The organism is Kaistella pullorum, from assembly GCF_014837035.1.
GTDB classification, from domain to species: domain Bacteria; phylum Bacteroidota; class Bacteroidia; order Flavobacteriales; family Weeksellaceae; genus Kaistella; species Kaistella rhinocerotis.
Genome location: NZ_JACSPS010000001.1, coordinates 805867 through 863537 on the forward strand (window position 1 = coordinate 805867; position 57671 = coordinate 863537).

54 protein-coding genes and 2 other RNA genes (2 of these 56 only partly in view) are annotated in these 57671 nt (G+C 43.0%); 31 read left to right on the plus strand and 25 right to left on the minus strand.

All coding sequences use genetic code 11. The features are described from left to right. The 9 genes from H9628_RS03810 to pckA form a co-directional block, all read left to right on the plus strand. On the plus strand, positions 1 to 587 hold the end of the coding sequence (locus H9628_RS03810) for a RagB/SusD family nutrient uptake outer membrane protein (protein WP_251832789.1). It extends 907 nt beyond the left edge of the window; 587 of the gene's 1494 nt are visible here — the last part of the coding sequence; the start codon falls outside the window, past its left edge; its stop codon occupies positions 585 to 587. A 282-nt stretch (positions 588 to 869) separates the two neighbouring features. Then, positions 870 to 3815 carry a SusC/RagA family TonB-linked outer membrane protein gene (locus H9628_RS03815; RefSeq protein ID WP_251832790.1) on the plus strand — a complete coding sequence of 982 codons (2946 nt, stop codon included), beginning with the start codon at positions 870 to 872 and terminating at the stop codon, positions 3813 to 3815. 20 nt (positions 3816 to 3835) lie between these two features. Further along, a complete protein-coding gene (locus H9628_RS03820) occupies positions 3836 to 5302 on the plus strand; it encodes a RagB/SusD family nutrient uptake outer membrane protein (protein WP_251832791.1) in 1467 nt (488 codons plus the stop codon). 82 nt (positions 5303 to 5384) lie between these two features. After that, the gene (locus tag H9628_RS03825) at positions 5385 to 7313 is read left to right on the plus strand and encodes a putative porin (RefSeq protein WP_251832792.1); all 1929 of its coding nucleotides are present in this window, start codon (positions 5385 to 5387) and stop codon (positions 7311 to 7313) included. 72 nt (positions 7314 to 7385) lie between these two features. Continuing rightward, positions 7386 to 8972: a bacillithiol biosynthesis cysteine-adding enzyme BshC gene (gene bshC / locus H9628_RS03830; protein WP_317172604.1), complete on the plus strand. Its 1587-nt coding sequence runs from the start codon at positions 7386 to 7388 to the stop codon at positions 8970 to 8972. A 37-nt stretch (positions 8973 to 9009) separates the two neighbouring features. Further along, positions 9010 to 10902: a LysM peptidoglycan-binding domain-containing protein gene (locus H9628_RS03835; RefSeq protein WP_251832794.1), complete on the plus strand. Its 1893-nt coding sequence runs from the start codon at positions 9010 to 9012 to the stop codon at positions 10900 to 10902. Between the two features lie 51 nt (positions 10903 to 10953). After that, the gene (gene fabD, locus H9628_RS03840) at positions 10954 to 11829 is read left to right on the plus strand and encodes an ACP S-malonyltransferase (protein ID WP_251832795.1); all 876 of its coding nucleotides are present in this window, start codon (positions 10954 to 10956) and stop codon (positions 11827 to 11829) included. Positions 11830 to 11833: 4 nt separating this feature from the next. Beyond that, the gene (locus H9628_RS03845) at positions 11834 to 12742 is read left to right on the plus strand and encodes a GYDIA family GHMP kinase (protein WP_251832796.1); all 909 of its coding nucleotides are present in this window, start codon (positions 11834 to 11836) and stop codon (positions 12740 to 12742) included. A 124-nt stretch (positions 12743 to 12866) separates the two neighbouring features. Then, positions 12867 to 14471 (plus strand): phosphoenolpyruvate carboxykinase (ATP), encoded by a 1605-nt coding sequence (gene pckA / locus H9628_RS03850; RefSeq protein WP_251832797.1) that lies wholly within the window; start codon positions 12867 to 12869, stop codon positions 14469 to 14471. Positions 14472 to 14544: 73 nt separating this feature from the next. Here pckA and H9628_RS03855 read toward each other — a convergent pair whose 3' ends face one another. Beyond that, positions 14545 to 14805, minus strand: coding sequence for a hypothetical protein (locus tag H9628_RS03855; protein WP_251832798.1), 261 nt, complete (start codon positions 14803 to 14805; stop codon positions 14545 to 14547). A gap of 234 nt (positions 14806 to 15039) precedes the next feature. After that, positions 15040 to 15439, minus strand: a transfer-messenger RNA (tmRNA) gene (gene ssrA / locus H9628_RS03860). 335 nt (positions 15440 to 15774) lie between these two features. Between ssrA and H9628_RS03865 the strand changes: the two genes are divergently transcribed. From H9628_RS03865 to H9628_RS03880, 4 genes are all read left to right on the plus strand, one after another. Further along, entirely contained in the window at positions 15775 to 16572 is a 798-nt protein-coding gene (locus H9628_RS03865; protein ID WP_251832799.1) for a carboxypeptidase-like regulatory domain-containing protein, read from the plus strand. Positions 16573 to 16644: 72 nt separating this feature from the next. Beyond that, positions 16645 to 17376, plus strand: coding sequence for an SIMPL domain-containing protein (locus tag H9628_RS03870; protein ID WP_251832800.1), 732 nt, complete (start codon positions 16645 to 16647; stop codon positions 17374 to 17376). A gap of 132 nt (positions 17377 to 17508) precedes the next feature. Next, positions 17509 to 18033, plus strand: a complete 525-nt coding sequence (locus H9628_RS03875; RefSeq protein ID WP_251832801.1) for a hypothetical protein — start codon at positions 17509 to 17511, stop codon at positions 18031 to 18033. A gap of 85 nt (positions 18034 to 18118) precedes the next feature. Next, positions 18119 to 18628 carry a hypothetical protein gene (locus tag H9628_RS03880; RefSeq protein ID WP_251832802.1) on the plus strand — a complete coding sequence of 170 codons (510 nt, stop codon included), beginning with the start codon at positions 18119 to 18121 and terminating at the stop codon, positions 18626 to 18628. 66 nt (positions 18629 to 18694) lie between these two features. Here H9628_RS03880 and H9628_RS03885 read toward each other — a convergent pair whose 3' ends face one another. The 15 genes from H9628_RS03885 to H9628_RS03955 form a co-directional block, all read right to left on the minus strand. Continuing rightward, positions 18695 to 19207, minus strand: a complete 513-nt coding sequence (locus H9628_RS03885) for an N-acetyltransferase (RefSeq protein ID WP_251832803.1) — start codon at positions 19205 to 19207, stop codon at positions 18695 to 18697. Between the two features lie 55 nt (positions 19208 to 19262). Continuing rightward, positions 19263 to 19484, minus strand: a complete 222-nt coding sequence (locus tag H9628_RS03890) for a PspC family transcriptional regulator (protein WP_251832804.1) — start codon at positions 19482 to 19484, stop codon at positions 19263 to 19265. Between the two features lie 100 nt (positions 19485 to 19584). Further along, positions 19585 to 20523 carry a cation diffusion facilitator family transporter gene (locus tag H9628_RS03895; protein ID WP_251832805.1) on the minus strand — a complete coding sequence of 313 codons (939 nt, stop codon included), beginning with the start codon at positions 20521 to 20523 and terminating at the stop codon, positions 19585 to 19587. Positions 20524 to 20530: 7 nt separating this feature from the next. Then, positions 20531 to 22138, minus strand: a complete 1608-nt coding sequence (locus H9628_RS03900) for a class I SAM-dependent methyltransferase (protein ID WP_251832806.1) — start codon at positions 22136 to 22138, stop codon at positions 20531 to 20533. Between the two features lie 260 nt (positions 22139 to 22398). Further along, a complete protein-coding gene (gene pyk / locus H9628_RS03905) occupies positions 22399 to 23844 on the minus strand; it encodes a pyruvate kinase (protein ID WP_251832807.1) in 1446 nt (481 codons plus the stop codon). Then, the gene (locus H9628_RS03910; protein WP_251832808.1) at positions 23837 to 24310 is read right to left on the minus strand and encodes an IPExxxVDY family protein; all 474 of its coding nucleotides are present in this window, start codon (positions 24308 to 24310) and stop codon (positions 23837 to 23839) included. Before H9628_RS03910 ends, pyk begins: the two co-directional genes overlap by 8 nt. After that, a complete protein-coding gene (gene rnc / locus H9628_RS03915) occupies positions 24285 to 25046 on the minus strand; it encodes a ribonuclease III (RefSeq protein ID WP_251832809.1) in 762 nt (253 codons plus the stop codon). The genes H9628_RS03910 and rnc overlap by 26 nt, the downstream gene beginning before the upstream one ends. 10 nt (positions 25047 to 25056) lie before the next feature. Further along, the gene (gene fabF / locus H9628_RS03920) at positions 25057 to 26301 is read right to left on the minus strand and encodes a beta-ketoacyl-ACP synthase II (protein WP_251832810.1); all 1245 of its coding nucleotides are present in this window, start codon (positions 26299 to 26301) and stop codon (positions 25057 to 25059) included. Positions 26302 to 26326: 25 nt separating this feature from the next. Then, positions 26327 to 26566, minus strand: coding sequence for an acyl carrier protein (locus H9628_RS03925; RefSeq protein WP_015807007.1), 240 nt, complete (start codon positions 26564 to 26566; stop codon positions 26327 to 26329). 172 nt (positions 26567 to 26738) lie between these two features. After that, a complete protein-coding gene (locus tag H9628_RS03930; protein WP_251832811.1) occupies positions 26739 to 28526 on the minus strand; it encodes a GEVED domain-containing protein in 1788 nt (595 codons plus the stop codon). Between the two features lie 170 nt (positions 28527 to 28696). Beyond that, positions 28697 to 29614: a formimidoylglutamase gene (hutG, locus tag H9628_RS03935; RefSeq protein ID WP_251832812.1), complete on the minus strand. Its 918-nt coding sequence runs from the start codon at positions 29612 to 29614 to the stop codon at positions 28697 to 28699. Between the two features lie 30 nt (positions 29615 to 29644). Next, entirely contained in the window at positions 29645 to 30580 is a 936-nt protein-coding gene (gene paaA / locus H9628_RS03940; protein WP_251832813.1) for a 1,2-phenylacetyl-CoA epoxidase subunit PaaA, read from the minus strand. Between the two features lie 91 nt (positions 30581 to 30671). Continuing rightward, positions 30672 to 30950 (minus strand): hypothetical protein, encoded by a 279-nt coding sequence (locus tag H9628_RS03945; RefSeq protein ID WP_251832814.1) that lies wholly within the window; start codon positions 30948 to 30950, stop codon positions 30672 to 30674. Next, the gene (locus H9628_RS03950; RefSeq protein ID WP_251832815.1) at positions 30947 to 31204 is read right to left on the minus strand and encodes a hypothetical protein; all 258 of its coding nucleotides are present in this window, start codon (positions 31202 to 31204) and stop codon (positions 30947 to 30949) included. Before H9628_RS03950 ends, H9628_RS03945 begins: the two co-directional genes overlap by 4 nt. A 19-nt stretch (positions 31205 to 31223) precedes the next feature. Further along, positions 31224 to 32312 carry an FAD-binding oxidoreductase gene (locus H9628_RS03955; RefSeq protein ID WP_251832816.1) on the minus strand — a complete coding sequence of 363 codons (1089 nt, stop codon included), beginning with the start codon at positions 32310 to 32312 and terminating at the stop codon, positions 31224 to 31226. A 262-nt stretch (positions 32313 to 32574) separates the two neighbouring features. Here H9628_RS03955 and clpB point away from each other — a divergent pair, with 262 nt between their 5' ends. After that, entirely contained in the window at positions 32575 to 35166 is a 2592-nt protein-coding gene (gene clpB / locus H9628_RS03960) for an ATP-dependent chaperone ClpB (protein ID WP_251832817.1), read from the plus strand. Positions 35167 to 35368: 202 nt separating this feature from the next. Here clpB and H9628_RS03965 read toward each other — a convergent pair whose 3' ends face one another. Beyond that, complete coding sequence (locus tag H9628_RS03965; RefSeq protein WP_317172605.1) at positions 35369 to 36154, minus strand: endonuclease/exonuclease/phosphatase family protein; 786 nt, start codon at positions 36152 to 36154, stop codon at positions 35369 to 35371. 186 nt (positions 36155 to 36340) lie between these two features. On the opposite strand from H9628_RS03965, the gene abc-f reads away from it, so the two are divergent. The 9 genes from abc-f (at position 36341) to rnpB (ending at position 43833) form a co-directional block, all read left to right on the plus strand. Further along, positions 36341 to 38266 (plus strand): ribosomal protection-like ABC-F family protein, encoded by a 1926-nt coding sequence (abc-f, locus tag H9628_RS03970; protein WP_251832819.1) that lies wholly within the window; start codon positions 36341 to 36343, stop codon positions 38264 to 38266. Between the two features lie 30 nt (positions 38267 to 38296). After that, positions 38297 to 39121 carry a hypothetical protein gene (locus H9628_RS03975; protein ID WP_251832820.1) on the plus strand — a complete coding sequence of 275 codons (825 nt, stop codon included), beginning with the start codon at positions 38297 to 38299 and terminating at the stop codon, positions 39119 to 39121. A 134-nt stretch (positions 39122 to 39255) separates the two neighbouring features. Beyond that, positions 39256 to 40584 carry a hydroxymethylglutaryl-CoA reductase, degradative gene (locus H9628_RS03980; protein WP_251832821.1) on the plus strand — a complete coding sequence of 443 codons (1329 nt, stop codon included), beginning with the start codon at positions 39256 to 39258 and terminating at the stop codon, positions 40582 to 40584. A 29-nt stretch (positions 40585 to 40613) separates the two neighbouring features. Continuing rightward, positions 40614 to 40784, plus strand: a complete 171-nt coding sequence (locus H9628_RS03985) for a hypothetical protein (protein ID WP_251832822.1) — start codon at positions 40614 to 40616, stop codon at positions 40782 to 40784. A 3-nt stretch (positions 40785 to 40787) separates the two neighbouring features. Then, a complete protein-coding gene (locus H9628_RS03990; RefSeq protein ID WP_251832823.1) occupies positions 40788 to 41174 on the plus strand; it encodes a DUF423 domain-containing protein in 387 nt (128 codons plus the stop codon). Positions 41175 to 41210: 36 nt separating this feature from the next. Beyond that, positions 41211 to 41579: a response regulator gene (locus H9628_RS03995; protein ID WP_251832824.1), complete on the plus strand. Its 369-nt coding sequence runs from the start codon at positions 41211 to 41213 to the stop codon at positions 41577 to 41579. A gap of 5 nt (positions 41580 to 41584) precedes the next feature. Next, a complete protein-coding gene (locus H9628_RS04000; protein ID WP_251832825.1) occupies positions 41585 to 41842 on the plus strand; it encodes a hypothetical protein in 258 nt (85 codons plus the stop codon). A 274-nt stretch (positions 41843 to 42116) separates the two neighbouring features. Next, positions 42117 to 43313 (plus strand): ADP-forming succinate--CoA ligase subunit beta, encoded by a 1197-nt coding sequence (gene sucC, locus H9628_RS04005; RefSeq protein WP_251832826.1) that lies wholly within the window; start codon positions 42117 to 42119, stop codon positions 43311 to 43313. Between the two features lie 191 nt (positions 43314 to 43504). Further along, positions 43505 to 43833: RNase P RNA component class A (rnpB, locus tag H9628_RS04010), an RNA gene on the plus strand. 48 nt (positions 43834 to 43881) lie between these two features. Here the strand turns inward: rnpB and H9628_RS04015 are convergent. Together H9628_RS04015 and H9628_RS04020 are read right to left on the minus strand one after the other, a co-directional pair. Next, entirely contained in the window at positions 43882 to 44751 is an 870-nt protein-coding gene (locus H9628_RS04015; RefSeq protein WP_251832827.1) for a polyphosphate kinase 2 family protein, read from the minus strand. A 78-nt stretch (positions 44752 to 44829) separates the two neighbouring features. Next, on the minus strand, positions 44830 to 45309 hold the full coding sequence (locus tag H9628_RS04020) for a DUF1573 domain-containing protein (RefSeq protein ID WP_251832828.1): 480 nt from the start codon (positions 45307 to 45309) through the stop codon (positions 44830 to 44832). A gap of 129 nt (positions 45310 to 45438) precedes the next feature. Here H9628_RS04020 and H9628_RS04025 point away from each other — a divergent pair, with 129 nt between their 5' ends. The 4 genes from H9628_RS04025 (at position 45439) to H9628_RS04040 (ending at position 50633) form a co-directional block, all read left to right on the plus strand. After that, on the plus strand, positions 45439 to 48057 hold the full coding sequence (locus H9628_RS04025; protein WP_251832829.1) for a valine--tRNA ligase: 2619 nt from the start codon (positions 45439 to 45441) through the stop codon (positions 48055 to 48057). A gap of 16 nt (positions 48058 to 48073) precedes the next feature. After that, complete coding sequence (locus tag H9628_RS04030) at positions 48074 to 48718, plus strand: DUF4241 domain-containing protein (RefSeq protein WP_251832830.1); 645 nt, start codon at positions 48074 to 48076, stop codon at positions 48716 to 48718. A 96-nt stretch (positions 48719 to 48814) separates the two neighbouring features. Next, a complete protein-coding gene (locus tag H9628_RS04035) occupies positions 48815 to 49708 on the plus strand; it encodes a ribokinase (protein WP_251832831.1) in 894 nt (297 codons plus the stop codon). An 85-nt stretch (positions 49709 to 49793) separates the two neighbouring features. Further along, on the plus strand, positions 49794 to 50633 hold the full coding sequence (locus H9628_RS04040; RefSeq protein ID WP_251832832.1) for an alpha/beta hydrolase family protein: 840 nt from the start codon (positions 49794 to 49796) through the stop codon (positions 50631 to 50633). A gap of 35 nt (positions 50634 to 50668) precedes the next feature. On the opposite strand, the gene H9628_RS04045 is transcribed toward H9628_RS04040, so the two are convergent. Both H9628_RS04045 and H9628_RS04050 read right to left on the minus strand, forming a co-directional pair. Beyond that, positions 50669 to 51262: a hypothetical protein gene (locus H9628_RS04045; RefSeq protein WP_251832833.1), complete on the minus strand. Its 594-nt coding sequence runs from the start codon at positions 51260 to 51262 to the stop codon at positions 50669 to 50671. Further along, on the minus strand, positions 51249 to 51734 hold the full coding sequence (locus H9628_RS04050) for an RNA polymerase sigma factor (protein WP_251832834.1): 486 nt from the start codon (positions 51732 to 51734) through the stop codon (positions 51249 to 51251). Before H9628_RS04050 ends, H9628_RS04045 begins: the two co-directional genes overlap by 14 nt. A gap of 191 nt (positions 51735 to 51925) precedes the next feature. On the opposite strand from H9628_RS04050, the gene H9628_RS04055 reads away from it, so the two are divergent. The 3 genes from H9628_RS04055 to H9628_RS04065 all read left to right on the plus strand — a co-directional run bounded on the left by H9628_RS04055 (position 51926) and on the right by H9628_RS04065 (position 54632). Next, entirely contained in the window at positions 51926 to 52495 is a 570-nt protein-coding gene (locus tag H9628_RS04055) for a cob(I)yrinic acid a,c-diamide adenosyltransferase (protein WP_251832835.1), read from the plus strand. Between the two features lie 12 nt (positions 52496 to 52507). Next, positions 52508 to 53137 carry a thiamine diphosphokinase gene (locus tag H9628_RS04060; protein ID WP_251832836.1) on the plus strand — a complete coding sequence of 210 codons (630 nt, stop codon included), beginning with the start codon at positions 52508 to 52510 and terminating at the stop codon, positions 53135 to 53137. A gap of 103 nt (positions 53138 to 53240) precedes the next feature. Next, positions 53241 to 54632 (plus strand): type III PLP-dependent enzyme domain-containing protein, encoded by a 1392-nt coding sequence (locus H9628_RS04065; protein WP_251832837.1) that lies wholly within the window; start codon positions 53241 to 53243, stop codon positions 54630 to 54632. Between the two features lie 192 nt (positions 54633 to 54824). On the opposite strand, the gene H9628_RS04070 is transcribed toward H9628_RS04065, so the two are convergent. After that, positions 54825 to 55490: an HAD family hydrolase gene (locus H9628_RS04070; protein WP_251832838.1), complete on the minus strand. Its 666-nt coding sequence runs from the start codon at positions 55488 to 55490 to the stop codon at positions 54825 to 54827. A gap of 56 nt (positions 55491 to 55546) precedes the next feature. Beyond that, the gene (locus H9628_RS04075) at positions 55547 to 55756 is read right to left on the minus strand and encodes a DUF5808 domain-containing protein (RefSeq protein ID WP_251832839.1); all 210 of its coding nucleotides are present in this window, start codon (positions 55754 to 55756) and stop codon (positions 55547 to 55549) included. Positions 55757 to 55884: 128 nt separating this feature from the next. On the opposite strand from H9628_RS04075, the gene speB reads away from it, so the two are divergent. Next, positions 55885 to 56742 carry an agmatinase gene (speB, locus tag H9628_RS04080; protein ID WP_251832840.1) on the plus strand — a complete coding sequence of 286 codons (858 nt, stop codon included), beginning with the start codon at positions 55885 to 55887 and terminating at the stop codon, positions 56740 to 56742. A 273-nt stretch (positions 56743 to 57015) separates the two neighbouring features. Here the strand turns inward: speB and H9628_RS04085 are convergent, their stop codons facing one another. Further along, positions 57016 to 57671 carry the final stretch of a CocE/NonD family hydrolase gene (locus H9628_RS04085; protein ID WP_251832841.1) on the minus strand. The gene runs 1201 nt beyond the window's last position, so only the last 656 of its 1857 coding nucleotides appear in the window; the start codon falls outside the window, past its right edge; it ends in the stop codon at positions 57016 to 57018.

Sequence of the window (57671 nt, forward strand, 5' to 3'; positions counted from 1 at the left end):
CGTACTCTTACTCTTGGGTTGGTGATGCTAAATCTATTGACTTAGATCTTTACAGTGCAATGCGTGCAGATGATATCCGAAGAAACCAGTTCAGATCTGTAAATGAAACTGCCAGCGGATTCACTACGGCTCCTGCTGATGCTGCGGGTACATTTGATTATCCTGCTGTTCCTGTGAATAAATTCTTTGATCCTGCGCGTACAATCGGTGGTCAGCGTATCGTGATCACAGACTACCTTTACATGCGTGTTGATGAGTTCCACCTTCTTGCGGCTGAGACCCTTGCGAAGTCTGGAAACGAAGCTCAGGCAAGAACAGTACTTAGCTCTTTCTTAGCTAACAGAGTCGCGGATACATCTTACATTTCCGGTCTTTCTGGTACAGCTCTATTGAATGAGATTTATCTGCAAACCAGAATCGAATTGTGGGGTGAAGGTAAGAGCTACCTGGCTATGAAGAGAAACAAGGCAACGGTGAAGAGAGGTCCGAACCACTTGTTCTTTGCAGGCCAGAGTTTCAACTCTGATGATGATAGACTGACGTATGATATACCTCAGGCAGAAATCAACAACAATCCGAACTTCTAATAGTTTAGACGTTGTAATTTATAAAAGTGCTTCACCCGTTTGGGTGGAGCATTTTTTATTTAAAATTTAAGTAATTCGTCGAGATCAAAGCTTCAGTTCCGTTCACGAAAACGTGTAAAATCGGGCGCTAACGGGTATCGTTGCCATTTTGGAAAAGAAATGGGTATTACGTCACACATTCCGTACCAGAACAAAAAAAAGATTGCAATTTCCTAAAAATTGTTTTGGCTATGTTAATATAAATTAACATATTTGCCTATTAAAATATTAAAATGTGTTAATATGAATGTAAAATTACGAGTTTTAAGTATCGGCGTGCTTTTCTTTGCAGGACACGCATTGAATGCGCAGCGGGCAAACAGAGATACTGCAACTAAAACTAAAGAAATTCAGGAGGTAGTACTGATCGGGGGGATCAAGCTGGATCCGGCTCAGAAAGTGGGCGCATATAATGTAGTTTCCAAGGCTAATTTTGAAAGCACACCATTTTCATCGGTGGATGAAGTATTGAACGGCCGTGTGGCCGGGCTCAACTTCTCTTCAGCCAGTGGTGATCCGGGATCATCAAATATGGTAACCATCCGTGGGGTAAGTTCTCTTCTTGGTACGCCAAACCCACTATACGTAATCGATGGTGTAATTGTAGGGAAGGGATCAGATAACGCTTCCTTGATGGAATCGTGGAACCCGCTTTCCGCGATCGACCCGAATGCTATTGAAAATGTGTCAGTGCTGAAAGACGCTTCGGCTACTGCACTTTACGGCTCACGCGGTGCGAACGGTGTGATTCTGATTACCACTAAAAAAGGAAAGTATAACCAAAAGACACGTTTTGAATTCTCTACTGAGACCGGAACACAGGACCGCGCCTTCGACAAGATGGAACTGATGTCTTCTGACGAATACATTAAATATGGTGGAATCTTGATGTGGAACAGTCAGGACCTTCTGGGCCAAACCTTTTCTACACTGCAGGAGGCTACAGATTTTTTCCTGTCAGAACCTACCTATGAGGGTAATTATGACGGGACCACCAATACAGATTGGGTAAAGGCCGTAAACAGAACTTCATCTGTAGTAAACACTTACAACTTTTCTGCATCAGGTGGTGGCGAGAATACCTCTTTCCGTATCGGTGGAACGTATTATAACAATAGCCCACTGATCAAAACCTCAAACTTTGACAGAATAAGTGTAAATACGGCTGTAGATCACAAAGCATCTGATAAACTGAAATTTGGGGTAAACCTCAATTATTCAAATATCAAAAGACAAACCTATTTCGGTGGACGTGCATCGGCAAACCCGGTTACATCATCGATCATGATTTCTCCACTGAGACCTATTTATCTTGAGAACGGTGACTACAATCAGGATCTGGGTGAAGGCTCACCAACACCAGGTTTCAACCCGGTTTCTATCCTGGATGAGACCAGCCAGAAATCTACGATCAACACCATCATCGGTTCAGCGAATATGGATTATCAGTTCATCAAGAATTTCTATTTCAATTCCCTGTACGGTATGCAGGCACAGTTCATGACGGAAAGACAAAACGTTCTTGCGGGGCATCCTGTGTATACGATCATGACGGATACTCAAGGTTTCCTTGGTGATTTCCGCACTACAATTTTCGACTGGAACTGGTCGAATACATTAGGTTACCGAAATATCTTCAATGGACGTCACAATGTTCAGGCATTCCTCGGAATGGAGTATCAGGATCATACCTATAACAACTTCCAGGCGATTACTTTCACGCAGAACGATCCCAGACCTTATTTTGGTTTCTCTGATGAGCAGTTTGCCTCAAACACAGACCAGCAGTGGAGACAGATTTCGTATTTCGGAAGACTTAATTATACTTTAGACAGTAAGTATACGATTTCAGGGCAGCTTCGCCGTGACGGTAACTCCACTTTGGGTGAAAACAAATGGGGTAGTTTCTGGTCTTTAGGTGGCTCCTGGAATGTGATGAATGAATCTTTCATGCCTGATGCTTTCTCGTCACTGACGCTTCGTGCAAGCTACGGTGTCCTGGGTAATATTCCTTACGCAGACCAGTGGTACAGCCAGTACAACCAGTACGCGACACTTGTTTATGATTCCAACATCGGTTGGGGACCATACGGTGGTAATGGATTTATCGCTTCGGCGGGTAACCGTAACCTGAGCTGGGAAGAATCTGCGCATCTTGATGTAGGTGCAGATTTCGGAATTCTGAATGAAAGGCTCAAATTTACCTTAGATTATTACGACAAACTGACGGATAAGGCAATCTTCCGCTCCTATCCGGCGGTGGAAACAGGTGGTCCTACTTTCTTCTATGACAATGTTGGCGCCATCAGAAACCGCGGTTTTGAAGTGGTAGTGGATGCAGTACCGGTACGGACTGAAAACTTCAGCTGGAACATCAATGCGAATGGATCTTACGGAAAATCAAGAATCGAAAAACTGAACGTTGATCTGGTAACATTTGAAGGAGAAACATCTGATGGAAGTAATGAACTTGTAGCTTTTGCTCCCGGCAAACTTTTCGGAGAATATTACACATGGCTTTGGGCAGGTGTAGCGCAAACCGATGATGCAGCCAATGGTATTTCTGCGGGTGACGGTATTTGGTATACTGATGGTTCACGCACCACTGTAACAAATGACAAGACACAAGCGGAGAAGGTATGGATGGGTAAAAATGCATTCCCAACTTATAACGTTGGTCTTACAAACTCATTCGACTACAAAAACTTTACTTTGAGTTTTATGCTTTCAGGGCAGTTTGATTTCTACGTGCAGAATGGTGTTCACTCTTACACAATCCACGACGGACGTTTTGCGACCAGAAACCAGATTACCGATGCGCTTTATAATAGCTGGACTGATGCGCCGGGAGCTGAAAATTTCAGTGCAGACAACCCGAAAGCGGTGATCGGTAACCCAAGAAGTTCAAGACTTGAATCTTCGCGATTCCTGAACAAAGGTGATCATATCAGACTTAAAGAAGCCAGAATTGCATATTCTTTCGGCGATACATTCAAGGATGCTACGGGCATAAACAACCTGACTATCTATGCAAGAGGGACAAACCTGCTTACTTACGTATTTGATAAAGATTTGAACTATGACCCGGAATCAACTTCCAACTCATGGTCAGCACTTGGAAAAGGCAGATATTGGTACGCCTCTCCAGTGGTTCGTACCGTTTCATTCGGAATTCAAATCGGTTTTTAATGACTAAATTTAATATAACAATGAAAAAATATTTAATAATATTATCCTCAGCGCTGGTCTTTTTCACGAGCAACTCCTGCAGCAACCGTGATCTGGAATTGCTTCCGCCCGACCAGGACAGCTTAAATGAAATCAATACACCCACCAAACTTCAGCAACTTCTGAACGGTGCTTACCTTTCAATTTCCTCAGCTAATGCCCTTGGTGCCGAAGCTACAATGTTTGCCGATATTTTGGGTGATAAATTCTTCGTTTCGAACTCGAACTCATCTTACACTACAACCTATACTTACAACTACAGTGCGACCGTAAATGATTTTAAGTTTTACGGAACTTTGTATGACATGATCACCAAATGTAATTTCGTGATTCAGTCTTCGGTCCCTGAAGATGAAGAGGTTATCCGCATGAAAGCAGAAGCTAAGATTTTGCGCGGTATGGCTTACTTCATTTTGGTGAACTATTACTCACCTACACCTTCATCTGGTGTGAACCAGGAGTATGGTGTGCCGTTGGTGACGGATGTGTATGATGTTACCATTCAGCCGGCACGTGCAACGGTTGCTGAAGTTTATGACAGAATCATTCAAGACCTTACCGAAGGTGCGCAAAACGCTGAAGCTACACCGCAGTCTAAAGTATTACTAGGAAAAGATGCAGCCAAACTGTTACTTTCAAGAGTATACATTACGCGCCGTGCAGCGGGAGATGCCCAAAAGGCTGTAGATCTTGCAACACAGGTAATTGATTCCGCGCCTGCAGGTTCATTCGGACTTGGAACGAATTCGATCAGTGCCTACACAAGCTATTTTGCAGGTAATGATGATGGTGCTTCAGAAGAGCAGCCGGAAACTATTTGGGAACTTGATTTCAACCAGGTGACTAACAGAGCTAATGGTATTGGTTCAAACGTTTCGCTTCCAGTGTTTTATAGCCGTCAGGATTCACGTAGAAGTATGCTGATCAACCAGTCGTTTTACAGCAGTTTCGCAGCTACAGATATCCGTCGAGGTTCACTTACCACTGGTTTGATTTCAAACACAGGACCTACAACGCCGAATACAGACAGCCCGAAAGGTTACTGGATGAACAAATATCCAAGACTTACCTCTGAAGGAAATTACGTAAGAGACGTGAAAATTCTGCGTTATTCAGAAGCATACCTGAACAGAATCGAAGGTTTGTACTTAGCCGGTCAGAATGCGCAGGCGCTTACAGAACTTAACGCATTTGCAGCTTCAAGAAACGGATCGCTTTATACAGGTGCCGACCTTTTGAATGATATCCTGACTGAAAGAGCTAAGGAGCTCTATGGTGAGGGACATCGCTTCTTCGATCTTAAGAGACACAATCTGCCTGTCGTAAGACCATCGAACTGTACGATTAACTGTACGATCCCGGCCGGTGATAAACTGTTTGTCTTCCCTATTCCGCAAGGCGCGCTGAACAGCAACGCTAACCTAAAACAGTATCCTGGTTACAACTAAGATTTTTCTTAAAACTTACCCCGCCACCCGGCGGGGTTTTTATTTGCCCATATTTCTTACATTTGTCTCACAAAAATAAATAATGAGGATTCTCCTTCTCTGTATATTCTTTTTATCACTGTCTCTTAGCGCCCAGGTGCTCAATAAAACCGATTCTAACCGTGTAAGACCTAAAGACACGTTGGTTATCGATTCGGGACGCAAAGATTCGCTGCAGATTTTTAAACCCACTATTTACGATTATACTTTCCGGACACAGTTCAGCGAAAAGAAGATTTTCGATACCGCATTCACGCCTGAAAAAACCTTTGTTTTTACGCAGTACAACAACCGCGATAATTTCGGACGTATTCAGTTTGCAAACATCGGCTCGGGTTTTCAGCCTATAATCTTTGAAGTGAATACCGAGCAGAATCTCTCACTTTTACCTACAAATAAGTCGTTTATCATCCAGGGGATAAAAGACATCAGATATTATGATGTGAAAACGCCCACCACTTCGTTTATCTATCACAACTCGGTGAGTAGCGGTGCTGCCCTACAAACTACGTACACGCAAAATATTGGTAAAAACTTCAATTTTGCCCTCGAATATATGGGCTTGCGCTCGCTCGGGCTTTATCAAGAGAATCTTGCGGCGAACAACAACGTGATTTTCTCCGGACATTATGTTTCGAAGAATAACAAATACGAAGCTTTCGCGCATTTCGTTCATCAAAATGTCAACAACCAGGAGAATGGCGGTGTAGCAGATATCGGCTTGTTTTTGGGCGATAACTCGAATTTTGACAACCGCATCAATTTACCGGTAAACCTTACCGGCGCAGATTCGCGTTTTTCTTACCGCCGCTATTATCTTAGTCATCAGTTCCGGCCGTTTGCATCGGAAAAATTTCCGTTCAAGATTCGGCATACGCTATACCATCAGGGCAACAAATATTATTTCATACAGGCTTTGCCGCAGGATTTTTATTTTGATGACATTTCAGAACTCATAGATTATCCGCTTTCTTCGAAAAAGTATTCGAAAAACCTGAGTAACACCGTGAGTATTATTTTCGATAAGGAAAATATCAAGCTCGACGCGGGAGTCCGTCACCAAAGCATTAAACTCGGTATCGGCGAGGCATTACCAGCATCCCTGAACATTCCGAAGGAAGTTTCAGAAAACCGTTTGGGCGCGGTGGGCAATCTCCAGATCAATTTGTGGAATAAAGTTGCACTTAATTCAAACCTTGAGATTTCTACCGGAACAGAATTTGGCAGTTATCTGCGCTCTCAGAACCTGCTGAAATTCGAGCCTGTCGCGGGTTATTTTGTAGATGCGAAAGTGAATTTCCAAACTGCCTCCCCAACATTTAATCTGTTGATGAACCCTTCTGTTTACCGCAGGTTTAATTATTTCCTTGAAAATCCAGTCAATGAAACGATTACCGAAATTGGCGGTTCGGTAAACTTGAAATGGTTTAAAAGTTCGGTATTTGCCAACTATTTCATGATTAACAATTACACGTATCTGGATGCTGCAGCACAACCTCAGCAAAGTAATTCAGCTTTGAATATTTCGCAGATCGGCGGTGAAGCGATATTCAGTTACGGGAAATTTCATTTGAATCCGCGTGTGCATTTCCAGACGGCGCTCAGCAATCAGGATTTGCTTCCGATGCCTAAATTTATTGGTCGCGCAAACCTTTACTGGCAGTCTAAAGCGTTTAAAGATGCAGCTGAGATTCAAACGGGAATTAAGGCTTATTACTTCAGCAAGTTCGCCTCGCGGGAATATTCGCCGGTGCTGAACGAATTTATTCTTCCAAACTCATCATCGTATTCTATAGGCGGCCAACCGATTGTGGATGTGTATTTTAATTTGAAAGTGAAGCGAATGTTTTTCTTCATCGAGGCCCAGCACCTGAATACGACCATTCAGAAAAACCGGTCATTTGCAGCGCCTTATTATCCGGTCTCAGATTTCAGGCTGAATCTCGGGATCGTCTGGTATTTATTTAGCTAATTATTAATATTGAGACGCTGCGTATTGATTTAGAAATAAATGGATCCGGGCAAAAAATTTAACCAAACAGTTTTGAAAAGTATCACCTCCATACCATTTCAGGATATTGAAAGCATTCCGACTTTGATAAAAGATTATCTGGATCAAAAAATTTCTGGGTTTGAGGATGATCTCTTTAGCGATCAAAACTTCGCGAAAAAATGTGAGGCTAAAAAGCAAAGATTTACCGACGCTCAAAGAGAAATTTTAGCTAATACTTTAAAATCTCAAACGAAAGGTTTAAATCTAAGTGATAATCAGCAGCTAAATCTTAAAAAACTTTCCCTCAACAACACATTTACGGTGACCACCGGGCACCAGTTAAATCTTTTTACCGGGCCGGTTTTTTTTGTTTATAAAATTTTGCAGACGATAAAAACGGCAGATTATTTAAACAAAAAATTTCCAGGTCAATATACAGTCCCGATTTTCTGGATGGCCTCCGAAGATCACGATTTTGCTGAGATCAACCACTTCCGTACGCCTGAAAACTACTTTGAAGTACGTGCAAACGCCGGCGGACCTGTGGGCGAAATCGAGATTGAAGATGATCATTTCATCTCAGAATTCGAAAGTGAATATAAAGATTCAGTCTTCGGTACGGAACTCATTCTGATGATGCAGCGCGCCTACAAAAAGGGACATACCCTCGCTCAGGCAACACGGATTTTGGTTCACGAGCTGTTTGCAGAGTATGGCCTGTTGATGCTTGACGGAAATGATGCGCGGCTGAAGGAACAGATGAAAGAAATATTCAAAGGTGAAATATTGACCAGAGCACTTTTTGAGTCGACAAAGCCGGCCGTACAGGAGCTGGAGACGCGTTACGGCAATGTGCAGGTGAATCCGCGGGAGATCAATCTGTTCTATTTGAACAACACAAGAAACCGCATTGAAGCTGACGGTGACAATTTCCGTATTGTCGATACTGAAATCACTTTTACAAAAGAGGAACTTCTGCAGGAATTAGAGAATCATCCTGAAAAATTCAGTCCGAATGCGCTTTTACGGCCAGTTTACCAGGAAACCGTGTTGCCAAATGTGGCGTACGTCGGAGGTAATGCCGAAATAATGTACTGGCTTGAACTTAAAGACTATTTCACAGCGCTTGAACTCCCGTTTCCAATCCTCATTCCGCGAAATTCAATCGTACAGATTCAGGAAAAAACGCTCGGGAAGATTGACAGGCTTGGGCTCGAAATAGATGATTTTTATAAAAATTTTGCGAATGTTACGCGGGATTTATTACTCTCGGATAATGAAATCCTGAAATATTTAGATATTAGCGAAAGCCAGCTCCAAAAGCATTTTAACGAACTTGGTTCCATCTCCGCACTTACAGACAAAAGCTTCCAAAATCTAGTGGATGCCGAAAAAACCAGGCAACTGAAATCTTTCGTACGGATGCGGAAACGTTTGCTTCGCGCAGAGAAAATAAAGCAAAACGAAAAACTTCAGCAGCTCAACGATTTGTTTATGGCTGTGCATCCCGGTGGCGTCTGGCAGGAGCGTGTCCTGAATTTTTCGGTGTTTTTTGCAGACCATGGCAAGACGTGGCTTCAAACTTGTTATGAGGTGATCAACGTAGATAAACCGGAGCTTTCGGTCATCTCCATTTAATTTTAATGCGTTATTTTTGTACTTATTATCCTAAGAAATGATCAGAAAAATTATTGCTCTGTCCGCATTTACCGCTGCCCTCGCTTTGGGCGCGCAGAATATACATACCGTTGTGAAGGGTGATAACGCCTACAATATTTCCAAAAAATACGGCATCAGCACCGCAGAGCTGTACCGGATGAATCCTAAAGTTCAGGACGGTAAAATAAGCATCGGTGAAGTGTTGGTTGTGGGTAAATCTACCGGTTCCAAGCCAGCAGCGCAATCTGCACAACTTGGCAAGATCATTATTCAGCCTAAACAGACCATTTACGGTCTTACAAAACAATATAAAATTTCAGAAGCAGACCTACGTGCACTGAACCCAAATCTGGATTCAAACATGAAAATAGGGTCTGAAGTGACTTTACCCCTTGCCGCTATCAGCAGTTATGGTGGAAATCAGGTGATTGCAGCGCAGAATTCATCAGTTGAAACACCTGCTGTGGCTGAAAAGACAGTAAATTCGGACGCAAATGACACCTACATGGTTCAGCCAAAGGATAATTATTACAAGCTTACGCGTAAATTCAGTCTTACACAAAAAGAACTGTTTGCGATGAATCCGGGTCTTGAAGAAAAAGGTCTCCGTCCGGGTGAAACGATAATCGTACAGGGAAACACCAGTTCGCCAGCGCCGGCGAAATCGGCAACGGAAAAAATTGAAACCGACACACCTGCACCGAATACTTACACTACAACTTCCACAGCTGATGACTATGTGACTTATACCGTGCAAAGCGGTGACACCGTTTTTGGTATTCTAAATAAATTCGGGATCGGTCTTGATGAGTTGCTGACGCTGAATCCGAACCTTTCGTCAGGTTTGAAGGCGGGAATGGTCTTAAAAATCAAAAAATTAGACGCCGGGTACGTAAAGAAATCGGGAGATGCACTGAATGTAGTGATCATGCTGCCATTTGGCTTTGATACCAACGATTCTAAATTCCGCACACTTTCGCTGGATTTTCTTTCCGGTGCCAAACTCGCGATTGAGCGCAGTGCCGCCAGCGGACAAAAGCTGGATGTGAAAATCATCGATGCCGGCAACGAGGCAAGCTTTAAAAATTCTTTGACGCAGATAAATTCTGATAATACAGACCTGATCATCGGGCCGTTCTTTAAGTCAAATGTTCTGCAGGTACTCGATTATGTGAAAACGCAGAAAATTCCTGTTGTTGCACCATTTGCAAACAGCGATGATCTGTTGAAATTTGAAAATCTGATTCTTATTGAAACAAACCAATCGGTATTTGCAGACCGCATCGTGAAAGAGGTGAAGGACGTTTACTCAGACCAAAAGATCTACATCGTAGCTGATGATGACAAATCGAATGCAAATTACCTTAAGACAAACCTTGAAAAAACGCTGAAGAACGCCAATGTTGTCATTGTGAACTCTGGCGCAGAGATCGAGCCCGATAAAAACATGATGACAGGTCAGTCTGCACCGGTAATCGCTATTTTGGCAAGTGACCGCGATGCAGATGGGGACGCGTTTGCAAACAGAATGATGGCTTTGTCTAAAGAAATCAGCGGTATCAAAGCGTTCAGCATGTACTATTCGCCAATCTTTGAGCGCAAAGTAGACGAGTTGAGCCAGGTGAACCTTGTTTATCTGATGGACCGCAAAGTAGATTCTGAAGGCAGGTTCGAAAAAGAAATTCTGGAAGCTTACAAAAGCAAATACTGCAAGACGCCGCCGAAATATTCAATCATCGGGTTTGATATCGTAAATGATATGCTGAGCCGTGAGAATAAAAAGGGAGAGATCTTTAAGCAAATGAACAAGGTTCAAACGCAGCTTGCGACAAAATTTGAATTTGAAAAAATCCGCAACGGTGCCTATGTGAACAAAGGTTACCGTGTTGTGAGACTGTTGCCCAACTAAGCGAAGGCGATTTAAAATAAAAACAATATAACCGCACTATTCTAATTCTATATGAAAGCACTTGTATTTCCTGGACAGGGATCACAATTTGTGGGCATGGGTAAGGAACTGTATGATTCCCGGAAAGACATCAAAGACCTCATGGACTCCGCAAATGATATCCTCGGTTTCGATATCATTTCTACTATGTTTAAAGGATCTGAAGAGGATCTGAAAAAAACCGAAGTTACACAACCTTCAATTTTCATCCATTCTGTAGCGGCGCTGAAAGCCGTGAATGGACTTGGAGCCGCAATGGTTGCCGGCCATTCATTAGGCGAATTCTCCGCATTGGTAGCCAACGGTGTTTTATCTTTTGAAGATGGTCTTAAACTCGTTTCTGCGCGCGCAAAGGCTATGCAGTCCGCTTGTGATGCGAATCCAAGCTCGATGGCTGCTATTTTGGGCTTAGCCGATGAAAAGGTGGAAGAGATCTGTGAAAGCATTGATGGTATCGTAGTTCCCGCTAACTATAACTGCCCCGGCCAGCTTGTGATTTCCGGTGAAACGTCCGCAGTGGAAGAAGGCTGTGAAAAAATGAAAGAAGCGGGTGCAAAACGTGCACTCTTGCTGTCTGTCAACGGTGCCTTTCATTCACCGCTGATGCAGCCGGCGCAGGAGCAGCTTGCAGCAGCCATTGAAGCCACACGTTTCCGCAATGCCACGATCCCGGTTTACCAGAATATCACGACAACAGCTGTGACCGAGCCTGAGGAAATCAAGCAAAATCTCATCAGCCAGCTTACTGGTCCGGTAAAGTGGACACAATCTGTACAAAACATGATCAAAGACGGCGCTACAACTTTTATCGAAGTGGGTCCCGGAAAAACCCTTCAGGGATTAATCAAGAAAATTAACAGCAAGGTGGAAGTCTCAGCCGCGATCTAGCGTAATGAAAGGCCGACTATTTTCGCCCGGAAAACTGCTTTTAACTTCAGAATATACCGTCCTGGACGGCGCTCTGGCTCTTGCCGTACCTACAAAATGGGGGCAGGAGCTTTTTTTTGAGGAAATAAGTGACGGAAGATCTACGATACATTGGGAAGCCTATCTCCAGGATGAGCTTTGGCTCAGCACCGAGATTCGCTATTCGGACTGGCAAATCACGTCCGCTAACCTGCTTCCAGCAGCTGAATTTGTCTTAAAGGTTTTAAAGAATACTGCACGCTTGTCTTCAATTAAATTTAAAGAGAATACCTCTTACCGCATCCGTACGAACCTACAGTTCCCCGCAAATTTTGGCTTGGGCAGCAGTTCAACGCTGATGAATAATATGGCCGAATGGGCTGGCATTAATCCTTATGAACTAAATGAGGCGAGTTTGGGCGGAAGCGGTTACGATATAGCGGTTGCAAAAGAGAAATCAGCAGTTCTGTATCAGATTTCAGGGCAGGATAGACGGTTACATAAGGTTGATTTTAATCCTGTTTTCAGTGATGATCTTATTTTTATTCATTTGAATCAAAAACAGGACAGCCGCGAAGGTATTGAACACTACCGTGCACTACCGTATGATCCTGAGTTGATTGAGTGGTTTTCAGACCTGACACATAAAGTTGTGAATACGGTTGAAATTGATACGTTTTCAAATTTGATGGAAGCGCATGAGCAAAAATTGTCAAACACGCTTTTAATAAAGACCGTGAAAGAAAGATACTTTTCAGATTGCCCGGTTTTCGTGAAAAGCCTTGGTGCGTGGGGCGGAGACTTTGTAATGAGCCGCAAATTTTCGGGTTATGAGCGTTATTTTTCGGAACGCGGATTTAGCTGTATTTATACCTGGTCTGAATTAATTCTCTGATTATCAGGATGTCTTGCAGACTTGCTGTTTGTGATGAATATCAGTACTTTTAGAACCGACAATACCCTTAGATATCATTAATTTTGTCATTCCAAAAAGTAACAAACAGAAATACAAGAGAGTCATGAAGAACATCAAAATCATTCAGCAACTACACGATTTGGGAATCACAGGTTACCAGGAGGTAATCTACAATCCGAGCTACGAAGAACTTTTCCAGGCAGAAATTTCTCCGGAGAACAAAGGATTTGAGCGCGGAGTTGTAACAGAATCCGGTGCAGTGGCAGTAAAAACTGGAATTTTTACAGGACGTTCTCCAAAAGACAGGTTTATAGTAAAAGACGACAGTACGAAAGATACCATTTTCTGGGACGGAAAAGTAAATCTACCTACAACACCTGAAATCTTCGAAAGCTGCAAGCAACTTGTGCTGAAACAGCTTTCTACCTCAAAAAAACTTTATGTAGTAGATGCTTTTTGTGGCACAAACCCTGACACGAGACTTAAAGTTCGTTTTATCATGGAAGTAGCATGGCAGGCGCACTTTGTAACCAATATGTTCATCCGTCCTTCAAACTATGAACTCGAAAACTTCGGGCAACCGGATTTTATCGTGATGAATGGTTCTAAAACTACCAACCCGAACTGGCAGCAACAGGGATTGAACTCTGAGAACTTCGTGATGTTCAACCTTACCGAGAAAATCCAGATCATTGGCGGAACCTGGTACGGCGGCGAGATGAAGAAAGGGATGTTCGCCATGATGAATTATTTCCTTCCGCTAAAAGGCATGGCATCGATGCACTGTTCCGCAAACGTGGGCGAGGAAGGCGATGTAGCGCTGTTCTTCGGACTTTCGGGAACGGGTAAAACAACGCTTTCTGCAGATCCTAAAAGATATCTTATTGGCGACGACGAACATGGTTGGGATGATAATGGCGTATTCAACTTCGAAGGTGGCTGCTACGCGAAAGTGATTGACCTTTCCGAGGAAAAAGAGCCGGACATTTACAAAGCCATCCGTCGCGATTCACTTCTTGAGAACGTAGTGGTGAACGAAGAAGGTGAAGCCGACTATTCCGACAATTCAATCACGGAAAACACCCGTGTTTCCTACCCGATTTATCACATCAGCAAAATCGTATTGCCATCAAAAGCAGGTCACGCGAAGAAAATCGTTTACCTTTCGGCAGATGCTTTCGGCGTTTTGCCTCCGGTTTCTGTTCTGAATGATGATCAGGCACAGTACCACTTCCTGTGTGGATATACTTCTAAGTTGGCTGGGACGGAGCGTGGAATTACCGCACCGGAACCTTCGTTCTCGCCGGCCTTTGGTGAAGCGTTTTTAACGCTGCATCCTACGATGTACTCTAAAACTTTAATCGGTAAAATGAAAGAGCACGGAGCGAAGGCATATCTGGTAAATACCGGCTGGAACGGTACAGGAAAGAGAATTTCACTTAAAGATACCCGCGCAATCATCGACGCGATCATTGACGGTAGCATTGATACTGCAGAAAAAACGAGAATTCCTGTGATGAATCTTGAGATCCCGACAGCATTACCTAATGTTTCTGAAGGCATCCTGGATCCCCGTGACAGCTATTCAGACGCGGCAGAATGGGAAGTAAAAGCGCGCGATCTGGCGGCACGTTATATCAAGAACTTCGAGCAGTACTGCGACAATGACGAGGCGAAAAAGCTCGTCGCGGCTGGCCCTCAATTATAAAATCATTCACTTAAAACTTTAAAGATCCTTTAGAACTTCTAAAGGATCTTTTTTTGTGATGGCAATTTGAATATTATTTAATTCTGATCTTTCCGCCAAAGGGTGACAGCGCATAATAGACCAGTTCACTGCCGTTTATGGCTTCAAAACCTTCAGACATGAAAATATAGCGATCGCCCTGTTTTTTATAAAGATAAACAACGGTTTGGGGCGTGATTTTAGTTTTGGGAACGCTCAGAATAAGGCAGAACATCTGTTTGTCGTCGTCGAAGCGCCAGTCTTCGCTGTCAAAGTTGCAGGCCTTGCTTCTTTTCCGGAATATATTTAGATTCATCATTGTGTGTTTCAGCAAAATTAATATTAATCCGGCAGATATTCGGTACAGAAACTCCAGCTTTTCTGTGTTTTATATAAATTCACCTGCAAAGTGGTGAGATTCAGATAATCAAAGATGAAAATTCAGGCTTGGAACCGCTCCGGGAGACAGAGTACACGAAATTGAATGAAGAAATATAAAATCGTTTAAAAATAAAATAACCTACTGAAAAACAATAGGTTATATTTTTAAAAGTGGAGTTGGAGGGATTCGAACCCTCGTCCAAACAAGCAATACATAAGTTTTCTACATGCTTATTCTGTATTTGATTTTCGACTGCAAACAGAGCACAGACACCCAATTTACAGCTTAACTTCTAAAATTTTCGATCCCGGACCGAAGTCTTCCGGGACTTATTTCCGCATTGCTATGCCTCAGGTTCAAACGCCGCAGAACAGAGCGTTTGTGAGACATCTTGCCTCCTTACTATGCTTCGGGAGAGCGCAGAATCCTACTATGATTCGGATTATGCTGCAAGAGCAAACTCTTGGTCGCCAGTTAAAATTGTGTAGCAAGGGATTAAAGAGATCGCGCTACGGTTCTCTGCATGCTTACTTACCCATTGGTCTTGCTGTCGAAACCAGTCAACCCCATGTTGTAAGGGTACAAAGATACGCAATAAATTTTATTTTTTTTTGGGCGTGTCCCTCGGTCGGTCTTTACAGCGCGGCCGCCTGCAGCGGCCGCGCCTCCATTCCCTTCCTCGGGCCGGGCTATCCGCTCTATCTTTTTTGGGAGGCGGCCCGGTGCCGCCTCCCAAAAAAGGATGCCGCTTCTATCCCTCACGCGGCACCCGATTCCTCAAAAAATTTGATAAAATAACATCCGAAAAACTTCTAAATTCAGAAAAACTCTTAAAACGCGTTAACTTCGGTTAAACTTCCCAAAGCATCTTCAAAATAAATCTACTTTTAGAAAAAATTAGCATTGAAAACAAAACTACTCCTGCTTTCCTTCCTTCTCATGGCCCTTTCGGCCCACGCTCAGGAATACATCTTCGGAAAGGTGCGCTCGGAGTTTGGCTCTGAACTGCCAAATGCGCTCATTTTAAATACCCGAACCGGTGAAAAGGTAAATTCCGATAAAGACGGAAATTACATGATCGGCGCAAAACCTTCAGACGAACTGCGTTTTGTAAAAAGCGGCTACGAGCGTTCGTCAACAAAGATTTCAACTTACAATTATTCCGGGCCGCTTAATATTTCCCTCACGCACTCAGCTTATCTGATAGAAGAAGTAGAACTCGCCTTTCAGGCATCGGGTAATTTAAAGAAAGATGTAAAATCTCTGGATCCACCGAGAAGGGTTGTTGCGCTCAATTCTTCAATGGACTCTTATATGCGAACTCCACCAATAGAATCTTCGCCTAAACTTATAACTCCGTCTGCATTTGCCCCAAAAGATTATAATGCCGGACAGGTCGATATGGTAAAGGCCGTGTCTGCTCTTATAGGCTTGGTAAGTAAAACAACCAGTTCGCCAATTTCTACCGCGAATTATGCGGAAACTCAAGCGTTTTACCGACGGATCAAAGCAGAACTGGATCTCAGTTTTTACACTTCCAGAGGGTGGACCGAAGACGATATTGACAGATTTCTTATTTATGCCGATAACAGTTATTCGCTTGCGAAAAAATACCGGAAAAGCTTCAATGTCGTGGCGATCCTTTCTGATATGAAAATGGCCTATCAGGAATATATTAAAACCCACAAAGTAGGAACGTGATTTTACAGAGGAACCAGAAATAAAAATCTGAGTTAATTTTTTCTTACCTTTAATAATAAATCGTTAGACCAAATGAACCGCAATATCATCGCCATCGCCATCGCTGCCGCAGGTTTCATCATCGGGCTTGCATTTCTCGCAAGTGCGATCAAGAACCGGAACCAGTCTGATAATACCATTTCTGTCACTGGTTTGGGGACAAAGAAGTTCACTTCAGACCTTATCGCCTGGAGCGGAAATTTCTCGCGAAATAGTTTTGAACTTAAATCAGCCTACGATGAACTCGCGAATGACAAAAAAGTGATCGAAAACTATTTAATTTCAAAAGGAATCCCGAAAAATGAGATGGTGTTCTCGGCAGTTGATATCCAAAAGCAGTTCAACTATTCCACAGACAACATGGGCCGGAGTCAGCAGAGTTTTGCCGGTTATCAGCTTTCGCAGCGCGTGTCCATAGACAGCAAAGACGTGGCAAAAATTGAAAACCTTTCGCGAAACATCACAGAAATCATTAATCTTGGAATTGAATTCACCTCCTCGCCGCCAAATTATTTCTACACGAAACTGGCAGATGTAAAACAGCAGATGATCGCTGACGCCACCAAAGATGCCAAACAGCGAGCCGAAAGAATTGCCGAAAATGCCGGTTCCAAACTTGGTAACCTTAAAAAAGCGACAATGGGCGTCACACAGATTACGGAGCCCAATTCAACGGAAGAATTCTCTTACGGTGGCACTTTTAATACTTCTTCAAAGGAAAAAGAAGCCAGCATTACGATAAAACTTGAGTATCAGGTCGATTAATGTGACCGAAGCTTCCCAGCTGCGACAGGAACAATCATTTAATTTCACACTTTGTTTAAAAGAATTTTAAACTGAGGATCTCAATTTTTAGCAGGGATTTTGATTAGGATTTGTAAATCAATTCCATTCCGCATGAGAACACTTGTTTTTATTCTGGCTTTAATCACCGTTTCGTGTACAAAAGAAGAATCGGTCAAATCCAATAATCAGGTAATTTCGGATTCTACTTCCACCATATTACAAAACGATTCAACGCCTGCAACCCATCCTCAAGCCGGTGTTGTTCAAGTTGATTCCACAAAATCTTCTAATTATAAAGGTTTTAGAACGGTCGAACAAGGTAAAATCATAAAAACCATCAACGGTGACATGATTCCGCTTACACTTACCGATGAATTTACCGAGGACAAGCAACAGTACATCTTAAAAATTAAGAATTTCACGAGCAAAAACATCTCCGGAACCATTACAACTGAAAATCCAGACATGAACATCCGTTTCAATCAGGTCCGACTACCGAACGGCGAATATGACGGTCCTTTCGGGCGCGAAATGATATATAAAATCCGCGAAAATGGGGAAATTTGGTTGCTCATCGGGAAAAGCAATATGGCATCGGGCGAATGTAAAGGGCGCTTTTCTGTCTCAATAAAATAGTGATTTGCAAGACGTTAAACTTACGTTAAAATTTTCAGTTGGTATAGTTTCTGTCAGACGGTTTTAATATTTAAATAATCGTACTATGAAAAATCTACTATTCGCGGCTGCGGCTGCCACTTTTACGCTTACCGCGTGCTCCACGGTTTCTTCAATTCTTCAGAACACTTTTCCGTATACAGCTACCGTTTTGGTTACGTCCGGCTCCCCGGCGAATGTTCAGCTTTCAGCAGTTTCACCCGCGCAGAGTATCAACCAGCTTACGGGCGCAGGTGCGAATGTGAAAGACATCCGGGTTTCATCCGCCACAATGTCGGTTGATTCTAATACGAGCATGAGTATGTTCAAATCGGTACGTGTGTATCTTTCAAACAATGGCGGGAACGAGGTGATGGTAGCATCGCGGGATGTAGTACCCGAAAATGTAGGCAGTTCGCTTTCACTTGATATCAATACATCCACTACTTTGGATTCAATGATGAAATCAGGTGCCGTGCAGGCAAGGGTGGTGTATGTTTTAAAACAGTCTCCAACCTCAGATATTTCGCTTAAAACGTCAATCGGATTCAGCAGTGTTCCTGTTACCAATCCTTAAAAATAAACGAGCCGGACAGATTATTCTGTCCGGCTCGTTTAAGGTCTTTGAGATAATGCCGTCTGCTTAACAATAAACTACATCATAGATTTCCTCCTTGATCCAGTCGGTTTTCTCCGGATTCCAGTTCGCTAGCAGCCACAGCTTTAGTGCTTTTTTCTCAGGTTCGTAGCAAGGCTGCTCATAATTTTCGTCAATGACTTCGAAACCATTTTGTCTGTAAAAGCTAATGCGTCGTCGGGCGTTTTCGTCAAGTGTTTCCGGTTCAGCTTCGAGAACGATGTGTGTGTAGTCTTTGCAAAGATCGCTGATCACATCGGAGCCGTATTTTAGGCTGCGGAATTCCGAGAAAATTTCAAAATGTTCGATGAAGACGAAACCGGTAAGTTCCCATGAAATGATGTAGCCAATATTTTGGAGATCATGAAGGATCGAAAAAACCTTTACACAGGGATTTGAGAATAATTTTTTAAACTGTTGCTCGCCCCGTCTCTCATCTGGTGGGAAGGTAGCACAATAAGATGCATAGATTTCTTCAGCGCGGTAATCATCGTGAGTGGGGATGTGCAGATATTCCATATTAGAAAACGAAAATTTTATGTCTTCCCTGCAAGATTTAAGCCTAAAAAGCTTTCTAAAGGTCAAACACGCTTGGCCGACGGGTAATGAAGATATCTTTTACCCAAAGCGTGAAGGCTAACCCTAGATAAATGAGAAAAAAGACACCGGCTGTAGCAAAAGTAGAGTAGATAAAGAACACCCGAAGTTTCGACACCGGAATGCCAAGTTTGGCGCCCATACGCGTCAGCACACCGAACCATTCTTTTTCCATTGTATGCCGTAGGTTATTGAACATTTCTTCGTTTTCTTTTGTGTAAAAATACTAAATTTTAAGAGGAACTGTTTAGAATCTTCTCTTTCCCAAAGTTTTTGTCTACAATGACAGGGACAGAAATCTAGTGCTCATGACGATCATTATGTCCTGCCTCCACACTGCAGAGCACCGAAGCATCGTGTGTATGTGCGCCGGTCTCCAGTTGTATCGTAACATGATGGATGTTAAGATGTTGCAGCTCATGATCTATTTTACCGAGCAATACCTCGCTTTCGGCAACGGTAAGGCTGTCATCTACCACGGCGTGGCAGGTCAGCGCATTCAGTCCGCTGGTGATTGTCCAGATGTGCAGGTCATGGATACTGATAATATCACCGGTTTCTAATATCTTTTGTGTCACTTTTTCAATCTGAACGTTGTCCGGCGTTCCTTCCATCAATACATGAACGGAAGATTTTGTGACCAGATAGCCACTTCGTAAGACCAGAAGCGCCACTATTACGCTGGCAAGCGGATCTGCCCACGCCCAACCCAGGAATATAATGAGCAACGCCGCGATAATTGCGCCCACCGAACCCAGCATATCACTGATTACATGCAGGTATGCGCCGCGCATATTCAGGTTTTCTTTTACATCGGAGCCGCGCATCATGATGTACGCTACCACTGCATTCACGAGCAAACCGACTCCGGCGATGATGAGCATTCCGTGCGAGGCGATTTCGGGTGGGTTTCTGAACCGTGCAACCGCTTCAAACATAATGTACACCGAAATAAGGATAAGCGTGGCACCGTTGAGAACCGCTGCCAAAATCTCAAACCGTTTATAGCCGTATGTTCTCCGGTAATCCGCTGATTTATTACTGAACGTGAATGCCATCAGCGCTATGAACAATGAAACCGCATCACTCAGCATATGTCCCGCGTCCGCGAGCAGCGATAAGCTGTTGGTGATGAATCCACCAATGACTTCCACCACCATGTATGCTGAGATAATACTCAAGCAGATGATCAGGGTTTTCCGGTTTGCGTGATGGTTGTGATCGTGATGCTGTGACATTTTTAAATTAATTTTTTGCCTGCAGGAAATTGATTGAAACCGTCGCAAGCTCCGAATCCGGATATTTCTTAAACAGTTCCTGGTTTACCTGCAAGCCAACTTCATCACAAATTTTATGAAAAACATCTACTTCCAGGATGTACTGGTCAGAAAATCCATGCGTTGCATCATATGCGGTCGCGGCAGTTTCGCCCAGATGATGGCTTGTAAGTTCCGGGGCTAAAGTATGAAGTTCGATTACCAACAATCCGTTTTTGCGGATATACGGCAACCAAAGACTAAGATGTTCTTTCAGGTTTTCTTCCACAAGTCTGTTCGCAATTCGTTTGCCACGAAACGCAAATGCGCCAGTGGAAGTGGAAACACGGTCTGGAACAGGATCTTTCGGCTCGTTCCAGATTCTGTTGTGATCCAGGAATGTTCGGATATTCAGCAGGTCTCCAAGGTCTATTTCGTAGTTCTCGCGGAGATCTTTTGCGAGCAGATCCGGATTTCCGATATCGCCCCAGATTACTTTCGCCCAAATGTCATTATTGATGAGGTTTGCGCGCGTTACATTCAGTGCGGCCTGGTTATAATCTGCGCCTACAAGGAAAAGAGGATGGTCTTCGAGCATTTTTCCGCGCAGCGTATGCCGCTCGATGGTTTCAAAGATGTGCTGTATGAAAGCTCCATTACCACAGCCCATATCCAAAATGCCTTTTGGCTGCAGGTGAATTGGTTGGTTGAAAATCGAAATAATGAAGTCTGTCACTACTTTGAAATAGGTGGAGTGCGCGCCACCACTTCCCCAAACGTTCATCTTCCGGTTTACGTGGATTTCATCTTCATTTTCAGATTCAGGCCGCAACCCGTCAGCTTTTCCAAAAACCAATTCCTCTACACCGCTCAGCATGGGCAGATAGGAGACGGTAACTCCATACGATGCAGCTCTGCGCGCGAAATACAGTCCGGTCTCAGTGAATTTAAAATTTGAATTCGTTTTCGTAAACCAACCTAAATCTTTGAGAAAATCGAGGATTTTTTCAAAATTCTCTGGTTCTTTGTGGAATTCTGCAGCCTGAAAAGATGTTTCCATGAAATATTTGTGGAACATGCCGCTCATACCGAGTTGCACAATGATGGGCCCTGCCAGGCAACCTTCGATATGTTTCAGGATTTGCTCGGCAATCTTTACTTCAGTTTGATCTGATGATATTTGAAGGTCGAAATTATTTTTAAATTCTTCGAATACAGCCACAAGTTTTGAGAACGCTTCCGGTTTCATATTCTGGAAGTCAAAATCTGAAGCCTGTGCTAAAACCGTTAGAACCCTTTGGTACAAATGCCCAAAACTAAGTAAGTGTTGTGTATTTTCGTTGGCTGAAATGTATATTGTATCTGTTGCATTATCCACGGAATAATTTAAGAAACCTTGTGAAGCCAGAACCCGGATTGCCACATTCAGGTAACCTTCATTTACCGTAAACAGTGCGGAAAGTTCTGTGAGTGTAGTGTTTCGGCTTTCGGCAATTTTAGCTAAAACGCCCCTTTCTAGAAGTGCCGCAGCAACAGGCGCTGTGACAATACCATCGAGATGCTGAAAGATTGTGCTTCTGAGTTTCCTTTTATCCATAGTGATTTTGGTGATTTAATATCAGATAAATATAGAAAATTTTAAAGGAAAACAATAGTGAGCGCTTTAATGGAGTAGCTTCTTGAAAGCAGTAACTAAATGTCCTTCCTGCGTTTACATTTACTTTAATCACTTAAATATTACTAAACGCACGACCCGCGTTGCGAAATAAATTATTAAAAATAGAAGTTCTAATTTTAGTCAAAATAAATCCGCGGCTTCAACTGAAACCGCGGATATTTATCTTGTTTAAGTACTTCTTAAATCGTTGTAAGCCTTAATGTATTGGTCTTACCGCCATCATAAGCCGGCGTAGCATTCAGGTTGATTACAAAATCACCCTGTTCAACGAAGCCGTGTGTGTGTGCAAGCATATTAACCTGGATGATGGTTTCATCGGTAGATTTCTGCATGTCATAATAGAATGCGCGAACGCCCCACAACAGATTCAGCATCGTAAGAACGCGTTTATTGGAGCTGAAAACGATAATATTCGAATTCGGGCGGTGTGCTGAGATCTGGAAAGCTGTGTAACCTGAATTCGTAAGGGTTACGATTGCTTCAACATTGGCAGATTTCGCAATTCTCACGGCCGCAAGACAAACGCGGTTTGTGATGAAACGTTCGTCAACACAATTAAATTCGCGCTCGATCGGTGAGTTTTTGTTCTGATAGAAGTGCGTCTGCTCGATGTTTTTCACAATCTTAGCCATATTCCGTACCACATCCACAGGGTAGCGGCCAACGGACGTTTCACCCGAAAGCATCACGGCATCAGCACCATCAAGAACCGAGTTGGCTACGTCATTCACCTCCGCGCGTGTCGGCGTAAGGCTGTTGATCATCGTTTCCATCATCTGTGTCGCAATGATCACAGGTTTGGAGTGCTTCCTTGCAATTTCTACAAGGTTTTTTTGGATCGCCGGAACTTCTTCCATCGGAACTTCCACGCCAAGGTCTCCACGTGCTACCATCAAACCGTCACATTCCATAAGGATCTGCTCGATGTTGCGAACGCCCTCAGGTTTCTCGATTTTTGCGATAATCGGTGTCTTAACTTTATTTGATGGATGATTTTTAATGAGTTCCTTCAAGTCAATGATGTCCTGTGCATGGCGAACAAATGAAAGTGCGATCCAATCAAGCTCAAGATCAAGCATGAAATTGGCGTCTTCGATGTCTTTTTCGGTAAGCGCCGGCAGTGAAACATTGGTGTTCGGCAGGTTTACCCCTTTTTTAGAACTTAGTGGTCCACCCTGAATCGTTCGGGCGCGCACCGTATCGATATTGTTAGTCTCTACAACTTCAAGTACGAGTTTTCCGTCATCGATGAGGATTCTTTCGCCCACTTTCACATCTTGTGGAAATTGCTGATAGGTCATATAAACCCGCTCAGAATCGCCTTCAATCTTTTCATTAGTAAAGGTGAGAATATCTCCCGGGTTCAGGTAAGAGCCTTCTTTTACGACGCCAACGCGCAGTTTAGGACCCTGGAGGTCACCGAGAATCCCTACGGAAAATCCGTACTCCTGGTTTAGTTGACGGATTGTCTCTACATTTTTTCTAACTAAATCGTAATCAGCGTGCGAAAAATTTATTCTGAAAACATCGGTACCGGCCTGAACAAGCTGCAGCATCGTTTCTTTGTCAGATGATGCTGGACCCAAGGTCGCGATGATTTTGGTTTTTTTTAGATATTTATTCATAATATTGAAAGCTTAGATAAAGCTCCTCGGAAGGATTTAGCATGAAAGACTGAATTTTAAACATCAGATTTTCAGGATGCAAAATTAAGGAAAAATCATCAAACGGCTCGGATGTTTTGATTACATAATCCACCTCCGGTGAATTGGGAAGGAGGAAACGGCATTCTTCTTCGCCGGAAAAGAGCTCATTAGCCAGCTTTTTCTGTACACTTCGGATAGATTTGTTCGAAATGAAATGAATACAGATCTTCGAGTCTGTGTGATAACCTTCGAAACGTGCGAAGCTGTGGTCAAAGTACGTTCCTCTTAAGACAAAATCTTTTATCCGGGTAAACTGGAATGTATTGAGCGCATTGATTTGGTAGAAAAGTTCAAAATCCGGAATCTCTTTCGCGAGTCTTACTAGGCCAATCTGTATAGGATCGGGTTCAGAATCGAAATTAAGCCGGATCTTTTGAGTTTTCAAGGATACTTTGTTTTTTATTTAAAATGTAGAAGGCACGCTGTGCGGCTTTTTCTTCTGCTTTCTTCTTGGAAGTTTCGGTGGCGTTGGCCACCTTTCGGTCATTGATCCAGATGATGCTGCGGAAAACAACCTGCCGTCCGGGCTGGGTTTCCTGAAACGTATCGTACCTGATCTGTTCCTTTTTCTTTTGAGACCACTCTAGCAGAAGACTTTTATAACTGACGATCTTATTTTCGAGCTTGTTGATCGAGGAAGGGGTCAAAAGCCTTTCGAGTACCACTTTCTTGCATGTCTCGTAATCTACATCCAGGTAGAGCGCACCGATAAGTGCTTCAAAAAGGTTTCCCGCGATGTTTTCGCTAAGTGTAGACGGAGTTTCGGTTTGCAGGATATCGATCAGACCTAATTCTTCACCCAGTTTGTTGAGATTTTTCCTGTTGACAATTTTGGATTTCATTTGAGTAAGATATCCTTCGTTTGCCTGCGGATAAGTAGAAAAAAGGTGACACGAGATTATCGCACCTAATACGGAATCGCCCAGAAATTCGAGACGTTCGTAATTTTTAAGTTCTTTTGAACTACCGGTTTTTAAAGAAAATGCTTCGCGATAGAGATTGATATTGTAAACACTGCAACCGGTTATCTTGCTGATTTCCAGACTTAGCAGGTAATCTTTCTCTGAGAGATTATTTTTTTTCGCACTAAGGAATTTAGGAAAATATTTCTTTAACTCCATCAGGGATTTCTTAGATTTTTGCGAAAAGTACGCATGCGTTGTGTCCACCGAATCCAAAAGTGTTACTCATGGCGACATTTACCTGTTTTTCAACAGCGTTGTGGAATGTAAAATTCAAACGGCTGTCGATATTCTCGTCGTCAGTAAAATGGTTGATGGTAGGTGGGACCACATTGTGAATGATGGTATGAACCGCTGCAATAGCTTCAATAACCCCTGCTGCACCCAAAAGGTGACCGGTCATTGACTTAGTGGAATTGATCTGAATATCAAAAGCATGGTCTCCGAGCAGTCTTGAGATCGCATTTGATTCTGCTATATCACCAAGTGGAGTAGAAGTGCCGTGCATATTGATGTGGTCTACATCATCTGTGGAGAGACCTGCATCATCCAGACAGTTTTTCATAACCAGATAAGCGCCGAGGCCATCTGGGTGAGGAGCCGTCATGTGGTGTGCGTCTGCACTCATACCGCCGCCTTTCAGCTCGGCATAGATTGTGGCACCGCGTTGTTTTGCGTGCTCGTATTCTTCAAGGATAATAGTTCCTGCGCCTTCGCCCAACACAAAACCGTCACGGTCTTTGTCGAAAGGCCTGGAAGCTGTTGTAGGATCATCGTTGCGCGTTGACAGGGCCATCATCGCATTGAAACCTCCTACACCGCTCGCAGTAACAGCCGCTTCGGAGCCTCCGCAAACAATGACGTCCGCTTTGCCAAGCTGGATAAGCATCTTAGCGTCTATGAGTGCGTTTGCAGATGATGCGCATGCGGAAACTGTTGTGTAGTTTGGGCCATGGAAGCCGTACTCAATGGAAATCTGACCGCCTGTGATGTCGGCAATCATTTTAGGTATAAAAAACGGGTTGAATCTTGGAATATCAGTGTTGGCCCAGCCTAAAACTTCGTTTTCAAAGGTTTCTAAACCTCCGATACCGGAACCCCAGATTACACCGACACGGTTTTTGTCGATATCAGAACCCATAATGCCGGAATGTTCAATAGCTTCCCGGGCTGCTACAATGCCAAGCTGCGTGTTTCGGTCCATTTTTTTGGATTCTTTCTTTTCGAAATGATCCAATGGATTAAAGTCCTTTACCTCGCAGGCAAACTTGGTTTTAAACTGAGTGGCATCAAAAAGAGTAATTGGAGCGGCACCGCTCACACCTTTTACAAGGTTTTCCCAGTAATCTTTGGCATTATTTCCAATAGGCGTAATAGCGCCAAAACCGGTAACAACTACTCTTTTTAATTCCATAAATTTTAATTTCTAAAAAATGCTATTATTTGTTTACTACCTCTTCGATATAGGTAATAGCGTGACCAACAGTTGTAATTTTTTCTGCTTGATCATCTGGGATCTGAATGTTGAATTCTTTTTCAAATTCCATGATAAGTTCTACAGTATCCAGGGAGTCTGCGCCTAGGTCATTGGTAAAGCTAGCCTCTGGTGTTACTTCTGTTTCCTCAACGTCGAGTTTATCAGCAATAATAGCTTTTACTCTTGATGCAATGTCTGACATAGTAATTTATTTTTATTAGTTGTTAATAGCTGCAAATATATAAAATTCTTTGGCAATCGGAATTATTTTACGAAAATATAGCCGCAATAGCCGGGCCATTTTAGCCTTTAACCGCTTGTTTTTTGACCAAAAAAAGCCCGATTTTCATCGGGCTCTGAAGGTTTGATATGAGTTATTTTTTTACAACCTTGAATGATTCGTTTTTACCGTTCTCTAGAATAGTACTTACGATGTACATGCCTGGCGCCAGTCTGCTCATGTCAACTCTGCCATTAACAAGTTTAGCGGAAACCGGCATTTTCTGGCCGTTGGCATTATAGATGTGAACAGTCTCCACTTTGATCTTAGAATCGATGTTCAGGTAGTCTTTTACCGGGTTTGGATAGAAAGATACGTTTCTTGCCCCAGATTCGCTTACTGCTGCTACGGTACAGTCTGCATCAATCATCATATTGCTGTCATAATGCTGACCCGGCGCGGTGTCACTTGTAACCTGTGCCCATGTTGCGCCACCGTCTGTAGAAATGTAGTTAGACTTGGTATTCCAGCCTTCAGTATACTGTTGACCGATCCAGTACATGCTAGTATTGCTTGCAGATATTGCCTGAAGTGAGATCCAGTATCTTGTGTCTGCGGCTGCATTCACAGGTAGCGTGTAGCCACCAAGGTTCACCTTAACCGCGAATGTTGGATAACCTGCGAATGTATTAGGTAGCGCTGTAACACTTGCCGGAGCCGCATTCGTGATGGTATGAATCACTGTTCCAGGTGTGTCAGTCGCGGAGTTGCTCATAATCTGGATGTTGAATCCTGAGATATCTGCTCCACCCGCTGCTGATAATGGTACAATATCAGCGGTAACGCTTTCGAGTTTATAGGCAGCGCTTTCCATTGGTACAAAGAAATCGTTAGCAACCGCATAGTTCAGAGTAGTATTTTTAATGATGTTGCTGGCAAGGTCTGGTGTGCCGCTATACGTTTGGTCGCAACCGTAATCCGGCTCCACTGGCGGAGTGCCGCACTGTACAGATCTTGTATGCGCAGTAGCAGATGTACCGCTGCCACATGCCACGCTGGTGTGAGAGTAGAATCTTATAACACCTGTAATATTAGAAGTCCAGGAAATCTGGCCGGTGCCGCCTGCTAAGATCGTGGGTGTAGCGGCGTTGTCAGTAATGGTGATATAATAAGCAGCATTTGAAACTTTAAATGTATAGTTTACGCCACTTGTAACGTTGAGTGATGAATATTCTCCTGTCCAGCCCTCTGCAGTTATCGTATACATGCTACCATTACAGTTCGGGGTAACGGTTGTTGTTGGATACTGGCCGTTTGGTGCAGTTGTACATCCTACAGGAGCAATTTTCAACGTGTAATCCTCGGTTTCACCATATACACCAGGTGCGCACGGGTCAGTTACAGCCGGGTTCGAGGAGCCTGTTGCAGCTACCATTACTCTCATTCTGTAAGAACCGGGAGCAAGTGTAGATGGAATTGCGATGTTTCCGGTAAGCGTAGATACAGTATTATTAGAACCCGCACCTATCTCTCCCAAAAATTCGGAACTCTCAAATGTTTCATTGTTGTTAAAATCAACCCACACAGAAACGCGCTCGAACCAGCCGTCTCCTACGGTAACCGAGATTGGGTACGACTGTCCCGCAACTATAGTTCCGACCATTGCTGTATAATCACCATAACCGTTAGTACTGCAGGTAGTGGTATTATTAATTCCGGCTACAGTAACGTTTGTAATTAAGTCTCCATCGGCGCAGTCTGAAGAAGGGAGACAGTACGCAGACGGCATCTTCGCTGTAGCAGTGCTCAAAGATGCACTGGTAATCAGTTGAGGATTTTTTGGGTGTACTGATTCTTTTGCATTTTGGGTATTCCGCGCGTTTTGCGAAAAACACAGAAATGGCAGCATCAGGACTGCCAACACAGGTAGTTTTTTTCTCATTTTTAAAAATTTAAATTAATTAATGAATGATTTTGGACTCCCCTAAGTTAGAAAAAAAATTTAAATAAAAAAGACTTTTGTTGCAGAATCGGTATTTTAAATGAAAAAATACAAGAATTTAATATGAACTTGCTAATATTAATGCAGTGTTAATAAATGTCTCAAATCGCTTATGATACCTGAAACCATTCGTTGAAGAGACTTGCTGCCAGCCGCGCTGTTCGATTGTCCTGGTCATAACCCGGATTTACTTCCGCTACGTCCAATGCACGGAGTTTGACACTGTCTAGAATTCGTCGATAAAGGTGCATGAAGGCTGCGTCAGCAAAAATACCGTTATAAGATGCTGCTGAAACGCCGGGTGCAATAGCGGCGTTGAAGGTATCCATACAGACCGTCAGATACAGAATATCAACGGCGGACATGAATGCGTCAAGCTGTTCATAAAGTTTCGGTAAATTTTCAAAATACAGTTCGTCAGCGAGGATATATTGCATCCCAAACTGGTGTGCGGTATCGAACAGTTTAAGCGTGTTCGAATTTTTTTGAATGCCCATGTGAAGCGAATTAAGTTCACCCTCCTGCGCGATCTGGCAAAAACCTGTCCCCGAACTAGGCCCAACCGCGGGATCAGGTTCGCGGTTGTCAAAGTGCGCATCAATGTTGATGATGCCTATTCTTCGATCGGGAAACGCGTTTTTCAGTCCTTGATAATGTGCATACATCACCTCGTGACCGCCTCCCAAAACCACCGATTTTCCTCCTGACATCAATGCTTGGCCCACTTTCTGCGCGAGTTCTGCTTGCGCTTTCTCAAGGTTTTGGTCTTCACAGTATACATTCCCGAAATCGCGCAATACAAATTCAGGCTGGATAACCGGGAAGTTGGTCATGTTTTGACGGATGATGTCCGGCGCGTCTTTGGCGCCCACGCGGCCTTTATTCCGGCGAACGCCTTCATCAACCGCGAATCCGTGCAAAACGAAATCTTTAGGTTTGATTGAAGCGTAATCCGTGTCCAGCTGTACACGCTGAAAAATCCTGTGATGAAGCGGATCTTCTCCATCAAACCTACCTTGCCAAATCATCTGGGAATTCTGTTTTGAAGGTTAAGATATCTACACCGCTAAGCGCTGTTTCGCTGCGTAAGCCATCGCAGCTTCCTTCACCCAGGCATGTTCGCGCTGTGCTTTGCGTTTGGTTTCAAGCCGTTTTTTGTTGCACGGCCCGTTTCCTTGCAGTACTTCCATGAATTCATCCCACGGAAGCTCACCAAATTCATAATGTTTGGTTTCCTCGTTCCATCTAAGCTTATCATCCGGAATTTTCAAACCTAAAAATTCTGCCTGCTCCACAGTTACGTCTACAAATCTTTGCCGAAGGGCATCATTGCTTTCACGTTTCACCCTGTAAGCCATAGATTTTTGGGAATTTGGTGACGCATCGTCGTTCGGGCCAAACATCATTAAAGCTGGCCACCAGAAGCGGTTCAGCGCATCCTGTGCCATTTCTTTCTGCTCTTTAGTTCCTCTGCAAAGCGTCATCAGGATTTCATAACCCTGACGCTGGTGAAAGGATTCTTCTTTGCAGATTCTCACCATTGCCCGCGAATAAGGTCCGTAAGAATTACCCATCAGCATCACCTGGTTCATGATTGCTGCGCCGTCTACCAGCCAGCCGATTGCACCGATATCTGCCCACGAAAGTGCAGGATAATTAAAAATACTCGAATATTTTGCTTTTCCGGAAAGCATGTCGTGGTAGGTAGTATCCCTGTCGGCGGGAACTTCTCCGTTGTTAAGCGTCTCTGCAGCTGCGTACAGGTAGAGTCCGTGTCCGGCTTCATCCTGTATTTTTGCCATTAAAGCCATTTTACGGCGTAATGACGGTGCGCGCGTAATCCAGTTTGCTTCGGGAAGCATGCCTACTACTTCGGAATGTGCGTGCTGTGAGATCTGTCTTACCAATAATTTTCGGTAATCATCGGGCATCACATCTTTTGGTTCTACCTTCTGTTCGGCTTGAACATAGGCTAAAAATTTATCCTTATTCATGTTTTTTTGATTTGAAAATTTGAGAATGGACTAATTTGAGAATTACACAATATCAGTGGATTTGCCAATTGCCGCATTTTTTCAAACTTGTTTAATTATTACTTTCCTTTAAATATATTCCAAAAATTGTATTAGAAAATTCACCGGCCACAAAGTTTACTGTTGTATTTCCATCTGTAATCTGGAATTCATTAAAATACAATATTTGTTTATAGTGAGGATCAGTAACTTCAATTCGCGGAGTCACCAAATTCCATTCGTAATCCCAAAGATTTAGATCCCTTACAGTAAACGCTTCTCCGTCACATAAAGTTGTAACAAAATGCCACTCATCTCTCGGCTTGGTTGTTTCCGAGTGTAAACCGCTCATAATTTCCCTTCGCGAAGTTCGTCCTTTATATATACGCCAACTTTTGCATCACTGAATTCGCCGGCGACGAAATTCACCGTTTTGTCGCTGTTAGCGATTTGATACTCTTTAAAATAATAAATATTGCCACCATCAGGACCTGCGACTTCTACTTTTTTATCTACACAATGCCAGTAGTGGTTCCAAATGTTGAGTCCTTCGATTCGGAATTCCTCATTTTCACGAATAGCTTTTGCAAATTTCCAGTGGCTCATCTTACAGTTATTAGTTTAATTAGACATCATAGTTCAGCATCACCACATTCGTTGTCGGGTGGCATTGGCAGGTAAGCACGAAGCCGCGTTCCACTTCATCCTCGGTAAGTGCAAAGTTTTTCTCCATAAAAACCTCCCCTTCCATCACCTGTGCTTTGCAGGTACAGCACACGCCGCCTTTGCAGGCAAAAGGTACCGGTAATTTTTCGTTAAGTGCCTGATCCAAAATGCTGTTTTTCTTTGAATTGAGATGGAATGAGTATTCATCATCGTCAATGATCAGGGTCACCATACTTTCAAGGTTTGGAATTGCTTTGAATTCATCGCTCATCTCGGCATTCTCTTCGTCATCCGGTGCCGCATAATATTCGTACAAAATCTGTAAAGACGGGACTTTCTTCTCATTTTTAAGATAACCCGACACGCTTTTAATCATTTCAGACGGTCCGCAAATAAAGTAAGTGGCTTCACGCACCGGAATATCTGTAAATCTGTCGAGTAGTTCATCCAGTTTGGGTGCACAGATTCTTCCTTCAAAAAGTTCATCCTCAAAATGTTTTTCGCGCGAAAGCAAATAAACTACCTTCAGTCTGCCGTCGAATCTTTCTAGAAGCGCGTCTATTTCGTCCTTAAAAATGATATCGTGCAAGCTTTTGTTACTGTAGAACAAATAAGCCTCACTTTTAGGCTCCTGATATAGGGCTTCTTTTAAATTGGAAAGCACCGGCGAAATACCGCTTCCGGCCGCCAAACCAACGTATGTTTTCTCGTTGGAAACATGATGGTTCGTATAGAAATGTCCTGCGGGCGCAGAAACTTCAATCTTTTCACCGGCCGCAAGCTGTTGGTTTAAGATTGTTGAAACCCGCCCGTCTTCCAAGTGTTTTACCAGGATTTCAAGCTCGCCATTTTCTTCTGAAGGCGCATTGACGATAGAATATGACCTGCGCAAATCTTCGTCGCCTGCCAGGAAACGTACATTGAGATATTGGCCCTGTTTGAATGAAAATTCCTGCTTCAGTGCGGGCGGTATCTCAAATGCGATATTTACCGAATCGTTGGTTTCCTTCGCTACTTTCGTTGTTTTTAAAAGATGAAAATGGTGCATAAATTGATCTGACTACATTATAGTGTGATGGGAAACAAATATAATGTTTTTTGTAATTCGAGTTTTTAAATGGAATCCATGCTGTTTAATAATTTGACATTCAATGATAATTTATTCGGAAAAATTGTCTTAAAACATTCGTGCTCAGTTGATTGAAACGGAAATTATGTCTGTAAATCGTTATGTTTTGGGCTCAAAGTATGGTTTTTGCTGCCACGAATTCAAAATATTCCAATATCAATTCAGATACAAAACTATTAATATGAACCTAAACCAATATACCGTAAAATCTCAGGAGGCTATCCAGAAAGCGCAGCAGATCGCGATGGAGTTTGGCCACCAAATCATTGAGCCACAGCACCTGCTCGAAGGAATTCTGCAGGTTGATGAAAATATTTCTGAATTTCTGATGAAAAAGTCTGAAGCAGAAGTGGGTCTTGTTCGCGAACGCAACCGTGAAAACCTCGAAAAACTGCCTAAAGTAGAAGGTGGAAACATTTATCTTTCCCAAACATCAAACAGAATCCTGCTTGATGCGCCCAATGTAGCGAAGAAAATGGGTGACGAATATGTGACGATAGAGCACCTCTGGCTTTCGCTGCTCGATGTGAATTCGGAGGTTTCAAAAATGCTCAAAGACATGGGCGTAACCAAAAAAGGGCTCGAAACTGCGATTGGCGAGCTGCGTAAAGGATCCAAAGCAACTTCGGCGAGTTCGGAAGAAACTTATCAGAGTTTAAATAAATATGCGAAGAATTTTAATGTTTTAGCCGCAGAAGGTAAACTTGATCCCGTAATCGGACGTGATGAGGAAATCCGCCGTGTGCTTCAGATCCTTTCCCGCCGAACCAAAAATAACCCGATTCTTATCGGAGAACCGGGTGTAGGAAAGACGGCGATCGCGGAAGGAATCGCGCACCGCATCATCTCCGGCGATATTCCGGAAAACCTGATGGATAAAACGCTTTATTCTCTCGATATGGGCGCGCTGATCGCCGGTGCGAAATACAAAGGTGAATTCGAAGAGCGCCTGAAATCAGTAGTGAATGAAGTTATTAAATCTGAAGGCCAAATCATCCTTTTCATTGACGAGATCCACACATTGGTGGGAGCTGGCGGTGGCGAAGGTGCGATGGATGCAGCGAATATCCTGAAACCTGCTTTGGCGCGCGGCGAACTTCGTGCAGTGGGCGCCACTACATTAAATGAATATCAAAAATATTTCGAGAAAGATAAGGCGCTTGAGAGACGCTTCCAGAAAGTGATGGTGGAAGAGCCGGATACGGAGTCGGCGATCTCCATTCTGCGCGGAATCAAAGACAAATATGAGGCGCACCATAAAGTCCGTATTAAAGATGAAGCCATCATCGCGGCGGTGGAACAGTCTCAGCGATATATCAGCGACCGTTTTTTGCCGGATAAAGCAATTGACCTGATTGATGAAGCTTCTGCGAAATTGCGGATGGAAATCAATTCCAAACCTGAAGAACTGGATGTACTCGATCGCAGACTGATGCAGCTGGAAATAGAACTTGCCGCGATTTCACGTGAAGGCAATGAAATTAAAATCAATCATTTAAAGGAAGATATTGCGAAGGTTTCTGAGCAACGAAACGAAATAAACGCAAAGTGGCTTAAAGAAAAACAGAAATCTGAGGATCTTACCGCGATCAAAAAAGACATCGAGGCCCTGAAACTTGAAGCTGAACGTGCATCACGCGTCGGCGACTATGCGAAAGTTGCCGAAATACAGTACGGAAAGATTAAAGAAAAAGAATCTGAACTCCAGCAACTTGAACTGGAGATGCAGAACCATCAGAATGAACTGATCAAAGAAGAAGTCACAGCTGAAAACATCTCTGAAGTGATCTCAAAATGGACTGGTATCCCCGTGACGAAACTGCTGCAGAGCGAGCGCGAGAAACTTCTGCACCTTGAAGACGAACTGCACAAAAGAGTAGTCGGGCAAAATGAAGCTATTGAATCAATCGCTGATGCTATCCGAAGAAACCGCGCGGGTCTGAACGATGAAAGAAAACCAATCGGCTCTTTCCTTTTCCTCGGAACTACCGGTGTTGGTAAGACAGAACTGGCGAAAGCACTCGCAGAGTATCTTTTCAATGACGAGAATAACATGACGCGGATTGATATGAGTGAGTATCAGGAACGGCATTCGGTGTCGCGTCTGGTAGGTGCGCCTCCGGGGTACGTAGGCTATGACGAGGGTGGCCAGCTGACTGAGGCTGTGCGCCGCAGACCTTATTCGGTGGTGCTTTTAGACGAAATAGAAAAAGCGCATCCGGACGTATTCAATACGCTGCTTCAGGTTTTAGACGATGGTAGACTGACGGACAATAAAGGCCGCGTGGTGAATTTTAAAAATTCCATCATTATAATGACATCGAATCTCGGTTCGCATTTGATTCAGGAAAATTTTGAGAATATCACCGATGAGAATGTAACCGAAATTGTTTCAAAGACCAAAGATGAAGTTTTCGCGCTGCTGAGACAGACGCTGAGACCTGAATTTTTGAACAGAATTGATGAAACGGTGCTCTTCCAGCCTTTGAACCGAAAAGAAATCGGCAAGATTGTGCAGTATCAGCTTCGTGGCTTCAATAAAATGCTGGAGAAAAAAGGTATTTACATGACAGCCACCGAAGACGCCATAAATTATATCATGAATAAAGGTTACGATCCGAGTTTTGGTGCGCGCCCGCTGAAGAGAGTTTTGCAGCAGGAAGTGCTGAACAGGCTGTCTAAAGAAATCCTTGCCGGAAACGTGAAAGATGGTGATCGGATCACGCTTGATTATTTCGACGAAAGCGGACTGGTTTTCCGGCCAACTGAATAAAAATGCTATTGCAGGCATAATATATCGTGCTGATTGTCAATCCTATTCCATCAAAGTGAGAAAATAAATAATTTTTTATTTGCAGATGTCAGGATTAATACATTCCTTTGCGCTGTTCTAATGCTTTCATCAGCTGAAGAATAAATTTTTTTTCATCATTTGTGTTTATCCACCGGCTTCATCACCGGTGGGTTTTTTGTTTTTAGCGGAAACTCAGCGTCGCCATCACAGGGAAATGATCGGAAGGATAAAGAAGGTTTTCGCGACGGTCATTTATCGTTCGGTGATCTATGCAGCGCAATTTTTGCGTGAAAATATAATCTATCCGTTCTGTGGAAACCTTTCTGATATCGAATGCCGTAAAAGTTCCCCGCGGTCCGTAGGATGGTTTTTCGCAATTTTTATAAGTGTCCTGCAGATTTTTCGCTAATAGTTTAATAGGTGAGGTGTCATCGGTTAAATTAAAATCACCTGTCAGTACCACTGGTAATTGTTTGGAATTCAATATTTTAATTTTGTCTAAAATAATTTTGGCAGAATTGGCGCGCGCTGTATTTCCCACATGATCAAAATGAACATTAAACGCCCAAAATTTCTTACCGCCTTTTTTAGTTTTAAATAAAGCATAGGTGCAGACACGGTTGTAGGCTGCATCCCAACCTTTCGATGGTCTGTCCGGTGTTTCGCTGAGCCAGAAAGTACCGCTCTGAAGCACTTTAAGTTTTTCGTTATTGTAAAATATTGCTGAATATTCGCCTTTATTCTTTCCGTCATCGCGCCCTACGCCGACATAATCATAGTTTTCTAAACCAGATTTAATGTCTTTCATCTGCTGCGGTACGGCTTCCTGAACGCCCAACACATCTGTTTCGTAATAGTTGAGAAGTTTAAGCACGTCATCTTTGCGGTACTGCCACGCGTTTTCTTTATCCGAATCGAGCGCCAGGCGGATATTGAAAGTCATCACTTTCAGATCCTGAGCGCTCATATTTAAACAGAAAATAAATACAAATATGCGGGTCAGCTTCTTCATAAGGTTGAATTTTTACTTTTCAAAGTTATGATTTTAAACGTTTTCCCGTTTTTAGCTTGCTAAATTGGTGCTAACAGATTTCCGATTTGTTTCCTTACTTTTGCACCTCGAAATTCACTCGTTCCTAATAGATTATAAAATATGCTTTCAGTACAGGGTTTAGGCCTTCATCACTCCGGAAATTATCTTTTCCAAAATGTAAATTTTACCATCAAGAAAGATGATAAAATAGGCCTCGTCGGTAAAAATGGTGCCGGTAAATCGACCTTGCTCAAAATGCTTACGGGCGAAATCAATTTTTACGAAGGCAACATCGTTCCCGAAGGAAATATCACTATCGGATTCCTGAAGCAGGACCTTGATTTTGTAAAAGGCCGCACGGTTTGGAACGAAACTTTGCAGGCTTTTGAACAGATCAATGCGATGAAAAACGAGCTGGATGAGGTGAATCATCAGTTGGCAACACGCACTGATTATGAAAGTGACGCGTATGAGAATCTGATTCACAAAATGACAGAACTCAACGATCTTTTGATGCATCATGATGCGTATAATCTGGAAGGTGACGTAGAAAAAGTATTGTTGGGTCTGGGTTTTAAAGCGGATGATTTCCACAAAATCACCGATGAATTTTCAGGTGGATGGCGAATGCGAATTGAATTGGCAAAGTTGCTTCTTCAAAAGAATGATTTAATGCTACTGGATGAGCCGACGAACCACCTCGATATGGAGTCGATTATTTGGCTTGAAGAATTTCTGAAAGATTATCCCGGTGCGATCGTACTTGTGAGTCACGATAAACAGTTCATGACATCGGTCTGCAACCGAACTTTCGACATCAACAACCGAAAAGTTGACGATTACAAAGCGAATTATACAAAATATCTGGAGCTAAGTAAAGAGCGAAAAGAAAAACTGACGCAGGCGAAGAAAAACCAGGATGCTGAAATCAAGCAGATGGAAGATAACATCAACCGCTTCCGCGCAAGTGCAACGAAAGCCTCGTTCGCTCAGTCTTTGATCAAAAAACTGGAGAAAATTGACCGTATTGAAATCGACAATGAAGACGTTTCGAAGTTCAATATCCGATTCGTTCAGTCAGTAATTCCGGGTAAAGTTATTTTTGAGGCTAAAAATTTAGGTAAAAGCTACGGCAATAAGCAGGTTTTCGATAAAGTGGATTTCTTTGTGGAGCGCGGCGACCGTATCGCTTTACTTGGCCAAAATGGTCAGGGGAAGACAACTTTAGCCAAAATCCTTTCCGGTGAAATCAAAGATTATTCAGGTGAATGGAACTTGGGTCATAATGTGAACATCGGCTATTTTGCGCAGAATCAGGAAGAAGTGCTTACGCCAAATAAAACCGTTCTGGAAGAAGCTGAAGATGCGGCTACCGAAGAAACTCGCCCGCGCGTGCGCGACTTGTTGGGAAGCTTCCTTTTCCAGGGTGAAGATGTTCAGAAGAAGACAAAAGTGCTTTCCGGGGGTGAGCGTAACCGCTTGGCTTTGTGTAAGCTTTTGCTTCGTCCGTTCAACACGCTGATCATGGATGAGCCGACGAACCACCTTGATATCCAGTCGAAAGAAATTATCAAACTGGCGCTTCAGAAATTTGAAGGAACTTTAATCGTCATTTCCCACGACAGGGAATTCCTGCAAGGTTTGAGCGACAAGATTTTTGAATTCCGCGATGGCAGGATGAAAGAATTTCTCGGCAATGTGGATGAATACCTGGAGTTCCGCCAGAAAGAAAGCATCCGGGAGATTTCCGCAGAAAAATCAAAACTTCAGGAAATGCGAAACGAACCTGTGGTTGAAAAACCGGCGGAAAAAGCGCCGGAGAAAAAAGAGGTTTTCGTAAGCAAAGACCAGAAAAACATTCAGAATAAAATAAAGAAAGTCGAGGAAAAAATATCGGAACTCGAACTGAAAATCGAAGAGATGGAAGCCGGATTTGCAAAAGAAAATCCAAGCGAAGAATTAATGCAGCAATATACTGCGAAGAAAGAAGAGCTTGACTTGGCGTTGCAGGAATGGGAATTTCTGGGAACGCAGTTGCAAGGGTAAAATGGCGTATATTTAATCTTTTAAAGAATAATGAAAATAAGTCGTTTACTGCTGCTGTTACTTTTTGTGGTACTGTCTTGCGAGCGCGAGCAAGCTGTTCAGACTCCTCCGGAGGATCCATTAGTGGCAAAAATAGCCGTCCGTGTTTTGTCACCGGGTGCGATGCCTTACAACAATGAAGAACTGACTATAGATTTCTCTTATGACCACCAAAATAAATTAATCAGACGGACTGGCGGATTTCTACCGATTTCTGGTTCTACGGGTTACAATTATGGCCCTTTTACAAAGTTGCTTGGCACTTCCCTTGCGTACACCGGAAATAAAGTGGTGGTCGAGAATTTTTCAACTTCCACTGAGTTTACAGTACCGAAAAATACCCGCAACCTTACCCTTAACCCTCATCAGCAAATAGAAACCCGCGAAATTTCAAATGTAAATGTTTATTTATTCAAACGGGAGACTTACATTTACAAAGGTGGCAAGCTAGACGAGATAAAGACTACATTTCCAAATATGCCCTACGATCCTACAGATCCAAATGATTACATATACTCATTCTCGGAAAAATTTTTTTTTAATTCCGCGGGCAACTTAATAAGAACAGAGTATGTGGAATTGCAAGATGGCGTACCTTCACCGCATTATAAGCGTGTAAGACTGTTTGAAAACTTTGATAATTCTTATAATCCATTTAAGCGTTTTACATTGTTGGATGAGTACTTCTACCGCTCTATTTCTAAAAATAATTTCAGGACTTACCGTGAAATTCTTACACAAAACGGCACTTCTACAGCGTCTGTGCAAGAGTGGGAATTTAATTACGATTCGGCAGTAAATATCATTATAAATTGATCGGCAAACTGGCGGCGCTTATATTTTATTAGTCACGATGTTTCATTATTGTGCAGTTTTACAAACTTAAATAATGCCGTACCAAGCCCTTAGCTTGCGCGATTTTCCCTATATTTGAAACTTAATCAAACGCTATGAATCATCAGCCGGTAGAAGGTTTCTCCAAACTTTCGAAGCAGGGAAAAATTGACTGGATAGTCAACGAATATCTGGAAGGAAACCGCGAATATGAAACCGTCCTGAAGCAATACTGGAACGATAATCCTGATCTTCAGAAGCTTCACGAAGAATTTTCCGAGAACACCATTTCCAATTTTTATATGCCTTATGGCATTGCTCCTAATTTTCTGATTGACGGAAAACTACTGGCGCTGCCGATGGCCGTGGAAGAAAGTTCGGTGGTGGCTGCGGCTTCAAAAGCTGCAAAATTCTGGCTTGATAAAGGTGGTTTCAAAACGACCATCATCAATACTAAAAAATTGGGTCACACGCATTTTATCCTAAATGTGGAACCACATAAGCTTCAGCATTTCTTTAATTTCAAACTGAAGAAAAAGCTTTTTGAAGCGACTGAGGATATCACCAAAAACATGCGCAACCGCGGCGGTGGAATCCTTAACATCCGGCTAATCGACAAAACCGCAGACCTTGAAAATTATTTTCAGTTAAAAGCGAGTTTTGAGACGGTGGATTCAATGGGCGCGAATTTCATCAATTCATGTCTGGAGCAATTCGGAAAAACTTTGAAAGAAGAAGTAGCGAAGGAAGAAAGTTTCACGCAAGAAGAGAAAGATTCGCTGCAAATTGTGATGAACATCCTGTCCAATTTCACGCCCGACTGCATCGTTCGTGCTGAGGTTTCGTGCAGAATTGAAGACCTGAAAGACGACAGCGGAATTTCTAATGAAGAATTTGCCACGAAGTTCAAACGTGCGGTTACAATCGCAGAAATTGAACCTTTCCGCGCGACAACGCATAACAAAGGAATCATGAACGGCGTGGATGCGGTGGTGATCGCAACCGGAAACGATTTCCGTGCGACAGAAGCCTGTGCGCATGCCTACGCCGCGAAAGACGGAAAATATTCGAGTTTGACGCACTGTACAATTGATAACGGGATTTTTAGGTTCTGGATTGACCTGCCGATTTCGGTTGGCGTTGTTGGTGGTCTGACAAATCTTCACCCGCTTGTGAAATTCTCACTGGCACTTTTAGGAAAACCTTCCGCGCAGGAGCTGATGAGCATTTTGGCTGTTTCCGGTTTGGCGCAAAATTTTGGTGCGCTGCGTTCGTTGGTGACGACGGGAATCCAGAAAGGACACATGAAAATGCATCTTTTCAATATTTTAAATCAACTCGGCGCGACCGAAGCTGAAAAAGAGCATTTCGTGAATTACTTCAAAAACAGAACAGTGACGCACCATGAGGTGATTTCGGAGTTTAATAAATTGCGGAACAATTAAAGTTCAAGTTTATCAGTAACAAAAAAAATATGTTCGGATTAATATTATCAGTAGCGATTTTAGCTTTTGGGATTTTTCTGAGAATGACCCAAAATCCAGGCTTTTCGCGCTCAAAACGGATGGCGTGGCTGCTGATTGCAACCGGCATCATCACGCTCATCGGCAGAATATTTATAATGTATCAAAAAGGAGAATTTTAAAATATGAAAACATTCACATTGGTTGTAGGTGCCGTTTACGGACTGCTTTCGGTAATATTAGGCGCTTTTGGTGCGCATGCTTTGAAAAAAGTGTTGTCTGTGGAAAAACTCACCAGTTTTGAGACCGGCGTGCGCTATCAAATGTATTCAGCGCTGTTTTTATTAATCGTGGGATATATTTTGAAATTCGAGACGCCGGCTGAAAAATGGATTTCGATTTTGATGATTGCCGGAACCTTTATCTTTTCATTCAGCATTTATCTCTTGGCGTTCAACGGAGTAAATGGTTTAAACTTCAAGTTTCTTGGACCGATCACACCGCTGGGTGGCCTGATGATGATTATTTCATGGGCGATGCTGATTTTTTATTTCCTGCGGACAAAGATCTGATCTTTTTGAAGACAGGATATCAAAATGGCGGTTACTATGCATAAAAAACGCGTTCTGATTCTTGAAACTGAGACAGCAGTATCCAGTGTATTGGCGTCAATTTTAAAGGATGAGGGATATCAGTGTATAGTCCGGGAGACTTCCCAGGGACTGCCGGAACTATTGTTGCAGTTTCGTCCCGCAGGGATATTGATAGCAAGAAGAATTCCTGAACTTGGCGTGGTTAAAGCAATAGAATTAATTCGAAGGAGCCCTTTCGGCAGGCATACCGCAATTATTTATTTAACGGCTTCGGGTTCAAGCATTGGCGAAGCAAGATCAGCTGGTGCTAATGTCACAATTTTCAAACCGATAGATATAAATAAGCTGCTTTTTACTTTGGGAAATTTCACAAATTTAAACTAAACCACATGTTTTTCATCTTCGGCTACAACAAAAAACCGGTGGGCAGGGAGACACGAAGCATCCGCAAGAATGGCTTGAGTGTAAACGCAGTCGTGACTGTTTACAAAACGTACATTGAACTGTTTTTTATTCCGCTCATTCCGCTTGGGAAACGCTACAGCATATACATTCCGCATACAGACGAGTATTACGAGCAGGGTTTCCGCTCCACGATTCCGGAAGAATATATGGAGGTTTGCAAAGATGTCGGCCGATTGTATTGATAAACTGATTTGCGTTGATAAAAACCATCTTCGCGCCCCGGATTGAACGGCCTGTCTGAGCTCTTTTTCTGCGCCGCGCGCCGCGACGCAGAAAAAAGCGAGTAGTGAAAGCCGGAAATGGCGCCCAAATTTACCGCAAAGTTGCGAAAAACACATACCTGTAGGCTCCAAAACCAAGTGCAGTGCAAACTTAATTGCTTCATCACTTCCTACTTAGTCCTTTTTTCTTAAATTTGTAAATCTTTAAAAAAAACAATAAATTTAATTCAATAGTATGAATCTTCACGAGTATCAGTCAAAAGAGATTTTAGCAAAATATGGCGTTAATATTCAGCGCGGTTTTGTGGCAAACAATGTGGAAGAAGCCGCAGAAGCAGCTGAAAAACTCAAGGAATTAACCGGCGGTGCCGAAGGATGGGTGGTAAAAGCTCAGGTACACGCAGGTGGACGCGGAAAAGGCGGTGGCGTGAAGTTCTCACCGAACTTGGATAAACTGAAAGAAAACGCAAAGAACATCATCGGTATGCAGCTTGTGACTCCACAAACTTCTGCTGAAGGTAAGAAAGTACACAGCGTACTGGTTGCCGAAGATGTATACTACCCGGGCGAAACTGAAACGAAGGAATTCTACGTTTCTATCCTTTTGGACAGAGCTTTGGGCAAAAACACGGTAGTTTACTCTACTGAAGGTGGTATGGATATCGAGCATGTTGCCGAAGTTACTCCGCACCTTATCCACAAAGAAGTGATTGATCCTACGGTAGGTCTTCAGGGCTTCCAGGCGCGTAAAATCGCTTTCAACTTAGGTTTGGAAGGTAACGCGTTCAAGGATTTCGTGAAATTCATCACGGCACTTTACAATGCTTACGTAGGTATTGATGCATCACTTTTTGAAATCAACCCGGTACTTAAGACATCTGACAACAAAATCATCGCAGTTGATGCAAAAGTAACTTTGGATGGCAACGCATTGTTCCGTCACAAAGATCTTGCGGAACTAAGAGATACACGCGAAGAAGATCCTACAGATGTAGAAGCTGGTGAAGCAGGTCTTAACTTCGTAAAGCTTGACGGGGACGTAGCTTGTATGGTAAACGGTGCCGGTCTTGCAATGGCGACGATGGACATCATCAAACTTTCAGGCGGTAACCCGGCTAACTTCCTTGATGTAGGTGGTACGGCAGATGCTGAAAGAGTACAGAAAGCTTTCGGTATCATCCTGAAAGATCCAAACGTAAAAGCGATCCTTATAAACATTTTTGGTGGTATCGTTCGTTGCGACCGTGTAGCGCAGGGTGTGGTAGATGCTTACAAAGCGATGGGCAGCCTTCCGGTTCCATTGATCGTGAGACTTCAGGGTACCAACGCAGTAGAAGCCAAGCAATTGATCGACAACTCAGGACTTCCTGTGCACTCGGCTATCACGCTGGAAGAAGCTGCTAACAAAGTAAAAGAAGTTTTAGGACACTAAGATTTTAGATAAACTTATAATATTCCGTTCAATTCAGTTTGAGCGGATTTTTTTTTGGAGCTGTTTCCGGCTCTCCACTGTATCCCCGTTCGGCGCTGGCGCGCCGCCCGGGGGATGCCGCTGCGATCCGGGCTAAGAGATCACGAAGCCGCCAGATACTTTTTTTGCAAAAACACTATCTTTGCCCTCCACAAGAAGAACGGCCTGTTGATTCCGATTTCGGTCGGGGTAGGAAAGTCCGGACACCACAGGGCAGCAAAGCGGGTAACACCCGTCGGTCGTGAGATCAGGACAAGTGCAACAGAAAGTATGTATATTAATTTATAGTGAAACCAGGTAAACTCTTTGCGGTGCAATGTTAAGTATATCGGATTTCCCGGTTCGCCGGGATAGGAGTGGCTCGCTCCAAAAACCGAGGGGTAAACAGCTAAAGTTTTGCAGCAATGTAAAACGCAGATAAATAACAGGCACTTTCGCTTCGGCGAATTTACAGAATCCGGCTTACAGTTTTTCTTGTGGTTTTTAATAGAAACAAAAAAGCAGAAATTTAGGTTTCTGCTTTTCTTATTTATTCGTTTTCCAATTGAGATTCTGCATCATCCAACTTCTGTTGCTCTTCTTTGGCCAATTTCGGGAATTTCAAATTCATGTTTTCCAGCGCATCAATGATGATCTGAATGGCCGCCACGCGCGCAAACCATTTGTCATCCGCCGGAATCACGAACCATGGCGCGTGGTCTTTTGAGGTTTCGTTGATGGCTCTTTCATAGGCTTCCATATATTCATCCCAAAGTTTTCGCTCCTCGATATCACCCATCGCAAACTTCCAGTTTTTTTCGGGTTCGTTGATGCGGTCCAGGAAACGTTTTTTCTGTTCTTTCTTTGAAACGTTCAGGAAGATCTTGATGATTCTGGTTCCGTTCTGCGCCAGATGTCTTTCAAAATTCCGGATGCTTTCATATCGCTCTTCCCAGAACTTTTCATCGAAATCCGAAACAGTATTCCATACTTTTTCATTGAGGTTATATTCCGGATGAACTTTACAGACCAAAACACTTTCATAATGACTTCGGTTGAAAATCCCGATTTTACCTTTCTCCGGCAGCGCGATATAATGACGCCACAAAAAGTCATGCGAATATTCTTTCGAACTCGGAGATTTAAAACTGTGCACCTCGCATCCCTGCGGATTCACACCTCCGAAAACATGCTCAATCAGTGAATCTTTTCCGGCTGCATCCATTGCCTGCAGCACAACGAGTAAAGATTGGCTTCCATCGGCATACAGTTTTTCCTGCAGTTCGTACAGTTTGCTTTTTTCATTGGCCAGCAGTTCCTTGCCGTCGCTTTTAGTGAGCTTGCCTTTGTACTCAGTGTCTGCTTTTCCAATTTCAATTTTCCCTTTTACGATATAGTCGTGGCTGAAATCAAGATCCATAATCCGGTATTTTTATTAAAAATAAAAAAAATCACTTCAGAAGAAGTGATTTATGTGATTTTTTGTTTTGTGCGTAGCCTATTTTGTTCTTTTTCTTTCTGCTTTCGTTGCAGTGGCAGGTGCTGGTTTTGCAGAAAGTTCTGCAGAAGCCGGAGCTGCTACAGCTACATCAGTCGCTACCGTTGCGGTAACGGCTGGCTCTACGGTTCCTTTAATGTTGATTACTGAACGGCTGCTTGCCGGATCGTTTGAATATACCTCGATGATTTTAGCGAATGGACCTACGATTTTTGTGTCGTAACCTACTTTCAGCTGAGCCGTTTTTCCTGGCATAATCGGTTCCTGGCTCCATTCAGGAGTTGTGCATCCACAAGATGCCTGAACTTTAGAAATGATTAAAGGTTTATCACCTGTATTTTTTACGGTGAACATTCTGTGACCTTCAGATCCCGCTTTCACGGTTCCGTAATCAAAAGTGGTTTTATCGAAAGAAATTGTTTGTGCTGTTGCGAATGCGAAAGATGCAGTGAGAAATAAACCTGCGAAAATCTTTTTCATATTTTTAATTGTTTTTTGGTTCGGGTTTCTTATATTATGAGAGACAAAGTTAAAAATTATTTCCACATCGGGATAATTTTTTTTATTTGAGTACTTTTGCACCTAATACCGAGTAAACACACAGATTCTATGCAGCTTTCCGAGAAGTACAGCCCGACAGAAACCGAAAATAAATGGTACAGTTACTGGCTGGAAAATAACTATTTTCATTCCGAACCAAACGAGAAACCGCCTTATACCATCGTCATTCCGCCACCAAATGTGACCGGAATTCTTCACATGGGCCACATGCTGAACAATACGATTCAGGATGTATTGGTGCGGCGCGCCAGGATGCAGGGTTTCAACGCATGTTGGGTTCCCGGGACCGATCACGCATCTATCGCTACGGAAGCGAAAGTGGTTGCCAAACTCAAGGAAGAGGGCATCAACAAAGCAGATATTTCGCGTGAAGAATTTCTAAAACATGCGTGGGACTGGACAGATAATTATGGCGGAACCATTCTAGAGCAGCTTAAAAAACTCGGTTGCTCATGTGACTGGGAGCGTACGCGCTTCACAATGGAGCCCAAGATGTCTCAGCAGGTCATCAAATCTTTTGTCGATCTGTATAATAAAGGGTTGATCTACCGCGGCTACCGCATGGTAAACTGGGATCCGGAAGCTAAAACGAATATTTCCGATGAAGAGGTGATCTTTAAAGAGCAAAACGGAAAACTCTATTACTTAAAATATAAAATTGAAGGTACCGAAGAGTTTCTATCGGTAGCAACCACGCGTCCGGAAACCATTTTTGGCGATACCGCAGTCTGCATCAATCCAAATGATGAAAGATATGCGCATTTAAGAGGTAAAAAGGTCATCGTACCTGTGGTGAACCGTGTAGTTCCTATTATTGAAGACGAATATGTTGATATCGAATTCGGCACGGGCGCGTTGAAAATTACGCCGGCACACGACCTGAACGATTACGAAATCGGCCAACGACATCAGTTGCAGCTGATTGATTCCCTGGATGATGACGCCAATCTGAACGCTCACGGTCTTCACTACGAGGGCAAAAACCGTTTTGAAGTGCGCAAGATGATCGCAAAGGAACTGGAGGAGAAAGGACTTTTGCTTAAAGCTGAAGATTATGTGAACAAAGTAGGGACTTCCGAAAGGACTGGCGCCGTAATAGAACCGAAAGTTTCGGTGCAGTGGTTCCTGAAAATGTCGGAAATTGCCAAGCCTGCGCTGGATGTGGTGATGAATGATGAGATCAAATTCCATCCTGAAAAATTTAAGAACACCTATAAACATTGGATGGAAAACATCCGTGACTGGAATATCTCACGCCAGCTTTGGTGGGGACAGCAGATTCCGGCTTACTTTTATGGGGAAGGTGAAAACGATTTTGTGGTCGCGGAAACCATTGAGGAAGCCCTGGAACTTGCTAAACAGCAGTCTCAAAATTCAGATTTGAAGATTTCGGATCTTAAACAGGATGAAGATGCGCTCGACACGTGGTTTTCTTCGTGGTTGTGGCCAATGTCTGTGTTTGACGGTTTGCTGGAAACGGATAATAAAGAAATTGATTATTATTATCCAACTTCCGATCTGGTGACGGGTCCGGATATTATTTTCTTCTGGGTAGCCCGAATGATTATGGCAGGTTTGGAATACCGAAATGAAGTTCCGTTCAAAAATGTGTATTTCACGGGAATCGTGCGTGATAAGCAGCGCCGCAAGATGTCTAAATCACTGGGCAATTCGCCAGATCCAATCGAACTTATCGAAAAATATGGCGCTGATGGTGTGCGTGTAGGAATTTTGTTGAGTTCCGCAGCAGGAAACGACTTGCTTTTCGATGAAGAACTGATGTTGCAGGGCAGAAATTTCGCTACCAAGATCTGGAACGCATATCGCCTAATTCAGGGCTGGAATAAAGATGAAAGTATAAAACCGAATAAATCTGACGCACAGGCAATCGAGTGGTTTGGCCAGCAAATGAATAAAACTATCGCCGAAATTGCTGACCAGTTCGAGAAATTCCGGATTTCTGATGCGCTGCATCTTGTCTATAAATTGATTTGGGACGATTTCTGCGCGTGGTATCTTGAAGCGGTGAAGCCAGCTTATGGCCAGCCAATTTCGCAGGAGGTCTACGATCAGACCATCGTCTATTTCGAAGAACTGATGAAACTTCTGCACCCGTTCATGCCGTTTTTATCGGAGGAACTTTGGCAGAACATTACACCAAGAAATACTGAAAACGCCCTGGTAATCACCCAGCAAAGTAAAGGCGGAGAATTTGGTAAAGATGTTCTGAATAATTTTGAGTTCGCCAAGGAAATGATTTCGGGTGTCCGGAATTATCGCCAGAGCAAAGGAATTTCGCCACGTGAAACGGCTGAGATTTTCACCAATGCTCAATATTTTGAAAATGAAGATTTGGTGAAGAAATTGGCCAATATTTCAGATATTCATTATGCCCAGAAAACGGACAAACCAAGTTTCACGTTCTTGATTGGTTCCAGTGAAATCTCCATTCCACTCAGCGAAAAGCTTGATCTTTCGGAAGAAAAGACGAAGACCGAAGAAGAAATCAGGTATCTGAAAGGCTTCCTTATTTCAGTTGACAAAAAATTATCAAATGAGAAATTTGTGGCCAATGCAAAGCCCGAAATCGTAGATGCAGAGCGCAAAAAACAAAGTGATGCGCAGGAAAAGATTGCGCTTTTGGAAGCGAAACTGAAGACTTTATAAAAATTATGAACAAAAAATGACGCACCTCGAAAATATTGCTAAGCTTTTCAGCAAAAATTTTGTGGAAAATCCCGTGCTTGAAACTTTCGAAGCAGGTAAGATACATCTCTCTAGCGGTAAATTGGTTGCTTGCGATCCTGTTTTGACCAATGATATGCCGCCATTTACTACGGTTTTTCCCGTGGGCGAATTTCCCGTGTTGGTGCATAAAGAGCGCGAAAGCAACTGCATCGCCTATACCGAGATTGTCTTTGCAAATTCACCGATCGTTAACTGGGAACTCGCGACAACCGAATCGCAAAAAGTTCAGGATTTGAAAGGAGATGAGATCTTTGGTTATCCGGTAGAAAGTGGCATGGGATGCTTCATGGACCTGGATACGCAGGCAAGCCTAGAAAAGCTCGAACTCAGGCTTTTTCACCGGAAAGGTGCGGATTTCATGGGTATTTACGAAGAGTTTTTCCATGAACACTTCTTTAATGAAGATGGTGCAATCGATCAGTTTGCACTTTTAAAACCCGATGACGAGGCAAAAGGAAATATTTTCGCTTTTGAAACCGGCTATGGTGAAGGTTTCTACGGAAGTTACATCGGTTTTGGCCCTAAAGGTGAGCCGGTGAAAATTATCACTGAATTTATTGAAGTTCTGGCTGAAAAGTAAATTTTACTTTTGAAAGTGAAACTCTGATAAAATCAATAGATTTGTAATAGCGTCGGAAGTACTTTTGAAGTATTGTCGCTTAATATTTTTTGATCCATGAAAGTATCCACGGAACAACCCAAGATTATTGTAGTAGGAAGCTCGTCTATCGATCTCGTGCTCTCTACCGAACATTTGCCAAAACCGAACGAAACTGTGTTGGCTGAAAAATCCGAGAGTTTTTTTGGCGGTAAAGGTGCGAATCAGGCGGTGGGTGCTGCTAGACTTGGCGCGGATGTCTCGTTTGTCGGGTGTGTGGGGATGGATCCTTTTGGGCAGCAAATAATGCGAAACCTTGTAGACGAGGGTGTTGACGTAAGTTATGTCACGGAAACCGAAGATGCAGCCACTGGTTCAGCCTTTGTCACTTCATCTGCAGGTGTAAACTCGATCGTGGTGGTTCCTGCATCCAATTATTGTTTGAAATCATCGCATGTCGCCGAGGCAGAACGGCTATTTTCTAGCTCAGACCTGCTGCTCATCCAGCTCGAAATTCCGATGGAAACCGTGGAGTTTTCGGTAGAGTTGGCGCGGAAAAATAACGTTAAAATCGGTGTTTACGCCTCGCCGCCAAAGAAACTTTCTGAAAGTGTTATTGAAGCCAGTACATTCATCGTGGCGAAAAGCAGCGAGCTTTCTATCGTATTTGGCGAAGATCAGCGTGAGGACATTTTAAGAAAATATGCCAATAAACTGTTTGTGCGTGATGACTCCAATTCCACAACCTATTACAACGGCTCTGAAATGAAATATTACCGCAACGACCACGATTCTGTACTTCACAAAATGGGAATGGGCGATGCGTTCACCAGCGGTTTTGCAGTCGCATTGTGCCATGGAAACCCCGTGGACGATTGTGTGCAGTTCGGCAACGACGTGTCATTGAAAGTTACCAAAAACTGCGGTTCTCAGAGCGGTTTACCTTACCTGAAAGATTTTAGCGGCGAATGATTTAAGACCGGGAATTACTACGCAAACCTTTGTAATTAAAGACAACAATTCACTTTTAACCGGGTGAATTTTTTATTTTTCAGCTATGAAAGAATTTTTCCTGGAGACGGACGGTTACTCGCAAATCGCGGTCACCGTGTTTGAACCTTCAAGTCCTCGTAATAAACTTTTGGTTATCAATTCTGCAACAGGTGTAAAGCAGCAGGTCTATTATTCTTTTGCTAAATATTTCGCTGAATACGGATTTACAGTGGTCACTTATGATTACAGCGGGATTGGCCAATCTAAGCCGAAAAATTTGGCATCATCAAAAGCTACGATGCGGACTTGGGGAACTGTAGATTTTAAAACCATCACTGATTATGTTCAGCAACATTACAGTGAACATACCAAATATTGCCTCGGCCATTCAGTCGGTGCGTTGATTTTAGGCATGAACGAAGGTTCCCAGATTTTTGAAAAGTTTGTTTTTGTAGCCACACAGGATGCATATTACGGACATTTGAATCTCAAAATTGCGGCACTGGGATTTTTTGGATTTGGAATTGCCGTACCAATAATCACCAGGTTTTTCGGCTATTTCCCGGCGGATAGGTTTGGGTTGGGGGAATCTCTGCCATCCGGCGTGGCGCTTGATTGGCGTACACTGATCCTTCACCGCAAATCCACCAGTCGACTTTTAGAAAAGATAAGCAACGATTTCTCGAAACATTTAACACAAATAACCTTGATTATTCATGCTGAAGATGATTCCTGGGTGACTTTGAAAGGCATGGAAAGCCTTATGAATACAGTTTATCCGCATTTAGAAAAGAAATATTACGAAATAAAAATTTCAGAATCGCCTAAAAAGGAAATTGGACATGTAAACTTTTTCCGAAGTTATAACCGTGTGCTGTGGCGCATAGTTCTCGATGAACTTTAAAAACAAAATCCAGAAGCAAAAGCCTCCGGATTTTTTTACTGAAACTGGGTTTCAAGTTCTTTTAATTCGGCGATTATTCCATCCATTTTTGCATCCTGTTTTTTCAGTTCGCGCTTGCCGAAGTAGAAATAAGCGATCAGCATCCAACTGTAGGTGAGGACAAAAGCCAGCGACATTTTCCAAAATTCTACCGCTTTCAGCAACTCGTAAAGGTACACGGCGAGGGAAACGCTGAGCAGGATATAGTAAACCGGCATATTCCACCGCCTTTGTTTTTTCTGGAATTCGCGGAAGTCCAGCCACTGCTGAAGATGCACCGCTGGTGTGTTTGAATCATCTATTTGACTGATTTTTCTTGCATTGAAAAACATCACCGCTGCCTGAAGAAAGCACGCAAGTGAAATGATGATCATCGCGGACATGATGGGCAAAGTTTGAAGTTTTCCGTCAAAAGACAACATCAAACCGAGGATGAAGATTCCCGTAAATATGAGGACAGAGGCGTGCTTAATTTCTTTTTGTTTTAGTTTCATCTTATTGGTTTTTATTTGTGAAAGGTTGTTTTTTCTGTTTGGTGCTGGTGTTTTGGCTTGTTTCCAGACGTCGTGCAGTTCGTTAAAATTGTCCATAGCTGCTGTAAATTTGGTGGAGTTCTTTTTTGATTCGGTGAATTTTCACACGCAGATTATTTTCGGTAATGCCCGTTATGTCTGCGATTTCTTCGTAAGGTTTCTCTTCTAAAACCAGCGTAATAATGATTCGTTCATTTTCTTTCAGCTGGCTGATACATTCGTAAAGCCGATTGATTTCTGCAGAATTGTCCCTTGTTTCCTCGTGTATCAATTTTGAAAGAACTGCTTCTGAATTGTCGGCTTTCTTTTTTTCTTTTTTTAAACCTACCAGACAGGTGTTGATAGCGATGCGGTAAATCCAGGTGCCGATCTGGCTTTCATTCCGGAAGCGTGGCAGACTGTTCCACACGGCAATCCAGGTTTCCTGATGCAGGTCGTCCGCTGCTAGCCGGTCTCCGGAGTAACTCAGGCAGAGTTTGTAAATGCGGCCGGAAAACTCCTTATAAAGTTGGTCGAAATCGTGTGTCATCAGGTGAATTTAATCTTCTTCAATATTTTCATTTAAAAGAATCTAAAATGTTTCGGCTTTTCAGTTCCGCTCATTGGATGAAGATATGCTGAAATTATTACAAAAAAATTAAAAATTGTTTTGAAAGGATCGTGCTGCAGCGGCTTTGGGCCTATTTTAAAATCGTTATTTTTACGTCAAAGAAATTAGAAATGAAAATTTACACCAAAACCGGCGATAGGGGAGAAACCGCATTGTATGGCGGAACGCGCGTTTCGAAAGCTTCAGCAAGAGTTGAATCTTACGGCACAATTGACGAATTAAATTCTTTTATCGGGTTTGCTAAAACTGAAATAAATAATGAAAAAGTACTGGATCAGCTGCGCAAAATTCAGTTTGATTTGTTCACGCTTGGTTCAGAATCGGCAACGCCAACCGACAAACTCACGCTGGCAAACGGTAAATCACGGCTGACTTTGATGATTTCTGAAACTGAAATCGAGGAGTTAGAGCAGTGGATGGATGAATTTGAAACTGAACTGGAACCTTTGCAGTATTTTATCTTGCCGGGAGGCGGAAAATCTGCGACATCGTTACATATTTGCCGTACCGTATGCCGTAGAGCTGAACGCAGCTTGGTTTTTCTTAATGAAACCGAAGAAGTTCGGCCGGAACTGATTAAATATCTGAACCGACTTTCCGATTATCTGTTTGTGCTGGCGCGTTACATTTCAAAAATCAACGGCGAGACGGAAGAATACTGGAATCCCAATAACCGATAATTTCAGTTATAAATGCAGAAAGCGCTTTTGTTCATCAACGGAGTTCCGCCGAAAAAACTTCCAGACACGAACGGTTATTCCGTAATCGCGTGCTCGGACGGCGCTTTTCATTATTTAACAAGCAAAGGTTTTCCGCTCGATCAACTCGACTTTATTTCTGGTGATTTCGATTCCCATTCTGGCTCAGATGAAATGCTTTATGCGGAAAAATTCATCTACACGCCGGATCAGGACAAAACAGATTTCTATAAATCATTGGAAATTCTGAATGAAAAAGGCATTAAAGAAGTCGACGTTTATGGTGGCAGCGGTGGCGAAATGGATCACTTTCTAGGGAATCTGCACACGGCTTTTATGTTTAAAAATGAATTGAAAATTACATTTTTTGATGAGTATTCTAAATATTTCTTTGCGCCTAAAAAGATAGTTTTATCAGATGTGGAAGGTCTTTTGGTGTCGCTCATTCCATTTCCCATCACGTCAAATGTCATTACTCAAGGTTTGAACTGGGAACTCAGTGGTGAGGAACTTTCAATTACATCGCGAATCGGAAGCCGCAATTTTGCACTGCAAGACACTGTAGAAATAACGTATGGCGACGGCGATCTGGTGGTTTTTGTGGGCAGGGAAAGCTACAGGTGATTTAAATAAAATTTAGATCGCGAAAAACCAACTTTTTTACGCAATTTTGCAGTTTGTTTTCGGCAAAATGTCACACACTTAAAATTCCAAATATTTCTAAAGAATGAAGATTAAATATTCAGAACTTATCGACCAGACTTTGTATTTCCCGACAGAAGAGTTCAATGTTTCGGAGAATACGCTTCTGTTTCACGATATTCCTCTGATGGACGTGGTAGAGCAGTTTGGCACGCCCCTGAAGTTTAATTATCTGCCAAAGATCTCGATGAATATTCAGCGCGCAAAGGCGTGGTTCAAAGAAGCCATCGAGAAAAACGACTACAAGAAAGGTTACCGTTACTGCTATTGCACGAAGTCGAGCCAATTTGCGTTTGTACTTGAAGAAGCGCTGAAAAATGATATTTCGATCGAAACATCGTCTGCTTACGACATGGACATCGTAAAGTCGCTTTACGACAAAGGAAAATATGAGAAGGATGTGGAGGTGATCTGCAACGGTTTCAAAACCGACGATTATCTGGCAAAAATTTCAGACCTCATCAACAGTGGATTTGAAAATATCATTCCGGTGCTTGATAACTACCGAGAACTCGATAAACTTACCGAAAGCATTGACACTACGTTCAATATTGGGATCAGAATTGCCTCTGAAGAAGAGCCAAAATTCGAATTCTATACCTCCAGACTGGGGATTGGATACAAAGACATCATCCCATATTACAGCCAGAAAATTGCGGAACATCCTAATGCCCGCCTCAAGATGCTGCATTTCTTCATTAACACGGGAATCAAGGACACCGCGTATTACTGGAACGAACTTTACAAATGTCTCCGCGTGTATGCGAGACTTAAAAAAATCGCTCCGGAAGTGGATTCCCTGAATATTGGTGGCGGTTTTCCGATCAAAACCTCTCTGAATTTCGACTATGATTACCAGTATATGGTGAATGAAATCGTGTCGCAGATCAAGAAATTCTGTGAAGAAGAAGGCGTGGAAGAACCAAACATCTACACCGAATTCGGTAGTTTCACCGTTGGCGAAAGCGGCGGAAACCTTTACAAGATCATCTCCCAAAAACGCCAGAACGACCGGGAAAAATGGAACATGATCGACTCGTCTTTCATGACGACGCTGCCAGATACCTGGGCGATTTCGCGACATTTCATCATGTTGCCGCTGAACCGTTGGGAAGATACGTATGAACGGGTATTTCTTGGTGGCTTGACGTGTGATTCAGATGATTACTATAATTCAGAACAGCATACCAACGCGATTTATCTGCCGGTTTTCAGTGATACAAAACCGCTTTATATCGGCTTTTTCCACACCGGCGCATACCAGGAAACCATCGGTGGCTACGGCGGCGTTCACCACTGTCTGATGCCACAGCCAAAACATATTCTGATCAATAAAGACGAAGATGGTAACTTCACATACGAGGTTTTCCGCGAAGAACAGCGGCCGGAAGACGTGTTGAAATTATTAGGATATTAAAGTTGAGGAGCAACAAACTAGTTGCTCCTTTTTATTTGCGTTCCCGCTTTCCGTTGCAATCTTTTTTGCGGCGGCTTTGCCGCCGCAAAAAAGGATTTCCACTTCAATCGGGGCTAGGATGTCGGGTATTTGCATTTCCCACCGCTGGGTTGTACAAATAGGCTTTTCGCCGCTCGCTTCGCTCGCGCCCCATTATTCCCCAAATAAACTTTTAATCTTCTCCGCCTCAATCTCCGAAAAATCTGAAATTACCAGATTGGCCTTACTGTAATCCTGATTCACGGAATGCTCACTTTTATAGGCCACACAGAAGATTCCCGCCGCGTGTGCAGCCAAAATCCCGTTCGTTGAATCTTCGATAACAAGGCAGTTTGGCGTAGGTTCTCCAGCCATTTTCGCGGCTAACTGAAATATCTCGGGATGAGGTTTAGATTCTTTCAAACTTGCGCCACTGATCTTTCCGGAAAAATATTTTTCAAGTCCGAATTTCTCAAAAACCCAGTTGATCGTGTTCATGTGAGCGGAGGAAGCCAGGATAAGTTTCAGGCCGTTTTGATTATAGTTTTCAATCAGATCTTTTACGCCCTGAAGTAAATCGAAATCCGCATCGTTATCAAAATAATGCTTGAAATAGCGGCGCTTAACCGAAGCTAATTCTTCGTGCGGCAACTTTAAGCCACATTTTTCCACCAAAGTGGTGCAGACTTTCTTTGTAGAGGCACCGGTGAAGCTCGTGTAAAGTTCTTCAGATACCTCGATGTTCAGGTCTGCAAATAATTTAAAATAGGCTTTACGGTGCAGTGGTTCGGTATCTACAATCACACCGTCCATATCAAAAAGTACAGCTTTTAATGGCATATCTGGAATTTGCGCAAAGGTAGAAAAAGCGTACGAAGCTCAGGGAGTGAAAAATTTTATACGCTTTCTTCGATGATATAAATTAATAAGAAGAAAGAAGCGATCATTAGTACCAACGCAAGTACTGATTTCCAGTTGGCGAAATTCACTGTCCAGCCCATCCACGGATGGCGTTTCGGTGGAAAGATCCGCCGGTCATTTTTGTTATAATAGAAAACGCCCCATATCCAGTTGCTGGCGTCGTTTCCATACTTATCGGTTTTCATCTTGTAAGGTTTGACTTAAAGTTACGTTTTTTTTGTGATAATCGTTGAACTGAAGATGGCTTCGGTTTACAATCGGTTTTTTTACCTTTGGCATTCAAAAAAAATTAAATTTTAAACTAACAATTCAAATGAAGACATACGCAGGAATACCCGAAGAAAACGCCACCCTGGAAAACTCAAAAGTGATGCTCGTGACGGTTCCTTACGACGGAACTTCAACTTGGGGAAAAGGTGCCGATAAAGGCCCGGAACTTTTCTTGGACGCTTCTGAAAATATGGAGCTTTTCGATATTGAAACCCGCACCGAACCTTATCTGGAAGGCGTTTATCTGGCTGGGGAAATTTCGGAAGATTCTACTCCTGAAGCGATGACCGAGGCGGTTTACCAAAAGACAAAAGAACTGCTGAATCATGATGATAAACTTTTCACGCTGTTCGGCGGTGAACATTCGGTTTCAATTGGTTCGATCCGCGCGGTGGGTGAAAAGTATGAAAACCTCACGGTACTTCAGCTTGATGCGCATACAGATTTGAGACCTGAGTTCCACGGTACCACGTCAAACCACGCGTGTGCGGTGTATGAGGCCAGCAAAAAACACAATCTGGTTCAGGTTGGTATCCGTTCGATGGACGCGGAAGAAATGGAGCACGTGAATGAAGAGCAGTGCTTCTGGGCTCACGAAATTGCGGTAAACCCGAACTGGATCGACGATGTGCTGGCAAAAGTTTCCGGGAATGTCTATATCACCATCGATCTAGATGCGTTCGATCCGTCACTCGCGCCTTCAACCGGAACACCGGAGCCGGGCGGTCTAGAGTGGTACCCAACTTTAGAATTATTGAAAAAAGTATTCGAAAAGTGCAATGTTGTTGCTTTTGATATTGTAGAATTAATGGATTCGCCGATGCCGAAACCAAGCGCTTTCCTAGCAGCGAAACTTTATTATAAGATGCTGGCGTATTATCATTTGGGAAGAGCAAAGTAAAAACAGCCAGGTAAAAAGAGCCAGGAATCTAGAATCAAGAAAAAGATGCTTTCCATAATTTTTGGAAAGCATTTTTTGTATTGTATTTAAAAAAGAGACCTTTTTAATGTTTTTTCACCGGAAAGTCTCAAACACACGTGCGACAAGCTTTCCGGTGTTCCGGAAAGTCCCAAACACATGTTCAACAAACTTTCCGGAAGACCCGAAAAGTCCAAACACTCGTGCGACAAACTTTCGGGAAATTGGGTAATGCAATTCAATGTTGTGTTGTCTTTATTTCAAAACATCAACTTCCAAAGAACTGTCGCCAAAAACGTTTATAAAGGCTTTTGTGTAATCATCTTTAGTAGCGAAGTTCGGATTGTCCAAAAATTTCTGAGGATTTACAGAAAACAGCGGAAACCACGTGCTTGAAATCTGAACCTGGATTCTGTGACCTTTTTTGAAGGTATGCACCACGTCCTGCAACCTGAAATTCACGGCCATTTTTTGATTCGGCACCAGGGCTTCCGGCTTTTCGCGTGAGTTCCGGAATCTTGCAGGCATTATTTCGCTGCGAACCATCTGGTGGTAATTTCCGTAAACCACGCCGTCTTTCTTTTCTGTGGGTTTGAAGTCTCCCGGATAGACATCGATAAGTTTGAGCGCAAAATCTGCATCGGTAGAAGTAGAGGAAATATTGAGTTTGGCTAAAATTTCGCCTGCAAAAGTGAGGTCTTCCGTGAGTACATCGGTTGTGAATGTGATCACATCCGGCCTTCCCACAGCGAAACGCTGGTCTTCGCTCATATAATTTCGCGGTGTGAACCCGTTGAAGTCTTTCAGTTTATCTGAACTTAAAACCGGATTGTTCGGATCGCTGTAATACTCCGAGATTGAGTTGGAAGCTGCCGGTTTCAGGGTTCCGTCTGCGAGGAAAAAGTTGACTT

Bases quoted from the DNA above. Each gene is read 5' to 3' on its own strand.
- H9628_RS03890 (WP_251832804.1), bottom strand. From the start codon at position 19,484: ATGTTCAATAACCTACGGCATACAATGGAAAAAGAATGGTTCGGTGTG.
- fabD (WP_251832795.1), top strand. From the start codon at position 10,954: ATGAAAGCACTTGTATTTCCTGGACAGGGATCACAATTTGTGGGCATG.
- rnc (WP_251832809.1), bottom strand. From the start codon at position 25,046: ATGGAGTTAAAGAAATATTTTCCTAAATTCCTTAGTGCGAAAAAAAAT.
- H9628_RS03985 (WP_251832822.1), top strand. From the start codon at position 40,614: ATGTTCGGATTAATATTATCAGTAGCGATTTTAGCTTTTGGGATTTTT.
- H9628_RS03825 (WP_251832792.1), top strand. From the start codon at position 5,385: ATGAGGATTCTCCTTCTCTGTATATTCTTTTTATCACTGTCTCTTAGC.
- H9628_RS04030 (WP_251832830.1), top strand. From the start codon at position 48,074: ATGACGCACCTCGAAAATATTGCTAAGCTTTTCAGCAAAAATTTTGTG.
- H9628_RS03875 (WP_251832801.1), top strand. From the start codon at position 17,509: ATGAGAACACTTGTTTTTATTCTGGCTTTAATCACCGTTTCGTGTACA.
- H9628_RS04035 (WP_251832831.1), top strand. From the start codon at position 48,815: ATGAAAGTATCCACGGAACAACCCAAGATTATTGTAGTAGGAAGCTCG.
- paaA (WP_251832813.1), bottom strand. From the start codon at position 30,580: ATGAATAAGGATAAATTTTTAGCCTATGTTCAAGCCGAACAGAAGGTA.
- H9628_RS03980 (WP_251832821.1), top strand. From the start codon at position 39,256: ATGAATCATCAGCCGGTAGAAGGTTTCTCCAAACTTTCGAAGCAGGGA.
- H9628_RS03820 (WP_251832791.1), top strand. From the start codon at position 3,836: ATGAAAAAATATTTAATAATATTATCCTCAGCGCTGGTCTTTTTCACG.
- H9628_RS03930 (WP_251832811.1), bottom strand. From the start codon at position 28,526: ATGAGAAAAAAACTACCTGTGTTGGCAGTCCTGATGCTGCCATTTCTG.
- pyk (WP_251832807.1), bottom strand. From the start codon at position 23,844: ATGAATAAATATCTAAAAAAAACCAAAATCATCGCGACCTTGGGTCCA.
- H9628_RS04000 (WP_251832825.1), top strand. From the start codon at position 41,585: ATGTTTTTCATCTTCGGCTACAACAAAAAACCGGTGGGCAGGGAGACA.
- speB (WP_251832840.1), top strand. From the start codon at position 55,885: ATGAAGACATACGCAGGAATACCCGAAGAAAACGCCACCCTGGAAAAC.
- abc-f (WP_251832819.1), top strand. From the start codon at position 36,341: ATGCTTTCAGTACAGGGTTTAGGCCTTCATCACTCCGGAAATTATCTT.
- H9628_RS03900 (WP_251832806.1), bottom strand. From the start codon at position 22,138: ATGGATAAAAGGAAACTCAGAAGCACAATCTTTCAGCATCTCGATGGT.
- H9628_RS03965 (WP_317172605.1), bottom strand. From the start codon at position 36,154: ATGAGCGCTCAGGATCTGAAAGTGATGACTTTCAATATCCGCCTGGCG.
- H9628_RS03950 (WP_251832815.1), bottom strand. From the start codon at position 31,204: ATGAGCCACTGGAAATTTGCAAAAGCTATTCGTGAAAATGAGGAATTC.
- H9628_RS04020 (WP_251832828.1), bottom strand. From the start codon at position 45,309: ATGAAAAAGATTTTCGCAGGTTTATTTCTCACTGCATCTTTCGCATTC.
- H9628_RS04045 (WP_251832833.1), bottom strand. From the start codon at position 51,262: ATGGACAATTTTAACGAACTGCACGACGTCTGGAAACAAGCCAAAACA.
- H9628_RS03995 (WP_251832824.1), top strand. From the start codon at position 41,211: ATGCATAAAAAACGCGTTCTGATTCTTGAAACTGAGACAGCAGTATCC.
- sucC (WP_251832826.1), top strand. From the start codon at position 42,117: ATGAATCTTCACGAGTATCAGTCAAAAGAGATTTTAGCAAAATATGGC.
- H9628_RS04060 (WP_251832836.1), top strand. From the start codon at position 52,508: ATGCAGAAAGCGCTTTTGTTCATCAACGGAGTTCCGCCGAAAAAACTT.
- H9628_RS03925 (WP_015807007.1), bottom strand. From the start codon at position 26,566: ATGTCAGACATTGCATCAAGAGTAAAAGCTATTATTGCTGATAAACTC.
- H9628_RS04055 (WP_251832835.1), top strand. From the start codon at position 51,926: ATGAAAATTTACACCAAAACCGGCGATAGGGGAGAAACCGCATTGTAT.
- H9628_RS03855 (WP_251832798.1), bottom strand. From the start codon at position 14,805: ATGAATCTAAATATATTCCGGAAAAGAAGCAAGGCCTGCAACTTTGAC.
- H9628_RS03880 (WP_251832802.1), top strand. From the start codon at position 18,119: ATGAAAAATCTACTATTCGCGGCTGCGGCTGCCACTTTTACGCTTACC.
- H9628_RS04015 (WP_251832827.1), bottom strand. From the start codon at position 44,751: ATGGATCTTGATTTCAGCCACGACTATATCGTAAAAGGGAAAATTGAA.
- H9628_RS03885 (WP_251832803.1), bottom strand. From the start codon at position 19,207: ATGGAATATCTGCACATCCCCACTCACGATGATTACCGCGCTGAAGAA.
- H9628_RS04025 (WP_251832829.1), top strand. From the start codon at position 45,439: ATGCAGCTTTCCGAGAAGTACAGCCCGACAGAAACCGAAAATAAATGG.
- fabF (WP_251832810.1), bottom strand. From the start codon at position 26,301: ATGGAATTAAAAAGAGTAGTTGTTACCGGTTTTGGCGCTATTACGCCT.
- H9628_RS04070 (WP_251832838.1), bottom strand. From the start codon at position 55,490: ATGCCATTAAAAGCTGTACTTTTTGATATGGACGGTGTGATTGTAGAT.
- H9628_RS04050 (WP_251832834.1), bottom strand. From the start codon at position 51,734: ATGACACACGATTTCGACCAACTTTATAAGGAGTTTTCCGGCCGCATT.
- H9628_RS03845 (WP_251832796.1), top strand. From the start codon at position 11,834: ATGAAAGGCCGACTATTTTCGCCCGGAAAACTGCTTTTAACTTCAGAA.
- H9628_RS03990 (WP_251832823.1), top strand. From the start codon at position 40,788: ATGAAAACATTCACATTGGTTGTAGGTGCCGTTTACGGACTGCTTTCG.
- pckA (WP_251832797.1), top strand. From the start codon at position 12,867: ATGAAGAACATCAAAATCATTCAGCAACTACACGATTTGGGAATCACA.
- H9628_RS03955 (WP_251832816.1), bottom strand. From the start codon at position 32,312: ATGCACCATTTTCATCTTTTAAAAACAACGAAAGTAGCGAAGGAAACC.
- H9628_RS03945 (WP_251832814.1), bottom strand. From the start codon at position 30,950: ATGAGCGGTTTACACTCGGAAACAACCAAGCCGAGAGATGAGTGGCAT.
- H9628_RS03870 (WP_251832800.1), top strand. From the start codon at position 16,645: ATGAACCGCAATATCATCGCCATCGCCATCGCTGCCGCAGGTTTCATC.
- H9628_RS03835 (WP_251832794.1), top strand. From the start codon at position 9,010: ATGATCAGAAAAATTATTGCTCTGTCCGCATTTACCGCTGCCCTCGCT.
- hutG (WP_251832812.1), bottom strand. From the start codon at position 29,614: ATGATTTGGCAAGGTAGGTTTGATGGAGAAGATCCGCTTCATCACAGG.
- H9628_RS03815 (WP_251832790.1), top strand. From the start codon at position 870: ATGAATGTAAAATTACGAGTTTTAAGTATCGGCGTGCTTTTCTTTGCA.
- H9628_RS04065 (WP_251832837.1), top strand. From the start codon at position 53,241: ATGAAGATTAAATATTCAGAACTTATCGACCAGACTTTGTATTTCCCG.
- H9628_RS04075 (WP_251832839.1), bottom strand. From the start codon at position 55,756: ATGAAAACCGATAAGTATGGAAACGACGCCAGCAACTGGATATGGGGC.
- H9628_RS03975 (WP_251832820.1), top strand. From the start codon at position 38,297: ATGAAAATAAGTCGTTTACTGCTGCTGTTACTTTTTGTGGTACTGTCT.
- H9628_RS03895 (WP_251832805.1), bottom strand. From the start codon at position 20,523: ATGTCACAGCATCACGATCACAACCATCACGCAAACCGGAAAACCCTG.
- clpB (WP_251832817.1), top strand. From the start codon at position 32,575: ATGAACCTAAACCAATATACCGTAAAATCTCAGGAGGCTATCCAGAAA.
- H9628_RS04040 (WP_251832832.1), top strand. From the start codon at position 49,794: ATGAAAGAATTTTTCCTGGAGACGGACGGTTACTCGCAAATCGCGGTC.